General features: G+C 44.3%; 54 protein-coding genes, 1 pseudogene and 1 other annotated feature (1 of these 56 only partly in view). Of the genes and pseudogenes, 26 read left to right on the forward strand and 29 right to left on the reverse strand.

Annotated features, from left to right (window positions below):
• Positions 1–79 precede the first annotated feature (79 nt).
• From adhE to QZ371_RS01895, 5 genes are all read left to right on the forward strand, one after another.
• Positions 80–2,698, forward strand: a complete 2,619-nt coding sequence (gene adhE, locus QZ371_RS01875) for a bifunctional acetaldehyde-CoA/alcohol dehydrogenase (RefSeq protein WP_295208269.1) — start codon at positions 80–82, stop codon at positions 2,696–2,698.
• Positions 2,699–2,960: 262 nt separating this feature from the next.
• Positions 2,961–4,454, forward strand: coding sequence for an FAD-binding protein (locus QZ371_RS01880; protein ID WP_295208272.1), 1,494 nt, complete (start codon positions 2,961–2,963; stop codon positions 4,452–4,454).
• Between the two features lie 2 nt (positions 4,455–4,456).
• Positions 4,457–5,296, forward strand: a complete 840-nt coding sequence (gene nadC, locus QZ371_RS01885; protein ID WP_295208274.1) for a carboxylating nicotinate-nucleotide diphosphorylase — start codon at positions 4,457–4,459, stop codon at positions 5,294–5,296.
• Positions 5,297–5,359: 63 nt separating this feature from the next.
• Positions 5,360–5,917, forward strand: coding sequence for a DUF3592 domain-containing protein (locus tag QZ371_RS01890; RefSeq protein ID WP_295208277.1), 558 nt, complete (start codon positions 5,360–5,362; stop codon positions 5,915–5,917).
• A gap of 20 nt (positions 5,918–5,937) precedes the next feature.
• Entirely contained in the window at positions 5,938–6,726 is a 789-nt protein-coding gene (locus QZ371_RS01895) for a nucleoside phosphorylase (protein WP_295208280.1), read from the forward strand.
• Between the two features lie 41 nt (positions 6,727–6,767).
• Here the strand turns inward: QZ371_RS01895 and QZ371_RS01900 are convergent, their stop codons facing one another.
• Both QZ371_RS01900 and QZ371_RS01905 read right to left on the reverse strand, forming a co-directional pair.
• Complete coding sequence (locus QZ371_RS01900; RefSeq protein ID WP_295208283.1) at positions 6,768–7,424, reverse strand: pentapeptide repeat-containing protein; 657 nt, start codon at positions 7,422–7,424, stop codon at positions 6,768–6,770.
• Entirely contained in the window at positions 7,421–8,164 is a 744-nt protein-coding gene (locus tag QZ371_RS01905) for a glycerophosphodiester phosphodiesterase family protein (RefSeq protein WP_295208286.1), read from the reverse strand. The genes QZ371_RS01900 and QZ371_RS01905 overlap by 4 nt, the downstream gene beginning before the upstream one ends.
• 186 nt (positions 8,165–8,350) lie before the next feature.
• On the opposite strand from QZ371_RS01905, the gene QZ371_RS01910 reads away from it, so the two are divergent.
• From QZ371_RS01910 to QZ371_RS01920, 3 genes are all read left to right on the forward strand, one after another.
• On the forward strand, positions 8,351–9,574 hold the full coding sequence (locus QZ371_RS01910; RefSeq protein ID WP_295208289.1) for a peptidylprolyl isomerase: 1,224 nt from the start codon (positions 8,351–8,353) through the stop codon (positions 9,572–9,574).
• Positions 9,575–9,674: 100 nt separating this feature from the next.
• On the forward strand, positions 9,675–10,418 hold the full coding sequence (locus QZ371_RS01915) for a hypothetical protein (RefSeq protein WP_295208292.1): 744 nt from the start codon (positions 9,675–9,677) through the stop codon (positions 10,416–10,418).
• A gap of 17 nt (positions 10,419–10,435) precedes the next feature.
• Positions 10,436–11,842, forward strand: coding sequence for a serine hydrolase (locus QZ371_RS01920; protein ID WP_295208294.1), 1,407 nt, complete (start codon positions 10,436–10,438; stop codon positions 11,840–11,842).
• 41 nt (positions 11,843–11,883) lie between these two features.
• On the opposite strand, the gene QZ371_RS01925 is transcribed toward QZ371_RS01920, so the two are convergent.
• The gene (locus QZ371_RS01925; protein ID WP_295208297.1) at positions 11,884–13,212 is read right to left on the reverse strand and encodes an AI-2E family transporter; all 1,329 of its coding nucleotides are present in this window, start codon (positions 13,210–13,212) and stop codon (positions 11,884–11,886) included.
• A 198-nt stretch (positions 13,213–13,410) separates the two neighbouring features.
• Positions 13,411–13,668 (forward strand) — a binding site (T-box leader).
• Between the two features lie 98 nt (positions 13,669–13,766).
• Between QZ371_RS01925 and trpE the strand changes: the two genes are divergently transcribed.
• From trpE to trpA, 7 genes are read left to right on the forward strand one after another with little or no spacing between them, the layout of a single operon-like run.
• Positions 13,767–15,242 carry an anthranilate synthase component I gene (gene trpE, locus QZ371_RS01930; protein ID WP_295208300.1) on the forward strand — a complete coding sequence of 492 codons (1,476 nt, stop codon included), beginning with the start codon at positions 13,767–13,769 and terminating at the stop codon, positions 15,240–15,242.
• 18 nt (positions 15,243–15,260) lie between these two features.
• Positions 15,261–16,337 (forward strand): tryptophan--tRNA ligase, encoded by a 1,077-nt coding sequence (trpS, locus tag QZ371_RS01935; protein WP_295208303.1) that lies wholly within the window; start codon positions 15,261–15,263, stop codon positions 16,335–16,337.
• A gap of 12 nt (positions 16,338–16,349) precedes the next feature.
• The gene (locus QZ371_RS01940; protein WP_295208306.1) at positions 16,350–17,987 is read left to right on the forward strand and encodes a bifunctional anthranilate synthase component II/anthranilate phosphoribosyltransferase; all 1,638 of its coding nucleotides are present in this window, start codon (positions 16,350–16,352) and stop codon (positions 17,985–17,987) included.
• Positions 17,988–17,989: 2 nt separating this feature from the next.
• The gene (gene trpC, locus QZ371_RS01945; protein ID WP_295208309.1) at positions 17,990–18,769 is read left to right on the forward strand and encodes an indole-3-glycerol phosphate synthase TrpC; all 780 of its coding nucleotides are present in this window, start codon (positions 17,990–17,992) and stop codon (positions 18,767–18,769) included.
• Between the two features lies 1 nt (position 18,770).
• Entirely contained in the window at positions 18,771–19,391 is a 621-nt protein-coding gene (locus tag QZ371_RS01950; RefSeq protein ID WP_295208312.1) for a phosphoribosylanthranilate isomerase, read from the forward strand.
• 27 nt (positions 19,392–19,418) lie between these two features.
• Positions 19,419–20,609, forward strand: a complete 1,191-nt coding sequence (gene trpB / locus QZ371_RS01955; RefSeq protein WP_295208315.1) for a tryptophan synthase subunit beta — start codon at positions 19,419–19,421, stop codon at positions 20,607–20,609.
• Positions 20,599–21,390 carry a tryptophan synthase subunit alpha gene (gene trpA, locus QZ371_RS01960; RefSeq protein ID WP_295208318.1) on the forward strand — a complete coding sequence of 264 codons (792 nt, stop codon included), beginning with the start codon at positions 20,599–20,601 and terminating at the stop codon, positions 21,388–21,390. The genes trpB and trpA overlap by 11 nt, the downstream gene beginning before the upstream one ends.
• 94 nt (positions 21,391–21,484) lie before the next feature.
• On the opposite strand, the gene QZ371_RS01965 is transcribed toward trpA, so the two are convergent.
• On the reverse strand, positions 21,485–22,900 hold the full coding sequence (locus QZ371_RS01965; RefSeq protein ID WP_295208321.1) for an extracellular solute-binding protein: 1,416 nt from the start codon (positions 22,898–22,900) through the stop codon (positions 21,485–21,487).
• A 252-nt stretch (positions 22,901–23,152) separates the two neighbouring features.
• Here QZ371_RS01965 and rnhA point away from each other — a divergent pair, with 252 nt between their 5' ends.
• The 4 genes from rnhA (at position 23,153) to mnmA (ending at position 26,398) form a co-directional block, all read left to right on the forward strand.
• The gene (gene rnhA, locus QZ371_RS01970; protein ID WP_295208324.1) at positions 23,153–23,590 is read left to right on the forward strand and encodes a ribonuclease HI; all 438 of its coding nucleotides are present in this window, start codon (positions 23,153–23,155) and stop codon (positions 23,588–23,590) included.
• Between the two features lie 97 nt (positions 23,591–23,687).
• Entirely contained in the window at positions 23,688–24,893 is a 1,206-nt protein-coding gene (gene nifS / locus QZ371_RS01975) for a cysteine desulfurase NifS (protein WP_295208327.1), read from the forward strand.
• A 10-nt stretch (positions 24,894–24,903) separates the two neighbouring features.
• Positions 24,904–25,335, forward strand: coding sequence for a Fe-S cluster assembly scaffold protein NifU (gene nifU / locus QZ371_RS01980; protein WP_295208330.1), 432 nt, complete (start codon positions 24,904–24,906; stop codon positions 25,333–25,335).
• Positions 25,328–26,398, forward strand: a complete 1,071-nt coding sequence (gene mnmA, locus QZ371_RS01985) for a tRNA 2-thiouridine(34) synthase MnmA (protein ID WP_295208333.1) — start codon at positions 25,328–25,330, stop codon at positions 26,396–26,398. The genes nifU and mnmA overlap by 8 nt, the downstream gene beginning before the upstream one ends.
• Positions 26,399–26,451: 53 nt before the next feature.
• Here mnmA and QZ371_RS01990 read toward each other — a convergent pair whose 3' ends face one another.
• On the reverse strand, positions 26,452–27,282 hold the full coding sequence (locus QZ371_RS01990) for an AraC family transcriptional regulator (RefSeq protein WP_295208336.1): 831 nt from the start codon (positions 27,280–27,282) through the stop codon (positions 26,452–26,454).
• A 193-nt stretch (positions 27,283–27,475) separates the two neighbouring features.
• Here QZ371_RS01990 and QZ371_RS01995 point away from each other — a divergent pair, with 193 nt between their 5' ends.
• Genes QZ371_RS01995 through yfcE form a run of 3 tightly spaced genes read left to right on the forward strand, consistent with a single transcriptional unit; the run spans position 27,476 to position 30,244 of the window.
• Positions 27,476–28,471: a GDSL-type esterase/lipase family protein gene (locus QZ371_RS01995; RefSeq protein WP_295208339.1), complete on the forward strand. Its 996-nt coding sequence runs from the start codon at positions 27,476–27,478 to the stop codon at positions 28,469–28,471.
• A 4-nt stretch (positions 28,472–28,475) separates the two neighbouring features.
• Positions 28,476–29,732 carry a PIN domain-containing protein gene (locus tag QZ371_RS02000; protein ID WP_295208342.1) on the forward strand — a complete coding sequence of 419 codons (1,257 nt, stop codon included), beginning with the start codon at positions 28,476–28,478 and terminating at the stop codon, positions 29,730–29,732.
• Positions 29,729–30,244, forward strand: a complete 516-nt coding sequence (gene yfcE / locus QZ371_RS02005) for a phosphodiesterase (RefSeq protein ID WP_295208345.1) — start codon at positions 29,729–29,731, stop codon at positions 30,242–30,244. The genes QZ371_RS02000 and yfcE overlap by 4 nt, the downstream gene beginning before the upstream one ends.
• Positions 30,245–30,282: 38 nt before the next feature.
• Here yfcE and QZ371_RS02010 read toward each other — a convergent pair whose 3' ends face one another.
• The 11 genes from QZ371_RS02010 to QZ371_RS02060 form a co-directional block, all read right to left on the reverse strand.
• Positions 30,283–31,410 (reverse strand): DUF4317 domain-containing protein, encoded by a 1,128-nt coding sequence (locus QZ371_RS02010; RefSeq protein WP_295208348.1) that lies wholly within the window; start codon positions 31,408–31,410, stop codon positions 30,283–30,285.
• A gap of 111 nt (positions 31,411–31,521) precedes the next feature.
• On the reverse strand, positions 31,522–32,919 hold the full coding sequence (locus QZ371_RS02015; protein ID WP_295208351.1) for an oxaloacetate decarboxylase subunit alpha: 1,398 nt from the start codon (positions 32,917–32,919) through the stop codon (positions 31,522–31,524).
• A gap of 39 nt (positions 32,920–32,958) precedes the next feature.
• Positions 32,959–33,324 carry a biotin/lipoyl-containing protein gene (locus QZ371_RS02020; protein WP_295208354.1) on the reverse strand — a complete coding sequence of 122 codons (366 nt, stop codon included), beginning with the start codon at positions 33,322–33,324 and terminating at the stop codon, positions 32,959–32,961.
• 38 nt (positions 33,325–33,362) lie between these two features.
• The gene (locus tag QZ371_RS02025; RefSeq protein WP_295208356.1) at positions 33,363–34,745 is read right to left on the reverse strand and encodes a carboxyl transferase domain-containing protein; all 1,383 of its coding nucleotides are present in this window, start codon (positions 34,743–34,745) and stop codon (positions 33,363–33,365) included.
• Positions 34,746–34,979: 234 nt separating this feature from the next.
• The gene (locus QZ371_RS02030) at positions 34,980–35,711 is read right to left on the reverse strand and encodes a pseudouridine synthase (RefSeq protein ID WP_295208359.1); all 732 of its coding nucleotides are present in this window, start codon (positions 35,709–35,711) and stop codon (positions 34,980–34,982) included.
• 36 nt (positions 35,712–35,747) lie between these two features.
• Positions 35,748–36,884, reverse strand: a complete 1,137-nt coding sequence (locus QZ371_RS02035; RefSeq protein WP_295208363.1) for a D-alanyl-D-alanine carboxypeptidase family protein — start codon at positions 36,882–36,884, stop codon at positions 35,748–35,750.
• Positions 36,885–36,954: 70 nt separating this feature from the next.
• On the reverse strand, positions 36,955–37,344 hold the full coding sequence (ytfJ, locus tag QZ371_RS02040) for a GerW family sporulation protein (RefSeq protein WP_295208366.1): 390 nt from the start codon (positions 37,342–37,344) through the stop codon (positions 36,955–36,957).
• A 16-nt stretch (positions 37,345–37,360) separates the two neighbouring features.
• Entirely contained in the window at positions 37,361–38,440 is a 1,080-nt protein-coding gene (locus QZ371_RS02045) for a hypothetical protein (RefSeq protein WP_295208369.1), read from the reverse strand.
• A 25-nt stretch (positions 38,441–38,465) separates the two neighbouring features.
• Entirely contained in the window at positions 38,466–39,038 is a 573-nt protein-coding gene (scpB, locus tag QZ371_RS02050; protein WP_295208372.1) for an SMC-Scp complex subunit ScpB, read from the reverse strand.
• A gap of 21 nt (positions 39,039–39,059) precedes the next feature.
• Entirely contained in the window at positions 39,060–40,349 is a 1,290-nt protein-coding gene (locus QZ371_RS02055; RefSeq protein ID WP_295208376.1) for a segregation/condensation protein A, read from the reverse strand.
• Positions 40,350–40,373: 24 nt separating this feature from the next.
• Positions 40,374–41,036, reverse strand: a complete 663-nt coding sequence (locus QZ371_RS02060; RefSeq protein ID WP_295208379.1) for a site-2 protease family protein — start codon at positions 41,034–41,036, stop codon at positions 40,374–40,376.
• Positions 41,037–41,290: 254 nt separating this feature from the next.
• On the opposite strand from QZ371_RS02060, the gene rpmB reads away from it, so the two are divergent.
• Positions 41,291–41,476 (forward strand): 50S ribosomal protein L28, encoded by a 186-nt coding sequence (gene rpmB / locus QZ371_RS02065; RefSeq protein ID WP_295208386.1) that lies wholly within the window; start codon positions 41,291–41,293, stop codon positions 41,474–41,476.
• 129 nt (positions 41,477–41,605) lie between these two features.
• Here the strand turns inward: rpmB and QZ371_RS02070 are convergent, their stop codons facing one another.
• Positions 41,606–43,876, reverse strand: a complete 2,271-nt coding sequence (locus tag QZ371_RS02070; protein WP_295208389.1) for an LTA synthase family protein — start codon at positions 43,874–43,876, stop codon at positions 41,606–41,608.
• A 470-nt stretch (positions 43,877–44,346) separates the two neighbouring features.
• Here QZ371_RS02070 and QZ371_RS02075 point away from each other — a divergent pair, with 470 nt between their 5' ends.
• On the forward strand, positions 44,347–45,132 hold the full coding sequence (locus QZ371_RS02075) for an HAD family hydrolase (protein WP_295208392.1): 786 nt from the start codon (positions 44,347–44,349) through the stop codon (positions 45,130–45,132).
• 72 nt (positions 45,133–45,204) lie between these two features.
• Here the strand turns inward: QZ371_RS02075 and nspC are convergent, their stop codons facing one another.
• From nspC to speD, 11 genes and pseudogenes are all read right to left on the reverse strand, one after another.
• A complete protein-coding gene (gene nspC, locus QZ371_RS02080; protein ID WP_295208395.1) occupies positions 45,205–46,335 on the reverse strand; it encodes a carboxynorspermidine decarboxylase in 1,131 nt (376 codons plus the stop codon).
• Positions 46,336–46,347: 12 nt separating this feature from the next.
• Positions 46,348–46,635, reverse strand: coding sequence for a hypothetical protein (locus tag QZ371_RS02085; protein WP_295208397.1), 288 nt, complete (start codon positions 46,633–46,635; stop codon positions 46,348–46,350).
• Positions 46,636–46,956 carry a YbjQ family protein gene (locus tag QZ371_RS02090; protein ID WP_295208400.1) on the reverse strand — a complete coding sequence of 107 codons (321 nt, stop codon included), beginning with the start codon at positions 46,954–46,956 and terminating at the stop codon, positions 46,636–46,638. It abuts the gene before it with no gap.
• The gene (locus QZ371_RS02095) at positions 46,937–47,167 is read right to left on the reverse strand and encodes a hypothetical protein (protein ID WP_295208403.1); all 231 of its coding nucleotides are present in this window, start codon (positions 47,165–47,167) and stop codon (positions 46,937–46,939) included. The genes QZ371_RS02090 and QZ371_RS02095 overlap by 20 nt, the downstream gene beginning before the upstream one ends.
• 15 nt (positions 47,168–47,182) lie before the next feature.
• A complete protein-coding gene (locus QZ371_RS02100) occupies positions 47,183–47,425 on the reverse strand; it encodes a hypothetical protein (RefSeq protein ID WP_295208406.1) in 243 nt (80 codons plus the stop codon).
• 14 nt (positions 47,426–47,439) lie between these two features.
• On the reverse strand, positions 47,440–48,642 hold the full coding sequence (locus QZ371_RS02105; RefSeq protein ID WP_295208409.1) for a saccharopine dehydrogenase family protein: 1,203 nt from the start codon (positions 48,640–48,642) through the stop codon (positions 47,440–47,442).
• Between the two features lie 41 nt (positions 48,643–48,683).
• Positions 48,684–49,580: pseudogene (locus QZ371_RS02110) on the reverse strand (DUF1963 domain-containing protein).
• A 13-nt stretch (positions 49,581–49,593) separates the two neighbouring features.
• The gene (gene speB / locus QZ371_RS02115; protein ID WP_295208412.1) at positions 49,594–50,442 is read right to left on the reverse strand and encodes an agmatinase; all 849 of its coding nucleotides are present in this window, start codon (positions 50,440–50,442) and stop codon (positions 49,594–49,596) included.
• Between the two features lie 11 nt (positions 50,443–50,453).
• Complete coding sequence (speE, locus tag QZ371_RS02120) at positions 50,454–51,305, reverse strand: polyamine aminopropyltransferase (protein WP_295208415.1); 852 nt, start codon at positions 51,303–51,305, stop codon at positions 50,454–50,456.
• A 14-nt stretch (positions 51,306–51,319) separates the two neighbouring features.
• On the reverse strand, positions 51,320–52,771 hold the full coding sequence (locus QZ371_RS02125; protein WP_295208418.1) for an aminotransferase class I/II-fold pyridoxal phosphate-dependent enzyme: 1,452 nt from the start codon (positions 52,769–52,771) through the stop codon (positions 51,320–51,322).
• Positions 52,772–52,787: 16 nt separating this feature from the next.
• Positions 52,788–53,603, reverse strand: coding sequence for an adenosylmethionine decarboxylase (gene speD / locus QZ371_RS02130; protein WP_295208422.1), 816 nt, complete (start codon positions 53,601–53,603; stop codon positions 52,788–52,790).
• Positions 53,604–54,577: 974 nt separating this feature from the next.
• Between speD and QZ371_RS02135 the strand changes: the two genes are divergently transcribed.
• Together QZ371_RS02135 and QZ371_RS02140 are read left to right on the forward strand one after the other, a co-directional pair.
• Positions 54,578–56,527, forward strand: a complete 1,950-nt coding sequence (locus QZ371_RS02135; protein ID WP_295208425.1) for an ABC-F family ATP-binding cassette domain-containing protein — start codon at positions 54,578–54,580, stop codon at positions 56,525–56,527.
• 73 nt (positions 56,528–56,600) lie between these two features.
• A complete protein-coding gene (locus tag QZ371_RS02140) occupies positions 56,601–57,140 on the forward strand; it encodes an adaptor protein MecA (RefSeq protein ID WP_295208428.1) in 540 nt (179 codons plus the stop codon).
• Here the strand turns inward: QZ371_RS02140 and rpe are convergent.
• Positions 57,123–57,671: the 3' portion of a ribulose-phosphate 3-epimerase gene (gene rpe / locus QZ371_RS02145; protein WP_295208431.1), read on the reverse strand. The gene runs 105 nt beyond the window's last position; the window shows 549 of its 654 coding nt (coding positions 106–654); its start codon lies off the right edge, out of view; it ends in the stop codon at positions 57,123–57,125. The two genes, QZ371_RS02140 and rpe, sit on opposite strands and share 18 nt — an antisense overlap.

A 57,671-nucleotide genomic window follows, 5' to 3' on the forward strand; every position in this document is an offset into this window, starting at 1 on the left:
TCGTTTTATCGGGCGGCGTGCAGAAATAGGTCTGAACGTCAAGAAGTAAAACAATAATTAATTTATTGGAGGTTTATTTATGGCAAAAAGTGAAGCTAAGACAGTCGGCATTGTCGACACAGAAGAAGCTTTGACCGCAAAGATTGCTGAAGTAAGAGCTGCACAGGCTATCTTCGCTACCTACACACAGGAGCAGGTAGACAAGATATTCAAGGCTGCTGCTATCGCTGCAAACAAGGCAAGAATCCCTCTTGCAAAGATGGCTGTTGAAGAAACAGGTATGGGCATCGTTGAAGATAAGGTAATCAAGAACAACTATGCTGCTGAGCACATCTACAACAAGTACAAGAACGTACAGACTTGCGGCGTATTTGAAGAGAACAAAGCATATGGCACAATGAGGATTTACGAGCCTATCGGTCTTATCGGTGCTGTTATCCCTACAACAAACCCAACATCTACCGCTATCTTTAAGACACTTATCTGTCTCAAGACAAGAAACGGTATCATCATCTCACCACACCCAAGAGCAAAGAAGTCAACTATCGCTGCTGCTAAGATCGTTTATGATGCAGCTGTTGAGGCAGGCGCTCCTAAGGGTATCATCGGTTGGATCGACGTTCCTTCCCTCGAACTCACAAATATGATTATGAGAGAGTCCGACACTATCCTTGCTACTGGTGGTCCGGGAATGGTCAAGGCTGCTTATTCTTCAGGTACTCCGGCTCTCGGTGTTGGTGCCGGTAACGCTTCAGCTATCATTGATTCTTCTGCTGATATCGTTAATGCAGTTAACTCTATCATTCACTCCAAGACATTTGATAATGGTATGATCTGCGCTACTGAGCAGACTGTTATCGCTGATAAGACTGTTTACAACGAAGTTAAGAAGGAATTCATCAAGAGAGGCTGCTACTTCCTCAATGATGAAGAAGCTGATAAGATCAGAAAGACAATGCTCATCAACGGCTCACTCAACGCTAAGATCGTTGGTCAGCGTCCTGTAACTATCGCTAAGATGGCTGGATTTGAAGTACCTGAGGATACAAAGGTTCTCATCGGTGAAGCTACAAGCACAGCTCCAGAGGAAGCTTTCGGTCACGAGAAGCTCACAACTATTCTTGGTATGTACAAGTCTAAGGACTTCGACGATGCTCTTGACATTGCTGAGGCACTCCTTGTAAACAATGGCGGTCTTGGTCATACTTCTGTACTTTGGATCGACAACGTAAACGAGAGAGAGAAGCTCAATAAGTTCGCTGCAAGAATGAAGACTTGCCGTCTTATCGTTAATACTCCTTCTTCACTCGGTGGTATCGGTGACCTCTACAACTTTGACTTTGCTCCTTCCCTCACGCTTGGCTGCGGCTCTTGGGGCGGTAACTCAGTATCTGAGAACGTTGGCGTTAAGCACCTTCTGAACATTAAGACAGTTGCTGAGAGGAGAGAGAATATGCTTTGGTTCAGAGCACCTGAAAAGGTATACTTCAAGAAGGGTTGTCTCCCTGTTGCTCTTGATGAGTTGAAGACTGTAATGGGCAAGAAAAAGGCATTTATCGTAACTGACCAGTTCCTTTATAAGAATGGTTATACAAAGGCTATCACAGATAAGCTCGATGAAATGGGTATCCTCCACGAGACATTCTTTGATGTTGCTCCAGACCCAACACTTGCTTGCGCACTTGAAGGTGTTGCACAGCTCAGAGCTTTTGAGCCAGACACGATCATCGCTATCGGTGGTGGTTCCGCAATGGACGCTGGTAAGATCATGTGGGTTCTTTATGAGCACCCAGATGCAGACTTCTTCGATATGGCAATGAGATTCATTGATATCCGTAAGAGAGTTTACACATTCCCTAAGATGGGTGAGAAGGCATACTTCATCGCTATCCCAACATCTTCTGGTACTGGTTCTGAGGTTACACCTTTCGCAGTTATTACTGACGAAAAGACAGGTACTAAGTATCCACTTGCTGACTATCAGCTTATGCCAAATATGGCAATCGTTGATACAGATATGATGATGTCTGCTCCAAGAGGACTGACTTCTGCTTCCGGTATCGACGCTCTTACACACGCTCTTGAGGCTTACGCTTCTGTAATGGCTACTGACTACTCTGACGGTCTTGCTCTGAGAGCTATGAAGCTCATCTTCAAGTACCTCCCAGGCGCTTATGAGAACGGTCAGACTGACGTTAAGGCTCGTGAGGAAATGGCAACAGCTTCTACAATGGCTGGTATGGCATTCGCTAACGCATTCCTCGGTGTTTGTCACTCAATGGCTCACAAGCTCGGTGCTTATCATCACCTCCCACACGGTGTTGCTAACGCTCTTCTCATCACACTCGTTATGAGATACAACGCTGATCCAACACCTAGAAAGATGGGTACTTTCTCACAGTATCAGTATCCACATACTCTTGAGAGATACTGCGAGTGCGCTCACTCACTCGGTATCGTTGGCAAGAACGACGAAGATACACTCAATAAGTTCATCGACGCTATCGAAGCTCTTAAGGAAAGAGTTGGTATCAAGAAGACTATCGCTGATTACGGCGTAGACGAGAAGTACTTCCTCGAGACACTCGATCAGATGGTTGAGGACGCATTCGACGATCAGTGCACAGGTGCTAACCCAAGATATCCTCTTATGAGCGAACTCAAGGAGATGTACCTCAAGGCTTACTACGGTAAATAATTGTTGGTAAGACTTACTGATAAATTCGTTTATTAGTTTATCTATAATAAACCTCCGGACTGTCTGTTCCCTTTGTGGAGCAGGCAGTCCTTTTTTATTTGTCACAATAGCTGTAAATATTCTTATTTTTGATCGCTTATATATGTAATTTATAGTTGAAATTTCTGCTTTGTTATGTTATAATAAAATAAGTATAAGTTTTAGAGTGAGGCTTGTACAAAACGTTAGGCGCTGTTGGCGCTGTGACAAAGAGGTTATTATTATGAATAAAAATTATGACGTTATTATCGCAGGCTGTGGAGCGGCAGGACTTTACGCCGCTCTTAATCTGTCATCTGATCTGAAAGTTCTTGTGCTCTCAAAAAGAGAGCTGACCCTTTGCAACTCTTCCCTCGCACAGGGCGGAATCGCAGGCGTATATGATAATCCAAAGGATTCACCTGAGTATCACAAACACGATACTTTCGTTGCAGGCGGATATGAGAATGACCCTCAGTCAACGCAGGTTTTGGTCGATGAAGCTTGTATTGATATTGGCAGGCTTATCGAACTAGGCGCTGATTTTGACAAGTGCCCCGATGGTTCTTATCACAGGACACTTGAAGGCGGCCACGGAATGAATCGTATTTTCCACCACGCTGATACAACAGGACTTGAGATCGAGACTACCCTGCTGAGGAATGTTCAACAGCTTGCAAATGTTGATATACTTGAAAATGCTGTAATGTGCGATGTCAAAAAGACTAAGACAGGTTTTTCTGTTCTTGTGCTCGATGAAAACGGCGCTTACAGTACATACAACGGCAGGTATGCTATTTTCGCAACAGGCGGAATTGGCAGAGTTTACGAATACACAACGAACTCCGCTATCGCAACGGGCGATGGTATCACTATGGCTGATGAGCTGGGTGCTGAGATAAAGAACCTCAGCTACATTCAGTTCCACCCGACGGGCTTTAACAATAAGCACACCCGTGAAACTTTTCTTATTTCTGAGTCAGTCAGAGGCGAGGGTGCATTTCTTAAAAACTGCAATGGCGAGCGCTTTATGCAGAATTATGACGAGCGTCTTGAGCTTGCTCCGAGAGACGTAGTTTCTCACGCAATTATGGCTGAAGCTAAAAAGACAGGTTCGGATAAGTTCTATCTTGATATCACAGCGCAGGATCCCGAGTTTGTCAAGAACCGCTTCCCTATGATAAATGAAAAGCTTCTTGAAGCCGGTTACGATATGACTAAGGATATGATACCGATATTCCCTTGTCATCATTATCTTATGGGCGGTATCAATGTTGATACCTATGCAAGAACGAATATCGACAAGCTTTATGCTTGCGGCGAGTGTTCCCACACGGGCGTTCACGGCAATAACAGACTTGCAAGTAATTCCCTGCTGGAGGCTCTTGTGTTCTCAAGAAGAGCGGCTGGGGATATAAATGAAAAGATAAAGGGCGAAAATTGTGAGCTTGAGCAGTATGATTTTGTTATCGACGAGAACGCTCCGCATATCCCGACAGGTATCAGGACCGAGATCAGAGATATTATGCAGAGGGCTTATTTCGTTATCCCTGATGAAGAGGCTCTGCCACCAGACCTTGAAAGAGTTACTGAGCTGAAAAACTTGCTCTGCAATGGTCATTATAAGATCGACAGAGACTATGTTGAGGCCAAGTCATTGGTGACAGTCGCATATATCGTGCTCAATGATGCCATTGCGAAGCTTGAAGCTAAGAAAAATAAATCGGAGGAAAAGTAATAATGAGATTAATGCAGTTTCAGATAGACGATATCATCAAGGCGGCTCTGCTGGAGGATATCAACTATATCGACGTTACAACAGATTATCTTGTGGACGAAAGTTCCGTTTCAACGGCTAAATACGTTTCAAAGGACGAGGGCGTGCTTTGCGGTATCGACGTTGCAATGAGAGTTTTTCAGCTTCTTGATGAAAATGTCAAGTGCGAGATACTTATCCACGACGGCGAAAAGGTAAAGAAGGGCGATATAATCGCTAAGATAACAGGTTCAACAAGAGCTTTGCTCAAGGGCGAACGCACAGCGCTGAATATCGTTCAGCATATGTCGGGCGTAGCAACTGCGACAAACAGATGCGTTGAGCTTGTCAAGGGCACAAAGGCTTCTGTTGCGGACACAAGAAAGACCCTGCCAGGTCTGAGAGTTTTGCAGAAGTACGCTGTTACAGTCGGCGGAGGAAGAAATCACAGATATAATCTTTCCGACTGCGCAATGCTTAAGGACACACACCTTGACGCTTACGGCAGTATGACGGGTGCTGTTAATGCCCTCAGAGAGAAAATGGGGCACACAGTCAAGATCGAAGTCGAGGTAGGAAGCCTTGAAGAGCTCAAGGAAGCGCTTTCACTTGGCGTTGAGATAATAATGCTGGATAATATGACGAACGAGGATATGGCAAAAGCCGTTGAAATGACAAACGGCAAAGCTTTGCTTGAAGCTTCGGGAAATGTCACTGCAGAGACTATCCGTGCTATCGCCGAGACAGGCGTTGATATCATTTCTATCGGCGCTATCACACATTCTGTCAAGGCGTTTGACATATCAATGAAAATGGAGAAATAAATAACAAAAGCCGATACCCTTTGCTGAGTATTGGCTTTTTGTATAGAAAATGGGGTAATAAATATGTATATTTCTATCGGTTCTTTCAACGGCAGTAACACTAAGCTGACGGCTTTGATCGTTGCCATACTATTTACTTTGCTCGGCGGTATTTTTCTTATCGTCGGCATTGGCTTTACGGTTCATCAGAAAAATCTTGAGGGGCGGTGCACCCTTGAAGTCGAGGCTGTTGTCACGAATATTTTGAGCAAAGAGTCCGAATCTACTGACAATAATGGTGGAAAAAGATACACAATGGTGTATTCGCCCGTATATCAGTATTACGTTGACGGCAGAGAATATATATCCAATAACAATGCATATTCAAGTAATCTGAATTGCAGCATTGGCGATATCAAAAATATTTTCTGCAACCCTGATTCGCCAAAAGAGTTCTATTCCCCTGATGATGACGCATTTTCCATATTGTCCATAGTATTTTGCATACTTGGTGGAGTTTTTATGTTTTTTGGCATTTTGATAACTGTCGTTTACTTTAGACTAAAGAAAAAAGCGCAGCAGGATATGAGCTATGCACAAAGTGAATTGTGCGAAGAAAATAATTATCCATACAACGAGTAATTTTGAGAGGAGGAACTTTTATGGCAAGTATTATGGACGGAGAGAGACAGTTTCACATCAGAACTATTCCCGATGAGGTGGGCAGATATGTTATAATGCCCGGTGACCCCGGACGTGTGCCGAAGATCGCTGCCCTGCTGGACGACGCAAAGCAGGTTGCGCAGAACAGAGAGTACAACGTTTATACAGGCTATCTTGACGGCGAAAAGGTAACGGTATGCTCGACAGGTATCGGTGGACCGTCTGCTTCGATCGCAGTCGAAGAGCTTGTAAAGTGCGGCGCTGACACGTTTATCCGTATCGGCACAAGTGGCGGAATGGATCTTTCAGTTTGCGGCGGCGATCTTGTCATAGCTTCTGCGGCGGTGAGAGGCGAAGGCACATCTGGCGAATATTTGCCAAAGGGCTACCCTGCTGCTGCGGATTTCAAAGTCACTTGTGCTCTGGCAAAGGCTGCGGAAAATCTTTCGGAAGATAAGCTTGGCAAGCGTTATCACGTTGGCGTTGTGCACAGCAAGGACAGCTTTTACGGCGAGGTTGAGCCTGACAGTATGCCTGTCAGCGATGATATAAATTATCGCTGGGACGCTTATTTGAAATGCGGCTGTCTCACATCAGAAATGGAATGTGCCGCTGTATTTTCTGTTGGCATAACACGTCACGTTCGCTGCGGAGCGGTAATAACTGCCATATGGAACGTTGAGCGTTCAAAGGCAGGACTTGAGGATATTGTCAGCGACGACACCACGAGAGGCATTCAATGTGCGGTGGACGCTGTTAGAATACTCATTGCGGAAGACAAAAAATAGGCAGAAAAAAGCCGTCAGAATTTCGGTTCTGACGGCTTGAATTATTTTATGGTTATGCCCAGCAACAAGGATAATTCCACCGCCTGGCTTGGTGCAAAAATGGCATTGCGCAGTTCACGGAAGGTGTCAGAGACTTTCAGACCGCTTATTATGCTGTCCGAAAAATCAACGCCGCTGAGGGCTGTTCTGAAAAATGAAGTGCCGACATATTTGCAGCCGCTTGTGGTGAACGCTTTCAGCGATGATGACACGATCTCAGCACCCGAAAAATCGCTGTTTTTGAAGCAGGTGGAAGATATCTTTGAGCTGTCAAAAATGGCGTATGAGCAGTTGGAGGATTCTATCACAAGGTTTTGCAAAACACAGTCGATAAGGTCAACGCCAAGCAGCTTTGAGGAACGTATCTCGCAGCGGCTAAAATATGCCGAGTTCATTTTTGCATTTGAAAAGTCTGTGGATATAAACCGCACGTCAACAAATGAAGTCTTTTCAAAATCGCACTCGCTGAAAACGCAGTTTTCAAATGTGCAGTTTATAAATGAAAGATAGGACATATCCTCGCTTTCGAGAACGCAGTCGCAGAAATGATAACCGCTTATATCGCTGTCTGTGCGCTTGGCGGCACGTCTGATATCGTTAAGGTCGTAGACTTTTTTCAAGTCGGACTTTATGTTAGGAGCAAGTATTCTCAAGATCATTCCTCCCAGTTATCGGAAAAGTCAAAGTCGTCGGGGAAGCTTTCGGCGATAACAGTCTTTGAAAACTGCGAAGCGGTCTCGATGAGTTCTCTGCCTCTTCCCGTCCAGGTGATAAGGTCGGCGTCGGCGTCAACGGCTTTGAAAGCAGTTTCAAGGGACATTGAACGCAGGTCGGCGCTGATAAAATTCGGCGCTGAGATAAGTCGCCAAACTATTGGACTTGCGCAGATAACACGCTCGATATATTCAAGGTCGAGTTTCTTTTTATATGTGGAAATAAGCTGTCCTCTCGGAACTTTAGGAGCATTGAATCTGAACCACATAATGGAGAATGGGTTGAAGCTTTGGATAGCATATTCGCCGTTATATTTTTTCAGCATATGGTTCACTCTGCGCTCCAGTTCGCCGAATGGTGCGCCGTCTTTTATCTCGATAAGCAGAGGAACACGTCCGTCAACAAGCTTCAAGACTTCCGAAAGCAGCGGTATCTTTTCATCACTGTCCTTTAGTCTGAAAACGGAAAGCTGCTCATATGTGTAATCAAAAATGTTGCCCTCAACGCCGCACATACGCTGGAGGTCTTTATCGTGGAACACCACAATGCGACAATCCTTTGTCAGCCGAACATCAAGTTCGACAGCAATGTTTTTCTCAACAGCAATCTCAAAAGCTTTAAGCGAATTTTCGGGAACGTCCTTTGAATGAAAGCCCCTATGGGCGATATATTTACCAAAGTTCATAATGATACCTCACAAAAATCAATTTTATCTCTTTTATTATACTCTCAGCGTGGGCAATTGTCAACAGCCTGCAAAGCAGATTTTGTTAATAGAAAATTTAATAATTGTCACACACTATCATCACAATGGTAAAGTATAATAATAACTATGTTATGCAATGATATTGCAAAGGAAAGGACAATTATTATGTTAAAAAGAATTTCAGCCGTTGTGGCAGCTTTGACTATCGCTATCTGCTCATTGGCTTCCTGCAGTAAAAATAACGACAGTTCGTCAACTACTTCAAGCGCTGTTGATTCGTCAGTAAGCTCTGCTGCTGACAGCACAACAGATAACGAAGTTCCCGACGCTTCCCTCACTATCGACGGAAAGGCTATCGACACGGACAACTTCATCGTCTGCACTATCGACGGAAAAGATATTGATTTCGATACTTTTAGATACTATTATTACTATACTATAAGCAAGTATACTTCGACTTATGGCGCAACCCTTGACACTATTAAGTCAACAGATGGCGGCTTTGAACTGCTTATGGAGGACGTTATTACAGCCCTCAAGCAGGAAATGGTCGCACCTGAGCTTGCAGAGGAAAATGATATCACTCTCACAGATGATGATAAAAAGACTATCGACGAGCAGATCGCCAATGCAAAGGCTAATTATGAGACTGACGAGGCTTATCTTTCAGACCTCAAGTCTGCATATCTGACTGAGGATCTTTACAGAAAAATGCTTGAAACAGCAACTATCTACACAAAGGTCAACGATACTCTCTTCAAGAATGACGGCAAGTATGCCACAAAGAAGGAAGATTTCAGAAAGATTGTTAAGGATACAAGCGAGTATTGCCGTGAGATCCACGTTATGATACCCTATTATTCACAGGTCGATCTTGACGATAGCACAGCTGACAGCTATGACAGTATGTCGCTTTCTGATAAGGCAAGCGCTAAGCAGTCCGCTTATGCAAAGCTTGACGACGACGGCGTAAAGGCTGCTAAGGAAAAGGCTAAGAAGGTGGCTGAGGAAGTTCTACAGAAGGCTAAGGACGGAGAGGACTTTGACAAGCTTATCGAAACATACGGCTGGGATCTTGGTCTCGAAGACCCTTCAACAGGTTATTACTTCAACAAGGACACAACAGGCTATCCCGAAGAGCTTGTAACAGACGCATTCAAGCTTAAAGAAAATGAAGTTTCTTCTGAGCTTACAGAAAACAGCACTTACGGCTATTTCATTATCAAGCGTCTGCCTGTTGATATGGACTATATCGAGCAGAATATCGAGGATATGATCTATTCTTACGACTCACCGTCTATCTCGAAGCTTTACACAGAGAGAATGGGCAAAATGGAAGTCACATATTGTGACGAGTGGGACAAGATCACAGCTGACAGTATTACCTAAATAACTGCACAAAAGCCTGGGATAATATCTCAGGCTTTTTTCTTTTCTGTTTATTGACGTTCGAGTCAATATCTGATATAATATTTCTTGGGGTGAGACTGTGGACAAGCTGAGATTTCACGAAGCCTGCGAAAAAATAATAAATAAAGAGCGTGAAAGCAAGGGCATTGGAACTCTTGGTGAGAAAACGCTTCACGCCGTTTTGAAAAACTATTTTGAACCGCACGGCGAAAATCAGGAAATAAGGGTCGGCGGTTATGTTGCGGATATTGTCGGAGAGAACGGCGTTATCGAGATACAGACAAGGCAGTTCAACAAGCTGCTTAAAAAGCTGGAAGCCTTTCTTGAATTTTGCGATGTGACTGTGGTCTACCCTATGGCACAGGTGAAATGGCTGCGCTGGCTCGATCTTGACACGGGCGAGCTTTCACCACGAAGAAAGTCGCCAAGGAAAGCAAAGATCTACGACGTTTTTCCTGAGCTTTATAAGATAAAATATACTCTTGACAACCCACGCTTTCATCTTTGCCTTTGTATGCTTGAAGTGGAAGAGATAAAGTATCTCAACGGCTGGTCAAAGGACAAAAAGAAGGGTGCTTCACGGTGCGACAGGATACCGCTGGAACTTATTGACGAGATATACATAAATTCTGTGGCGGATTTCAAGCTGTTTCTGCCCGATGGTCTGCCGCAAAGTTTCACTTCAAAGGATTATGCGCTTTGCTGCAAGATATCACGATCGCTTGCGCAAATGGTGCTGAATATCCTCACTTATCTTGAGATAGTCAAGCGCATGGGCAAGACTGGCAACAGCATAATCTATGAAATAAATGAAGATATCTGACCGAAAGGACTGTAATAATGAATAAAATAAGCAAGCTATACCGAGTAATATATATGACGCTGGCGATATTTATGCTTGTGCCTGCAATCGGCGCAAATGCGCTGAATTTCACGCCGACATCTGGTACGGACGACGATGGCAACGCTATACCGCTGAAGCTGTATTCTAAGGCGGCATATATGGTGAACCTTGACACGGGCGAGACTATCGTTGACATAAACGGCGAGGACGAGCGTGTCCCTGCTTCCCTCACAAAGATTATGACGGCGGTGGTTCTGCTGGACAAATTCAAAGGTGACGAGGAAAAGCTCAGATCGACATATTATTCCTCAGGTTCGGAAGCTTTTGACGAACTTTATGACACTGGAGCTTCAACGGCGGATATCCAGCCCGATGAAAAGGTCAATTGCTATGATCTGCTGGCTGCCCTGCTGATACCTTCATCTTGCGAGGCGGCAAATATAATAGCCCTGAACGTGTCTGATTCGCTGACTGATTTTGCCGACCTTATGAACCAAAAGGCGGAAGAGCTTGGTATGAAAAATACTCACTTCTCAAACGCTCACGGACTTTGGGCGCAGCAGAATTACTCTTCTTGCAAAGATATCGCAACCCTTTGTGAATATGCCATTAGCAAGTATCAAGTTTTCAGAGATATCGTTTGCGAGCCGAATTATCATATGGATTCCACTTCTTATCACTCTGACGGAACGGATATCTATAACACGAACCTTATGCTTGATTCCACTTCCGACTATTATTACGCTTATGCAAAGGGTATTAAGACAGGTTCTCTTGACGCCGCAGGCCGCTGCCTTGCTTCATATGCAGAGTATGACGGCACAAGCTATCTAATCGTCACAATGGGTGCGCCAATGGATAAGCTTGAAGAGGACGTCAAAAAAGGACAGGAAGACCCCGATTCGATATATGCTTACGACAACGTTTATTACAATATTCTCGATCATATAAGACTTTACAAATGGGCGTTTTCAAGCCTTGTGTCGACTGATTTTATAGACAAAAACAGCGAAGTCCGTGATGTTGCGGTGAAGTATGGCGACGGCAAGGATTACGCAAACCTCAAGCCTGCCACGGGCTATACACGTCTTTGGCCGACGAACATGTCAGTTGATGATGTTGAGAAGAAGATAACGGTCTATGACAATGTTGTTGCCCCTGTTGAGGTGGGCGACGTGCTGGGCAAAATGGAGCTTATCTATAAGGGCGAAGTGCTGACGGAGATAGACCTTGTATCCACCACAAAGGTGGAGCGTTCGCAGGCAAAGGCAAAGGTCAAGATAGCAAAATCTTATTTTGAATCGTCGGTATTCAAATTCACGGTCGTTATTTTGGTTGCGTTGTTCGTGGTCTATGCGGTGATACATATTGCAAGGGTTCAGAAAAAATACTTGAAGAAATAAAAACAGCGGTTGGGAAATTTCTCAACCGCTTGATTTTTTATTTAGTTTTCATCGTTGTCATTATCACTATCGCTATCAGCTGGAGCTTGAACATTCTCAAGATTTGCTTCGTTGACTTCATCAGCAGGCGGAATAACTATCGCAGCAAGCTGTTCGGGGGTCAGCGGAGTACGCTTTTCAGGCTTCTTGTAAAGGTGTTCAACATCGTCGATATAATATTCAGTCGATACAGGGAGCTTTTTCTTTTTCAGCTTGTGCTCGACTGCTTCTCTTGTGAAGGTATAAATAAGAGCAAATGTAGGAACTGCAAGAACCATTCCGATAAATCCGAAGAGATTTCCGAAGAAGAAGAGGGATACCAGCACCCAAAATCCGGGTAGACCTGTTGTTTCGCCGAGAATTTTCGGACCGAGGATATTTCCGTCAAACTGCTGAAGGATTATAATGAATATCAGAAGAATGACAGCCTTTTTCGGGTCAATGAGGAGCATAAGCGCCGTTGAAGGGATTGCGCCGATTATAGGACCGAAGAACGGGATAATATTCGTAATGCCGATAAGCACGCTTATCATAATGTTATAAGGCATATCCATTATTGTGAGGCCGATGAAGCAAAGCACGCCGATGATCGCAGAGTCGATTATCTTACCGCTGAGGAAGCCTGCAAATACTTTGTTTGCTTCTGAGCTAACTCGCATAATGCGCTCGCAGGTGGACTTTTTCGTGTTGGCAATGATGATCTTTTTAGCCTGCGCCAACAGCTTTTCCTTGCTGCAAAGCATATAGATCGAAGCGATAAAGCCGAACACAAAGTTCTTCAAGACGTTGATAACGCCCCAAGCGCCCGACAGGATATTTTCGAGCATTGGCTGTATCTTCTCGATAAGTGTGCCAAAGTCTGTGGAGAGATTTTTGAGCTTTTCAGTTGCGACCGCTTCAATGTCGGGATAATTCCGGAAAAGCTTGTTTATCCAGCCTTGTATCTTAACGACGATGTTTGAAGCGTTGTTGAATATATCAATAATAGAATTGATAAGCTCCGGCACAACGACGTAGATAAGGCCGACCACTATTCCGAGAAAGACCAGCGAAGCCACCGTCACCGAACAGGCTCGTGTGAACTTTTTCTTGGCTGGGTTCTTGACGACCTTGTTTCTGAACAGATTTTCAAACTTTACCATTATCGGGTTCATCAAAAAAGCAATGACAAGTCCTAAAATAACAGGGGTCAGCGCCGAAACGATAACGGACAATATCCGATATATAGTGCTGAATTTGAACACCGCCACCACAAGCAGCACATTCACTGCAATGACCAGCGCCGCATAAAATGCGATGATGGTGTATTTTCGATTTGTTTGTATTTTCATATTGTATCCTTTCGTCATTCGTTATGAATATTATACAACACAATCTTTTTAATTGCAAGAGAATTTAGAAATAAATAAGATTATTTAGCCTTAGGTATATTTGCGTTAATTGAATGTTAATAATAAATTCAATATATATATAAAGATGCTTATTGACAAAATGTCGAAATGAGAATATAATAATTACAGTTAAATATTTAAAATCCTATGAGCAAAGGTAAGTAGCTGATCGGTATGAGTTTCAGAGAGCTGTCGGCAGGTGAGAGACAGTACAAGTTCTTTCGGTGAATGGATTTGTGAGGAGCGGTGTGAAAGTTTTTCAAGTATCACTCGCCGTGTTTCCTGCGTTAAAGGACAGGATATTGATTTCTGTTATTCGTTTTCAGAATGCGTATCTGTGAGCCGATGAAATTTCATCGGAAAATTGGGTGGCACCACGGTTCTATCGTCCCATAACTAGATGTTATGTGTGATGACAGGACTTTTTTTATTGCAATTTTTTATGTCAGCGGTTTCCCAATGCCCCGCCGATAATTTTAACTGGAGGAATATTTATGCTGTATCCCGAGACTGAACAAGTAAAGAAATTATTCGAGAATTATGAGACTGTGCCTGTATTCTATGAACTTCTTATGGATTCCTGCACACCTATCCAGCTTTTCAACTGCCTGCACGAAGCTTATGATGATTGCTTCATTCTTGAATCGGTTGACAACAAAGATCAATGGGGCAGATATTCATACGTCGGTATCGACCCGAAGAGCGAGTACATTCTCAACGACCACGTTATAACGATAAAGGAAAAAGGCAAGGCTGACGAGACTGTAAAGGTGGATAACCCTATCGAGTATCTCTCAAAGGTCGTTGAGGCTCACAAGTCTCCCCGCTTCAATAATTATCCTAAGCTCACAGGCGGTCTGATCGGATTTTTCACATACGATATGGTGAGATATTTTGAGAAAACTCTCTGCAATCCGCCAAAAGACGATCTTCACCTCCCTGACGCTGATCTTCATCTCTTTGAGAAGATCGTTGCATACGATCACCTTTCAAATAAGGCTGTTATCATTCTTAACATCAACAAGAGCGATGATCTTGAAGCAAAGTACGCTGAGTGCGAAAAGGTCTGCAATGATATTGTTGACACTCTCAAGAAATATAGACCTGTCATCAAAACGCCAACAAAGGCTGAGGACGATATAACGGTAACTTCAAACATCACAAAGGAACATTACCTTGCGAATGTTGAAAAGGCTAAGGAATACATCAAGGACGGCGATATCTTCCAGATAGTTCCGTCACAGAGATTTGAGATCGACAATCCGCCGGACAGCTTTGATGTTTACAGAATGCTCCGTTCAACGAACCCTTCACCTTATCTTTATTATTTCAAGCACAATGATTATGCTGTTGCAGGTGCTTCTCCTGAAATGCTCGTTTCAGTTGAGAACAAGACGGTTGTCACAAGACCTATCGCAGGCACGATCAAGCGTGGCGCAACCTATGATGAAGATATCCGCAACGAGCAGCAGCTTCTTAACGATCCAAAGGAAAGAGCTGAGCACACAATGCTCGTTGACCTTGGCAGAAATGATATCGGCAAGGTATCAGAATTCGGTTCAGTTGTAGTTACGGATCAGATGATAGTTGAGAGATATTCAAAGGTTATGCACCTTGTATCAAATGTAAAGGGTACTCTCAGAGACGATAAGAAACCACTTGACGCTCTTATGGCCGTGCTTCCAGCAGGAACACTTTCGGGTGCGCCAAAGGTTAGAGCTATGGAGATCATCGACGAGCTTGAGACAACAAAGAGAGGTCTTTATGGCGGAACAGTCGGATATCTCGCATTTGACGGTTCGATAGATACTTGTATCGCAATAAGAACTGTTCTTTTCAAAAACAATAAGGCTTATGTACAGGCAGGCGGCGGCGTCGTTGCTGACTCGATACCGGAGAATGAATATCAGGAATCCTGCAACAAGGCAATGGCTGTTATCAATGCCATAAGAGAAGCCAGCAAATTATAATTTAAGGAGTTTATAACAATGAGTAAAGATATTATTTTAACAGGCGACAGACCAACAGGCTCTCTTCATCTCGGCCACTATGTAGGTTCTTTGAGAAAGAGAGTTGAGCTTCAGAACACAGGAAAGTTCGATCAGTTCGTTATGATCGCTGACCTTCAGGCGCTTACAGATAATGCTGACAATCCCGAGAAGATAAGACAGAACATTCTTGAAGTAATGCTCGATTATCTTGCAGTCGGACTTGAGCCTGACAAGACAACTTTCCTTGTTCAGTCTCATATCCCAGCGCTCTATGAGCTGCCAATGTATTATTCAAACCTTGTTACGATGTCAAGACTTGAAAGAAACCCGACTATCAAATCTGAGATCAAACTCAGAAACTTTGAAAGAAATCTCCCTGTCGGCTTTATGACATATCCTATCAGTCAGGCAGCAGATATCACAGCTTTCAAGGCTAAGTATGTTCCTGTTGGTGAAGATCAGTTGCCAATGCTGGAGCAGGCAAGAGAGATCGTAAACAGCTTCAACAGAATTTACAAGTGCGATATCCTCGTTGAGCCACAGGCAGTTCTTCCAGACAACGAAAGCTGCAACAGACTTGTTGGAACAGACGGCAACACAAAAATGAGCAAGTCTCTCGGCAACTGCATTTACCTCAAGGACGATGAAAAGACCCTCAAGCAGAAGATAATGTCAATGTACACCGACCCTACACACATCAATGTGAACGACCCAGGTCACACAGAGGGCAACCCCGTATTCATCTATCTTGAAGCGTTCAGCAAGGAGGAAGATTTTGCTAAATACTTCCCTGATTATAAGAACCTTGCCGAAATGAAGGAACATTATGAGCGTGGCGGCCTCGGCGATATGAAGTGCAAAAAGTTCCTTAACAGCGTAATGCAGGAATTTCTCGCACCAATCAGAGCGAGACGTGAAGAGTATGCAAAGGACAAGGAAGCTATCCTCGAAATGCTCAAAAAGGGTACGCAGCACGCAATCGAGGTATCAAACGAGACTGTTTCGGAGATCAGAAATGCGATCGGCATAAATTATTTCAACGACAAGACTTTTATTGATAAATTTGTACTGTAAAGGAAGATTACTATGATTTTACTTATCGACAACTATGACAGCTTTACTTACAACCTTTATCAGGCTGTGGGCGTATTGAACAAAGATATAACAGTAGCAAGAAATGACGAGATCACTCTTGATGAGATCGAAAAGATGAAGCCCGACGCTATCATCATCTCCCCTGGTCCTGGCTATCCAAAGGATGCAGGTATCTCCGTTAACGTTATCAAGACATTCAGCGGCAGAGTTCCTATCCTTGGCGTTTGTCTTGGTCACCAAGCAATTGCCGAAGCTTTTGGCGGCAAGATAGTTCACGCAAAGCAGCAGCTCCACGGCAAGCAGACTGATATCAACCTTAACACAGCTAATCCGCTTTTCAGCGGTCTTAAGAGCACTATCAAGGCTGCAAGATATCATTCTCTCGTTGTTGACAGCATTTCGCTCCCGACTTGCCTTTCAGTTATCGCAACTGACGACACAGCGCAGATTATGGCTATCAGACACAAAGAGCACCCAACTTACGGCGTTCAGTTCCACCCAGAGTCTATCCTTACAGGCGAAGTTGGCAACATCATCATCGAGAACTTCCTCAACGATATCGCAGGCATAAAGACCACAAAGACTAAGTCCGCTTCCCTGCCCGACAATGAAAGAGTTGAGCTTAAGAAATATCTCAAACAGGTCTGCGAAGGCAATTCACTTACTGAGGACGAAGCTTATAAGGCAATGGATATCATTATGAGCGACAGAGCTTCAAACGCTCAGATAGCTTGCCTGCTGACAGCTCTCAGAATGAAAGGCGAGACTATCGACGAGATCACAGGCTTCGCAAAGGTTATGAGAGAGAAAATGGCTAAGGTCAATGTTTCTGATACTCTCGATATCGTTGGCACAGGCGGAGACCTTTCAAACAGCTTCAATATCTCCACAACATCTTCATTCGTTATCGCAGCCGCAGGACAGAAAGTCGCTAAGCACGGCAACAGAAGCGTTTCCTCAAAGAGCGGCGCTGCTGACGTTCTTGAAGCCCTCGGCGTAAAGATACAGTCAACTCATCAGCAGGCTGAACAGTCTATCGAAGAGATCGGACTTACTTTCCTCTTTGCTCAGTCATATCACTCAGCAATGAGATTTGTCGGCCCTACAAGATCGCAGATCGGCGTAAGAACAGTTTTCAATATCCTTGGCCCTCTTGCTAACCCTGCAAAGGCTGATTATATGATCCTCGGCACATATGATCCTGACCTTCTCGAGCCAATGGCAAAGGTGCTTATGAACCTTGGTATCAAGCGTGCAATGCTGGTTTACGGCAACGACAGGCTTGACGAGATATCAATTTCAGCTCCAACAACTATTTGCGAGATCAACGGCGGAAAGCTTATCAAATATGAGATCAAGCCTGAGGACTTTGGCCTCAAGCGTGGCAAGCTTGCTGATATCGTTGGCGCAGATGCAAATGGCAATGCTGAGATCACAAAGGGTATCCTTGACGGCTCTATCAAGGGTGCAAAGAGAGATATCGTGCTTATGAACGCAGGCTGTGCGCTTTATATCTGCGGCAAGTGCGAGAGCATTGAGGACGGCATTAAGACTGCCGCCGAAATGATCGACAGCGGCAAGGCTCTTAAGAAGCTTGAAGAGCTCATTGAATTTACAAACAGAGGATAATTATGATACTTGATAAGATTTGCGATAAAAGAAAAGAACAGCTCGAAAGAGATATCTCAAATGTATCTAGGGTAGATATAAAGGCTATGGCTTTGGATAAGGAATATAAAACAGTTTCCTTTTCAAAGGCGATAAAGCAGGACACCCTTTCGGTAATAAGCGAAGTCAAAAAGGCTTCGCCCTCAAAGGGTCTTATCTGCCCGAACTTTGACCCTGTCAAGACTGCAACTGAGTACGAGAAAAACGGTGCAAATGCTATCTCTTGTCTGACTGAGGAGCATTATTTTCAAGGCTCGGCGGAATATCTCAAGGAGATCAGAGCCGCAGTAAAGCTACCGATACTCCGCAAAGATTTTATCATCGACGAGTATCAGCTTTATGAAGCAAGGGCGATCGGTGCGGACGCTGTTCTGCTTATTTCAGCTATCCTCAGCGAGGAGCAGATGAAAGAATATTCCGATATCGCCCACGAGCTGGGACTCGAGTGCCTTGTTGAAGTACACAATGAGGACGAATACAAGAAAACTCTTGGCTTCAAGTCCGATATGCTAGGTATCAACAACCGAAATCTTTACACATTCGATGTTGACCTTGAAACAACAGGCAGGCTCAGCCGTATTGTTGGTGAGCAGGCTGTGCTGGTATCTGAAAGCGGTATCAAGAATAATGCTGATATGAAGCAGGTAAGAAGCTTTGGCGCAGACGCCGTGCTTATCGGCGATACACTTATGCGCAGTGGTAATATCGGCGACACCCTTCGTGCGCTGAGAGAGGGCGTTTGATATGACAAAGATCAAGATATGCGGTATGCGCCGTGTTGATGATATTCTTTACGTCAATAAATATCGCCCTGATTATGCTGGCTTTATTCTGTCACAAGTCTTTAAGCGGACTGTTGATCTTGACACTTTCTGCGAGCTTGAAAGCCGTCTTGATAGAGATATCAAGCGTGTTGGCGTTTTTGTAAACGAGCCTTTGGAGAATATTATTGCGCACTATGCTGACAAGCTTGACGTTATACAGCTCCACGGAGATGAAAGTGCGGAGTATATCACAAAGCTGAAAGAAAACTGTGGTCGAGAGATATGGAAAGCGGTTCGTGCTCAGACATCGAACGATATCGAAAGAGCCTGCGCACTTCCCGTCCATAAGCTGCTTATCGACAGCTTCAGCGCAAAAAGCTATGGCGGCACTGGCAAACGTGTTGATCTTGACATAGTGAAAAACGCAAATATCACAAAGCCGTTTTTTCTTGCAGGCGGACTTAATGCGGAAAATGTGAATGAAGCCATTGCGGAAGTTCAGCCATTCGGCGTTGACTTTTCAAGCTCGGTGGAGACCGACGGCTTTAAGAGTGAAGAAAAAATCACTGAAATAGTCGCAAAGATAAGAAACGGTATCTGAAATAAACTAACTGAAAGAAGGATTAAAATGAATAAGATCGGACGCTTCGGTGAATTCGGCGGACAGTATATTCCTGAAACTGTTATGACCGCCGTTCACGAACTGGAAGAAGCATACAATAAATATAAAGACGACCCCGAATTCAACAAAGAGCTTCAGGAGCTTTATCACAATTATGCAGGCAGACCTTCAATGCTCTACTATGCCGAAAAGATGACAAAGGATATTGGCGGAGCGAAGATTTACATTAAGCGTGAGGATCTTAACCACACAGGTTCACACAAGATAAACAACGTTCTCGGTCAGATACTTCTTGCAAAGAAAATGGGCAAGAAGCGTATCATCGCCGAAACTGGCGCAGGACAGCACGGCGTTGCAACTGCCACAGTCTGCGCTCTTATGGGTCTTGAATGCGAAGTTTATATGGGCGAGACCGATATGAAGAGACAGTCGCTGAACGTTTACAGAATGAACCTGCTTGGCGCAAAGGTAACAGGCGTTGCAAGCGGTACGGCTACCCTCAAGGACGCTATTAATGAAGCTTTCAGAGATTGGGTATCAAATATCGACACAACATTCTATTGTATCGGTTCAGTAATGGGTCCTCACCCATATCCAACAATGGTTAGAGATTTTCAGAAAGTTATCAGCGCTGAGATCAAGTCTCAGCTTATGGAAAAGGAAGGCAGACTTCCCGACTGTGTTGTTGCCTGCGTAGGCGGCGGCTCGAATGCAATGGGTGCTTTCTATAACTTTATCGAGGATAAGTCAGTTAAGCTTGTTGGCGCAGAGGCAGCAGGCAGAGGCATTGATACACCTGACCACGCTGCAACAATTGCAAAGGGTTCGCTGGGAATTTTCCACGGAATGAAGTCGCTTTTCCTGCAAAATGAATATGGTCAGATCGACCCTGTATATTCGATATCCGCAGGTCTTGATTATCCAGGTATCGGCCCTGAGCACGCTTATCTTAATTCTATCGGCAGAGCTCAGTATGTTGATATCACAGACGAGGAAGCTGTTTGCGCATTTGAATACCTTTCAAGAATGGAGGGCATTATCCCTGCCATCGAATCATCTCACGCAGTTGCAGCAGCCCTCAAGATCGCACCAACAATGGATAAGGATTCTATCCTTGTTATCAACCTTTCGGGTCGTGGCGACAAGGACGTTTACTCAATAGCAAGATACAGGGAGGTCGAACTCAATGAAGAATAGGATCGACGCTTGCTTTGAACAGCTCAAAGCAGAAAACAGAAAGGCTCTTGTAACATTCATCACCGCTGGTGATCCAGATATGGACACAACAGAAAAGTGCGTGCTTGAAATGTATGATAACGGCTCTGACATAATTGAGATCGGCGTGCCATTCTCCGACCCGATCGCAGAGGGTGCGACAATTCAGAAGGCTTCCCTCAGATCGCTGAGCGCAGGCACGAACCTTGACAAGATATTTGACCTTGTAAGAAAGCTCCGCACAAAGACTGATAAGCCAATGCTGCTTATGATGTATATAAATACAATTTTCAAGTTCGGCACAGAAAAGTTCTTTGAGCTTTGCAAAGCTACCCAGATCGACGGCGTTATCGTGCCGGATATGCCGTTTGAAGAGCGTGAAGAGCTTGAAGAAGCTGCTAAAAAGAACGGAATTTACACAATATTCCTTGTAGCGCCGACTTCTCACGAAAGAGTTAAGATGATCGCAGCAAAGTCAAAGGGCTTCCTTTATGTTGTATCGTCCCTCGGCGTAACAGGTATGCGTTCTGAGATCACAACAGACTTCAATGAGCTTCTTGCTCCGCTGAAAAACGGCGATTACTGCCCTTGCTGCATTGGTTTCGGTATCTCCAATCCTGAGCAGGCAAAGAAAATGTCTTCTTACGCTGACGGCGTTATTATGGGCAGCGCTATCGTTAAGATAGTCGAAAAATACGGCAAAGAAGCTCCAAAATATGTGGGCGAATTTGTCAAGTCAGTCCGTGAGGGTATGGACAGCTAAACATAACAAAACAAGGCTCTGAGAAAAACTTCAGAGCCTTTTATAATGCGCAAAAAAGCCACGGAGAAAATTCCGTGGCTTTTGATATATAAACTTATGCGTTTTTCTTGTTGAATGCAACAACAGCGTCATTGATAGTCTTGAGCTCTGCGTCAACAGTTGCAGAATAAGACTCTCTGAGCTCTGTCCAAGAGAACTGCTTGCCATTATCGTCAGCCTTATTTGTGTATTCATAAAGCTTTCTTGTTACACAGTTGCCGTCCTCGTTTGCGTTGTCGTCAGACATTGTGGAAGAGATACCGTAACCATAATCGAATACCTGCTTGTACTCGGAAGATGAGCAGTCAACGATGACCTGATACATATCCTCTGTCCAGTTCGGGTTAGCGTTAAGGAATTTCTCCTTGCCGTTCTGCTTGTATGTCTCGTCCGTGTTAGACATACGGCAGCATTCATACCAGCACTTAACGGCTTCATTTGCTGTTGAACCTCTTACCCACATATAAGCCATCATATCAGATGTCATATACTTCTCGTCTGTGTTAGGGTCGGAAGGAACAGGAACAACTCTCCAAGTATCAGCATCGGAAGGACCATTGTTGCCTGTCATTGCCCAAGTACCCATACAATAGAACAGCAGATTGCCGTCTTTGAGTGCCTGCTTAGCATTGCCGAGCCAGTTACCGTTTACATAACCGTTCTTACCGATCTGATAAAGGAGATCCTCTGCTCTTTCGATATCCGGATCGTTTATATTGCTGGTGAACTGTTCACCATCGTAATTGACCATTGTCTTACCTGTCTGCTGGATGACCTGCGTCTGGAACCAGCCATTGATACCAAATCTTTCAGTATCAGCAGGTGCGTTGCTTACAAATTCAGCCATCATATCGTACCAATTATCCCAGTTCCATTCGCCGTTCTGATACAGCTCATATGGATCGTCAAGACCCTCGGCGTCGATGATATCCTGATCGTACATCATAAGTGTGCCGACTGAGAAGCTGATAGGTGCAACATAGTGCTTTCCGCCCATAACGAACTTTTCAGCGCTGTCCTTAACATCGACCCACAGCGGATCGTCAAAGTTTACGATATCGTCAACAGGCTGATACATATCTTTGAGCACCTGTGCAGGGAATGCCATCCACTCATACTTGAATATATCAGGCACGTTCTGCTGTGACATAATAGCACTTGCGAGCTTGTCAAACTTTTCGCTGTCAGTTACCTGTGTGTACTCGACCTTGCCGCCCTTGTTGTTGAACAAAGTCATTTCGACAGACTTGTCCTCGCCCTTTTTCTCGTTAGGGTTCAGATCGTATGTACCCATCCAGCGGATAGTTTTCTGAGCGTCGTCAGGGATATCTGCAATCTCCTGTGTGTCCTCGACCTTAACTTTCTTTACAGTCGAAACCTTTGAACTGCTGTCACCTGTCGAGCCGCAGCCTGCAACAGCAAAAACTGATGTGAGCGCAACAGATAAAGCCAATAATCTTTTGATTTTCATAATAACCTCCAAATAGAATATCTAACGTATTCTGATATTTACCTTTACATTATAATGCTTAGTGTAAACGTTGTCAATTCTCAAATTAAACAAAGCTTACGCACATCTTTGTTTAATTTGAACATTTTAAAAGTAATAAATGTGAAAATATTAAACTAATGCTGTTATGCCACTTGAAAAATATATCATAATGTTGTATAATAAAAGTGATGATAAGCAAAAATATATTTACTTTGGTTTGGAGCTATGTTAATGAAAAAGATAGAGATTTTTACCGACGGCGCTTGTTCGGGCAATCCCGGCCCTGGCGGATACGGCGTCATTCTGAGATATAAAGGCACGACGAAAGAGCTTTCGGGCGGTGAACCTAATACCACCAACAATCGTATGGAACTCACCGCTGTTATAACAGGTCTGAAAGCGCTTAAAGAGCCTTGCGAGGTCGAGCTTTACAGCGACTCGAAGTATATAATCGACGCTGTTACAAAGGGCTGGGCAAAAAAGTGGCAGGCTAATAACTGGGTCAAGTCGGATAAGAAAAAAGCCATTAACAGCGACCTTTGGGCTGAGTTATTGGCGCTTTTGGACGTTCACAAAGTCACGTTCAATTGGGTCAAGGGTCACGCAGGTCACCCCGAAAATGAACGCTGCGACGAGCTTGCTGTTATGGGTTCAAAACAGTTTAAATAATTATTAAATTTCTGTTAAGTTAGCGAAAGCTATTGCATTTTGTAGTAATTTAGTATATAATAAAATAGTAAATTTATATAAGAAAGGTATGATTTAATTGGAAAAGAGATTTGTTTATGCAGACAACTCTGCAACGACCAGAGTATCGCAAAAAGCTCTTGACGCCGCTCTGCCTTATTTTACTGAGCTCTACGGAAATCCGTCAAGTATATACACGCTGGGAATGGACTGCGCAAAGGCAGTTCTTAAAGCGAGAGAACAGGTCGCAGAGGCATTGGGCGCTAAGGTGAATGAGATATACTTCACCGCAGGCGGCTCTGAGTCTGACAACTGGGCTATAAGAGGCTGCGCACAGCTGGGCGAAAAGAAGGGCAAGAAGCACATCATCACAACTTGCTTTGAGCACCACGCTGTTCTTCATACTTGTCAGTATCTTGAAAAGCTCGGCTTTGAGGTAACATACCTCCCTGTTGGCGAAAAGGGTCTTGTAACAGCACAGCAGGTGGAAGAGGCTATCCGTGAGGACACTTGCCTTGTAACTATTATGGCTGCAAACAATGAGATCGGTACTATTCAGCCTATCGGAGAGATCGGCGAGATTTGTCACAAGCACGGCGTATGGTTCCATACTGACGCTGTACAGGCTGTGGGCAATATCGAGATCAATGTCAAGGATATGAATATTGATATGCTGTCACTTTCAGGACACAAGCTCCACGCACCAAAGGGCGTTGGCGTGCTTTATGTCAAGACAGGTATCAATCTGCCAAACCTTATTTACGGTGGCGCACAGGAGAGAAATAAGAGAGCCGGTACTGAGAACGTGCCTTCTATCGTTGCTCTCGGCGTTGCTATCACAGACGCTGTCAAGGATATCCCTGCTAAGAACGATCGTGTCCGCAAGATGAGGGACAGGCTTATCAAGGGACTTCTTGAGATCCCAGAGTCAAGACTTAACGGCGATATTGAGCACAGACTTGCTGGTAACATCAACATTTCTGTAAGAGGCGTTGAGGGTGAAAGCTTACTGCTGACACTTGACCTTAACGGCATTTGCGCTTCATCGGGTTCAGCTTGCACGAGCGGCTCACTTGACCCGTCTCACGTTCTTCTTGCATTGGGACTTCCTCACGAAGTTGCTCACGGTTCTCTGAGATTTTCTATCAATGACGAAAACACAGAAGAGGATATCGACTATATCCTCGAAGTGCTCCCCGGCATTGTAAAGCACCTCAGAAGTATGTCACCTTTGTGGGAGAGAATTTGCAAGACTGAAAATATCCACGATTATACATTAGATTAGGAGGATCATTATGATATATAGCGAAAAGGTTATGGATCATTTCGCAAATCCAAGAAATGTCGGCGAGATCGAAGACGCTGACGGCGTTGGCGAGGTTGGCAACGCAAAGTGCGGAGATATTATGAAGATGTATATTAAGGTAAACGACGGCATTATCACAGATGTCAAGTTCAAGACCTTTGGCTGCGGCGCTGCTGTTGCAACATCTTCAATTGCTACTGAAATGATCAAGGGCAAGAAGCTTGAGGATGCTCTCAAGCTCACAAACAAGGCTGTTGTTGAGGCTCTTGACGGTCTGCCGCCGGCAAAGCTCCATTGTTCAGTTCTTGCTGAGGAAGCTATGAAGGCTGCTATCTCTGACTATTACAAGAGACAGGGTATCGACCCGGAGCCATTTGTAGGCAAGCAGTCTGCTCCGAATTGCGAAAATTGTAATGTCTGATAGAGTTTTAGTTGCTATGAGCGGCGGCGTAGACAGCTCTGTTTCCGTCAAGCTTCTACTTGATGAGGGTTATGACGTTGCAGGCGCTACAATGCGGCTTTACAGCAATGAAGACATCGGGCTTGAAAAAACAAGGACTTGCTGCTCTCTCAATGATGTTGAGGACGCACGTTTTGTGGCTTTCAAGCTGGGTATCGACTTTCACGTTTTCAATTTTTCCGACGATTTCAAGCATTATGTCATCGATAATTTCGTTGACACTTATCTTGAAGGCGGCACGCCTAACCCTTGTATCGAGTGCAACAAGCATTTGAAGTTCACCAAATTCTATGAGCGTGCAAAGCTCCTTGGCTTTGATAATATCGCAACGGGACATTATGCTACCCGTGAATTTGATGAAAAAAGCGGCAGGTGGCTGCTAAAGCGTTCACCCGACAGATCAAAGGATCAGAGTTATGTGTTATATGGTATGACGCAGGATCAGCTTGCGCACACCCTCTTCCCTGTCGGCGAAATGCACAAAGACAAGATAAGAGACATTGCCGAGGAGAACAAGCTTATAAACGCCGCTAAACCCGATTCGCAGGATATATGCTTTATCCCCGACGGCGACTATGCTTCATTTATAACAAAGCGCAGCGGAGAGCAGAAAATAGGCGATATCGTCCTGTCCGACGGCACAAAGCTGGGCACTCATCGTGGACTGATACATTACACTATCGGTCAGCGCAAGGGCGTAGGCGTTTCGTATAGCGAACCGCTTTTTGTGGTGGACAAGGATATGGAAAATAATCGCCTTATTATGGGCAAGGCTGACGAGATATTCCGTGACGAGCTCGTGGCAGGCGATGTTAATTTCATAATTTTTGATAAGCTCACAGAGCCGGTTAAGTGTACGGCTCAGACACGTTATCATCAAAAGGACGCTGGCTGCACCATATCACCTCTTGAGGACGGTAAAGTGCTTGTCAAGTTTGATGAGCCGCATAAGGCTATCTCAAAGGGACAGGCAGTCGTTTTCTATGATGGAGAATATGTTATCGGCGGCGGAACGATCTTATAAACAAAAAAACAAACCCACAAGCGAAAAACTTGTGGGTTTTATTATGTCTTAAATTAGCTACCTGCCTTTTTGTGAAGCGATCTAAACTCCGCAGGAGAAAGCATTTCGTGCTTTTTGAACACCGCACAGAAGTAACTGCAATCGTTGTAGCCGACTTCTGCGGCAATCTCATTAATGTTGAGTTTGTCCTCAAGGAGCAAAAGCTTTGCCTGTTGGATACGCTTTCTCGCAAGATATTCAAATGGTCTGAGGTTCAAGCACTCTTTGAATAATCTACAAAGATACTGCGGCGAAAGGTCAATAAGATCGGCAAGTTCAACCAGCGTGAGTTCTTTCTGAAAGTTCTTGTCAATATAATCTATTACAGGCTGGAGCTGATTGAGCTTCTGACCGTCCTGACTGCCGTTTTGCAGATTAACTACTCTGTGCAGCTCGATAAAGAACTGATACAGATTGGCGGAGCATTGGTGGCCGCAGTAATAGTAATTCGTTTTCATAAGATAAAGTATCTTCTTGAAAATTGCGTCAACTGCGTTAAGGTCATTGATATGGAAAACCTTGGCTTTTTCGAGTTTGATATGCTTGAGCAGCGGCAGGACTTCTCTGCCCTCAAAGGTTATCCAATGAGTCTCCCAAATATCTCCTACAGGATAATATTCGTGTGGAACAGACGGCGGCAGATAAAATGCGTCGCCGGGCTTGATATCGTACTCTTGTCCATCAAAAATAATGTGGCCTTGTCCCCTTGTGCAGTAGATTATCTGATGATTGGGATAGCCGTCTTCTCTTATAAAATGAAATTCCTTGTCCCTTGCGCCGACGCCAAGCACATAAAGCGGAAGATTGACTTCGTCGCTGAGGACAGGGTAATAGTAATCGGTCATAATGACTCTCGCTTTCCTATAAATTCTATAAATATGACTACAATTTGATTTCATATTCTTTTATTATATATTATCACAACATCGCAAAAAAGTCAAGAATTTTCAAAAAATATGTTGTACAAACTCCGTAAATATGGTACAATAGTAATAGTGAATGATCGTTGTTATCCCTTTGAAGGAAAGGAGATAGTTTATGATAAAAAAGATCATAGCATTTATTACAGCGGCCGCAATTGCGTGTATGCTTCCGCTGACAGCACTTGCTAAAACGGTTGAGAATGAAGTAAGCGTGCCGCCGAAAATAGTTGTTTTGGGCGACTCAATCGCCGCTGGCTACGGCCTTGAGGGCTTTTCTGAGGACAGATATTCCTGCGACTCTTATGCCAATATCCTTTACAGCGAGTATAAGAAAGTGCTTCCCGATGACTGTCCAACTGACCTTGCAAATCTCTCAGTTGTGGGCGATACCTCACTGCAGCTTTTAGATCATCTGCAAAACAAGGAATATGACGATAAGCTGAAAGACAGCGACTGCGTTATAATTTCTATCGGTGGAAACGATATCCTAGGGCTGTTTCTTGACTTCCTTATGAATGATCTGGGCATAACACCCGACACCACAACGGAGGAGCTTCTTGACAAGACCAAGGATATTATGGGCATAGCGATGGATATGAAAAATATGTCCGACGATATGGACAAGGCGCTTTCTAGATTTGGCGACAGGCTCAATTCTGTTATCGACTACATAAACACCCAGACCGACGCCACAATTGTTATGCAGACACTTTACGATCCGCTGGATAATTTCACACAAGGCATAGTTTTTCAGAGTATGTCAAAAGAAAAGATAACAAAACTCAACAAGATCATCACGGATAATGCCACCGATGAAAATGGAAAAGAGCGTTATCTTGTGGCGGACGTTTACACCGAATTCAGCGACCACGGAACTGAGTTCACGAACATCTCCAAATATGACATACACCCAAATAAAGACGGTCATACTCTTATCGCTTCCTGCATAGACAAGGTAATAAGGACAAAAACTTACACCTACACCAAGCAAGTACCCGACAGCGATAAGTTCAGTAAAAAAGACGTCACGATCATCGCAATATCTGCCGCTGCTTGTGCGGCAATAATCGTCGCAGTTATTGTGACAATAAAACACAAAAAGAAAGGATAAAATTATGAACATCTTTCTTATTGATTTTGAAAATGTAAAATCAAAGGGTCTCACGGGTATCGACAAACTTCCCGAGACCGATAAGGTCATCATCTTTTATAGCGAAAATTCCGATACCATAAGCTTTGAAATGCACCAAAAAGTGCTGACTTCAAAGGCTGCTATCGAGTATTTCAAAGTCCACGTCGGCGGCAAGAATGCCCTTGATTTCCAACTTTCCACACTGCTGGGCTATCTTATCGCCAAGGACGAGTACGAAAATGTCGTCGTTATAAGCAACGATCGTGGCTTTGATTTTCTCCACGATTTTTGGCACGGCCCTTATATCGAAGCCCACAAGGCCAACGTCCTGAGAACAAGAACTATTCAGGCGGCAATAAATTACAATGATAATCAGCAGCGCCTTGCAATGGGTCTTGTTGTGGCTGAGCCTGTTGAGGACGATTTAGAAGAAGAGCTTGAGACTGAGACAGAAAATGAAGCCGCAGCTAAGTCCGAAGTCGTACAAACGCTGGAGGAGACCACAGAAGAGGAAGCCGTTGCTGTTGATGAGCCGGCAAACGAACCTGTTGAAGCAACTGAGGTTACAGAAGCAGTTGCTTCTCCGACAGAAACAGAAGAGGAAGAACCTATCGAAGCTTGTGCACCCGATCTTCCTACCGAAACACTGGTAGAACCTATTGAAACAGCAGAGCCAGAGAAAGAGCAAGCTCCAAAGCGTAAGCCGAGAAAGAAACGTGTTGTTGGCTATAAGGCGAATCTTCAGTCGATACTCAGCGAGATCTGCAATGATGAACAGATCGAAACTATAGGCAAGCTTATCCCCGAATCAAACACCAAGGAAGAGCTTCACAATTCTTTGGCAAAGGTCTATAAGCAACAGGCAACAGACTTTTACAAACTGCTCCGCCCGAAATATCTCCGTCTGAAAGGCCTTTATGACGATGAAAACGGCGTTAAAACTGAGGAAAACAAGCCCGAAGTAGTTGCGGCAGATATTGCAGCTTCAGACAATGTCGAGCCCGAAAAGATAATCTATCACGATGTTCTGACAGTCAAGCTTTCAGAGCTTATGGATAAAAAATGTTCTGACGACGAGCTTGAGCGCATTAAGCAATGCGTTGTCGAGGCGGACACAAAGCAGCAGCTTTACATCAAAATGGTGAAGGCGTTCCGCAAGGAAAAGGGCTGCGCATTTTACAATGTCATTAGGTCAGAATATCAGACTTTACACAAAATGGTACAGGAGAATGAAATATGAAATTGATGATAGCTTCCGACATTCACGGCTCGGCTTATTGGTGCGAAAAAATGCTCGCTGCATTTGAGAAAAGCGGTGCTGAAAAGCTTGTGCTTTTGGGCGATATACTTTATCACGGCCCAAGAAACGACCTTCCAAAGGATTATGCGCCGAAAAAGGTCATAGCAATGCTCAATCCACTCAAAGACAAGCTTCTTTGCGTTCGTGGCAATTGCGATACAGATGTCGATCAAATGGTGCTGGACTTCCCTGTTATGGCTGAGTATGCTTATATCTGCTGTGACGGTCTGCGCATTTTCGCTACTCACGGTCACAAATTCAATTGTGACCACCTGCCGCCGGTCTCAAAGGGCGATATTCTCCTTCACGGACACACACACGTTCCTGTTATAAAGGATTGCGGCGATTACACATACATTAACCCCGGTTCGGTCTCAATTCCTAAAGAGAATTCGGCTCACAGTTATCTGATACTTGAAAATGGCGAGTTCACATTCGGCGCACTTGACTAACACAAAAAGGCAGCTATCAAAGCTGCCTTTTCTTATGCCTATTTGATTGTTGTTTCAAGTCCGTTCACGGCGATCTCAGGGTCGTCAAGGTCAATAATAAGGCACTTTCTGCCGTCGATTATCTGCGTTTTGACCTTGTCGACAGCGTCCTTGCCGATGTTCACAGTAATGCTCGGCGCAGTCACAACAGTTTTTTTCTCCACAAGGTTGATAGCGGTCAGCGGCTTGTCGCCAACAGCAGATTCATACACCTTCGGCAGATTATCAAGTTTATCCTGACTGACACCAGCCTCCCACAAAATCGACGAAAGCTTGTGGTCGTCAATTGTCGGTATCTCCGTTTCGTGGGCGTTCTGATCCACAACTTCCTGTATTTTCTCGTTCACAGTCGTGATGAGATCATAGTCAAGCTCATCGCCCACAACATTGTTGAGTATCGCCTTGAAAGTTTCTTTCTCGTTCTGACAAGTCATTGAAAACTCACAGCCCAGTAGCTCGTTCACAACGCTGGTGTTCGGCTTCTTAGGATTTTTCGTGTAATAAAGCACGCCATTAACGTCGGGCGAGCGGTCATTGAACAGCGGATACAAAAATCCGTCCGTCGGCAGCTCAACTATCCTGTCGCTGGATTCTTTCTTTGCGATCGAATTATTCTCTTCGTTGTAAATAAGCCCGTCAATACGCAGATTTACGGGGCAGATCGCAGTAATGAGGAAGTTGTAATCAATGTCAGAATCCTCTTCAAAATCGTCATTCTTGTTCTTTTTGATGACGGAATATGTGCAATGCGCCGTGAAGATCGTGTATGTAGAAACGTATTCCATTTTCTCCACGATCTCGTTTAGAAACTTATCTACAGCTTCTTCGTCAAGCAGCTTGCTTTTGAGAGTTGCGTACAAAAACGGCTGAGCTCCGCCCTCGAGATATGCGTCCTTCGGGAACGAATACTCCAGCAGATTTTTGCCGATAGAGCCGCTGAGAACCTTCTTGAGGTTTATCATAATGAGCTCTGATTCGTCCTGCGGAATGGTGTTGTAAAGCTGGTTAGTCTTGCATTTGATGTTCTTTTCAGCGTCCACAAACGCCGTAACAACGTGATTTACGGTGAAAAAGCCACAGTCGTCGTTAAAATTTTTCTTTATTTCAGCAATTTCTTTCTTGTTCATTTAGGTGCCCTCCAAAATCAGTTAAGATAATTATATCATAATTTTCACCGATTTTCAAGACAAAAATAAAAAATCCCGCAGCGCAAGCCACGGGATAATTTTATCAGCAAATTAAACTGGGTGAACCTTGTTTTCAGCGTCGGAATGCTTTCCGTCAACGCCGTACTTTCTGTCACGTCTGTCCTTGAAGAACTTAGGCGCAACCTTCGGGAACATTGCATATGTGAGGATATCCTCTTCCTGCTCTGTCCACTCAGCAGCTTCCTTCTTCATTGTCTCGAACTCTGGCTGGAGAAGGTCGGCTGGACGGCAAGTGATAGGCTGCTCGTCACCGAGAATCTTCTTCTGGAACTCTGGGTCGATAGCAACTGGTGTCTTGCCATATTCGCCCTTAACAAGACCCTTGAACTCCTTAGTTACAGTCTTGTATCTCTCGCCCATAATTACGTTGAACACAGCCTGTGTACCAACGATCTGGGATGTTGGTGTAACCAGCGGTGGGAAACCAGCGTCCTTACGAACCTTTGGAACTTCCTTGAGAACGTCCTCAAGCTGATCTGCCTTGCCGGCCTGCTTGAGCTGTGAAAGGAGGTTCGAGAGCATTCCGCCCGGAACCTGATAAAGAAGCGCATTTGTGTTTGTTGCCAGCATTGAAGGGTCAAGCAGACCATTGTCAATGTACTTCTTTCTGAGTGTCATAAAGTAATCTCTTACTTCATTGAGCTTAACGAGGTCAAGACCTGTGTCATACTCTGTGCCCTTGAATGTAGCCACTATAGACTCAGTAGGAGCGTGTGATGTACCAAGTGCGAGAGGTGACATTGCTGTATCAACAGCATCAACGCCAGCTTCAACAGCCTTGAGGATACACATAGAAGCAAGACCTGATGTGTAGTGTGTGTGGAGCTGTACAGGGATCTTAACAGCGGACTTGATATCCTTAACGAGAGTTTCAGCCTCATAAGGAGTAAGAAGCGCAGCCATATCCTTGATACAGATAGAGTCAGCACCGGCACTCTCAATCTGCTTAGCATAGTTCATATAATACTCGTGTGTGAATACTTCACCAAGAGTGTAAGAGATTGCGACCTGAGCGTGACCATTTTCCTTCTTAGCAGCCTTGATAGCTGTCTCAAGGTTTCTGATATCGTTCAGAGCGTCGAAAATTCTGATGATGTCGATACCGTTTGCGATAGACTTCTGTACGAAATACTCAACAAGGTCGTCAGCATAGTGACGATAACCAAGCATATTCTGACCTCTGAAAAGCATCTGAAGCTTTGTGTTAGGCATTTCTTTTCTGAGGATACGAAGTCTCTCCCAAGGGTCTTCGTTCAAAAATCTGATACAGGAATCAAATGTAGCGCCGCCCCAGCACTCAGCGGAATAGAAACCGATCTTATCCATTGTAGAAAGAATAGGGCGCATATCGTCCATTGACATTCTCGTAGCCAAGAGTGACTGGTGAGCGTCACGAAGGACTGTTTCAGTTATTTTAAGCTTTGCCATTTTAAATCGTTCCTTTCGTTAATTTTTCAGGAGTATTGATTAGCCGATAACAGCAAGAACTGTACCGGTCTCAACAGCAGAGCCCTTTGTTGTGTTGATGCTGAGCACCTTACCATCGCAAGGAGCGTTTACGTCATTCTCCATCTTCATAGCTTCGAGTACGCAGATAGCCTGACCTGACTTAACTGTGTCGCCAACAGCTACCTTGATGTCAAGGATTGTACCTGGCATTGGAGCAGATACTTTTGTGCCCTCAGCAACAGGAGCAGCGGCTGGAGCTGGTGCAGGAGCTGCGGCAGCAGGAGAAGGTGCAGCTGCAACAGGTGCAGAAGCAGCGCTTCCGCCAACTTCCTCAACTGCAACGTCATAAGCTTTTCCGTTTACTGTAATATTATATCTTTTCATATTATAAAACCACCAATCTTAAATTTGATATGTTTAAATTACAACTGAATGTTGCTGTGCTTCTTAGGAAGTCTTGAAATTCTCTTGCCTGCCATAACTTCGATAGAGTTCATAAGTGTCTCTCTGATCTCGTTCTTAGCGATAACGCCGTCAACACAGCCGTTAGCAGCAGCAACAGCAGCAGAAGCGTTTTCCTTTGCGAACTTGTCAGCAAGCGCATTTCTTGCAGCGGTAAGGTCTTCAGCGCCCTTGAGCTCATCGTGCTGGAGGAACTCAACAGCAGTTACAGGAGTAAGTGCAGATACAGAAGCTGTATCGAGAGCGAATGACAGGTCAGCGTTTGCGCCCTTGCCGGCAAGTGCGATGAATGCAGGGCCGTATGCCTTGCCTGTTACAACAGCAAGCTTGATAGTTGTTGCCTCAGCATATGCGTGGCAAAGCTTAGCCATATCCTTAACTGCGCCGTAAGCCTCAGTCTCGTCGTCAGCCTTGAATCCCTCTGTGTCAACGATAGTTACAACAGGGATAGCGTAAGAGTCACAAGTTCTTACAAATCTTGCGATCTTTGAGCAGTCAGCAGATGTGAGCTTATCGTCAGTCTTGTTTGTTGCAACAACACCAACAGTAGCGCCGCCCAGTGTTGCGAGAGCTGTGTAAGAAGCCTTGCCGAACTCAGCATTGAGCTCGATAACGCTGTCGCCGTCGCAAACAGCCTTTGCTATGCCCTCAGCGTCGTCGCCAACAGCCTCAGTTGGGTCAGCAAATTCGTACATTGGAACAGGTGAAAGGTTGTTCTGTGGGAGCTTTGTAAGTATATTCTTAGCAGCCTCAACAGCAGCCTTGTCATCATCACAGACAACAGCAGCAGTACCGTTTTCAGCAGCATTCTCAGCAGAGTTCTTTACATTTGCGTTTGGTGCAACATAAAGCTCAGCGTCCTTAGCGATAACTGTGAAATCAGCAGACTCAGCAAGCATTGCAGCACAGCCGGCGCAAGTACCTGCAACAACAGCGATCTGAGGAACAACACCTGAAAGGTTGTTTGTCCACATAAGAAGCTCACCATAAGCATTTAGAGCCTTTGAACCGTCGCTAACGTCAGCGCCGAATGAATCATAGATACCAACAACAGGAACGCCTGTCTTAGCGGCGAGATCATATACCTTTATGATCTTCTTAGCCTGCTCTTCTGAAAGAGCGCCGTCCTTGACGGTGATATCCTGTGAAAAAGCATAAACTGGGTTTCCTTCAACATAACCGAAAACGGTGATAACACCGGCAAGGTTGTCGCCCGATTTAGCCAAAGCGCCAAGCTCTGTAAATTTTCCTTCGTCAAACAAATATGTCAGCCTGTTTCTTGCAGCAGTAGGAGCCGCAGCCTTAGCCTTGAGCTCAGCAAGAGTTGAAATTGAATCAGACATACAGTTTCCTCCATTCAATTAATTTTTGTGATAAAATAGCGCAAAATTACTTGTTTTTATCATATTTATACACTTACTATTATACTATTTTTTTTTGCAATTTACAAGTACAAATTGTCCCATTTTAAGAGATTTTACGTTTAGTATTATAATCAATATCTATGTGCAGGATTTATTAAGCATTTTGCACAATAAGAACAGGCGGAACACAGTTATTCCGCCTGAAATCACCTATTATTTCTTGGTTATAGCGTTTCTGAGGGCTCTCAATTCGTCCGGTTTGAGCTCTCTGTACTCTCCTGGTTTGAGCATACCGAGCTTGATGGGACCGATAGCAGTTCTTTTAAGTCTTGCCACCTCAAGTCCCACAGCTTCGCACATTTTTCTTATCTGTCTGTTTCTGCCCTCGTGGATAGTCATTTGCAAAACCACTCTGCCCGGCTGCTTGTCCAAAACAACGACTGAACACTCTTTGGTCATTTTGCCGTCTATTTCCACGCCCGAAGCAAGCTTTATAAGCTGCTCATCGTTTACATCGGGTCTCACAGTAACACGATATGTCTTTGCAACGTGTCTTGATGGGTGCATAATATCGTTTGCGAAAGCGCCGTCATTTGTAAAAAGCAGCAGACCCTCAGAGTTCTTGTCAAGTCTGCCGACAGGATAAACTCTCTCGGGAATGCCCTCAAGAAGCTCAGTAACACACTTTCTGTCCAGCTCATCGCTCATCGTGGTCACATATCCTCTCGGTTTGTGGAGCATAATGTAATAAAGCTGTCTCTTCTTTGCAACGAATATCTTCTCGCCGTCAAGGGTGATAAGATCCTTGCCTGGCAAAGCCTTGTCGCCAAGCTTGCAAGGTCTGCCGTTGACCTTGACACGACCTGCCGAAATGTATTCCTCAGCCTTTCTTCTTGAGCAAACGCCGCTGTCTGCCATTATCTTCTGAATACGAATTTTTTCCATATGTTCTCCTTAATATGTACGGCTCATTTCGAGCCTTTACGAAAATATACTCTTTATCCTGTCAATATAATACTCTATAATGCTCGGCTTGTCAACCTCTGCCCTGCTGTAATTTTCTTTTACGATGATCGGCTTCTCTGCGATAACTCTGCCATTGTAGCTATATACCACCTTGCCCACCTGCTCACCGTTCTTTACTGGCGCATAAGCAAAAGCAGGCAAATAAACCATAGTCTCAACCTTTTGCGCATAGCCGTTGAGCAGCACAGCCTCAGCCGTTTCCGTCTCACAGAGCACTTTGTCACTATCGCCGCCCACGATATTCAGATAATATTTTTTCTTGTCAAGCGGCAGCGCTTGCATTGAAATAAACTCAAAGCAGTAGTCATAAAGCTTTGAATGGTCATTCCAGTCGTCGGGCGCATTAAGCGTTACGCAGATAAGCTCCGCACCATTTCTATCACAAGCCGAAACAAGACAGCGCCTTGCTTTATCGGTAAAACCCGTCTTAACGCCAACAATGCCCTCACAACTTTTCAGAAGCTTATTCGAGTTCATAAGCCAGCGCTCATAAGGCGGATCGCCAAAGCAGACCTTTGCACTTTTCTGCGAGCATATGGCACGGAAGTCAGCATTTTTCATTGCTTCCGCCGTCAGCCTTGCCATATCATAAGCCGTTGAATAATGCTCATCGGTATCATCATCAAGTCCCGACGGGGTCACAAAATGCGTGTCCACAAGCCCAAGCACTTGCGCTTTGTCGTTCATCAGTTCAACGAACTTTTGCGTGCTTCCTGCGACTTTGACCGCCGCAGCATTGGCAGCGTCGTTACCACTTGGCAGCAACATTCCATAGCACAGATCACGGAGCGTGACCTTGTCGCCCTCTTGCAAGCCCATTGATGAGCCCTCAACCTTGATAGCTTCGCTGTCAACAACAAAACGCTCATCAAGGCCGCCGCTTTCCAGCACCAGCAGCACCGACATTATCTTTGTTGTGCTCGCCATAGGCAGCTGCTCGTAGGCGTTTTTCTCAAAGAGGATATCCCCTGTTTCGCCATTGTAAACAATTGCGCTTTTCGCCGATATCTCGCTGATATCGGCGGCTTTGACCCTTACAACGCCCGTCACAGCCGTCATAACAGCCGCCGTCAGCACCGCAAGCCACTTCACACAAACCACACCCTTAAAAACAAATTTCAAGAGTTAGTTTGCGCATATAGTTCATAATAATTCAGTAAATTTATTCCTCGTCTGCGTCGTCAGACTTCTTGTTGAGAAAATCTGTTATCTTGTCTATAACTTCCGGTACCATATTCACGATAGCGTTTTCCTTTGTACTGTTCATAGTGAGCTGCAAAAGCTTAACTTCGCCCTTGTAAACTGCGATAAATGCGATTGGCTGGATAGTTATACCAGCGCCCGAACCGCCGCCGAAAGTCTCTTTTGTGGACTTTGTAGGCAGGTCAGAACCGCCCGATGCAAAGCCGAACGATACCTTTGAAACAGGGATTATTGTCGTGCCGTCAGCCGTAACGATAGGCTTGCCGACAACGGTTTCACAGTCCACCATTTCGTGAATTTTTTCCATTGCAGTCTTAACAAGACCTTCGATCTTTGTGCTCTCGCTCATTTTTATCAACCTTTCATTAACTCAGATTATTTATCCCGATATTTTCAGCCGCAGCCTTTGCTTTTAGCTCACGCTCCTTGCGGTGCTTCTTTCTTGCCTTCTTTTCGGCGCTTCTCTTTGGAAGATATATCCTCAGAAAATTCACGCAAACGCAGAAGCAAATTGCGATAACAGTGCTTGGGCGCACCCTCACCACTGTATGAATGTCATAATCGAACGCCTTTTCATTGAAAATGCAGTTGACGTCCGCCTTTTTTATTTTAACCGTAAATATCCCCGATATCAGCGCAATGACATTAAATAATCCGCCCTGCACCTTGCCGTAAAGCATAGCCGCCTCATAAGCGTCCTCTTTGCCAACGCTCAGCTCGATTTTCGTGTCCGTGAAGCGTATCGTTTTGAGCAGTTTCTTGAAATATTTCCAGCCCATTGGGATATACGGCTTTATAACATTGTATTTTTCTTTTAGATCGTCAAGCTTGCTTTTCTTTTTGCGAGATTTCTTCGCTTTAGGTTTATCCTTTGGCTTTTTCTCACGCTTGAACGCTGAAAAAAAATTTTTCTTCTTAACAGGCTTGCTTTGCTGAACTTCTTCAACTTCGGTGATATTATCCGAACTTTCCATTTTGGTAACGCTCAACTTATCATTGGCGCTGTCAGTATCGTCTGTTTCAATAGTTTTGATATTATCCGCAGTCTGCTGAACGTCGTCAGTCAGAATATTCTCAGCTTTGACCTCTTCCGAAGCTTCTTCATCGTCCATGATATCGGTATTATCAGCCGTCTGAACATTCCCCATCACATCATTATCGCTGTCGGAAAAATCATCGTCAAGACTGACCATAAACTCGTCAAAATCATCAGAAAATGGCTCACCGATATCCTCTTTTGTAGGCTCGGAACTTCCCTTTTTGCGGCTCTTTTTGACCTTTTCTTTCTTAGGCGGACGTGGGTAAATATCGAAAAAAAGATATTTTACTTTCGGATCAAACCCGCTCTTGTCAAGGTCGATCTTCGCCGTGATAGAAAAGTGGAGCATAATAACAATAAAAGCTATTATTCCAAGTATTATCCATAATACTATTATTGCTATCATCTCCTTTGCCGATATATGCTAATTTTTATTCTTCGTCATTTTCGCTGTCATTATTTTCAATGACCTGCTCAATAGTCACCTGTTCCTGCTGATCGGGCAGCGGTGGCAGACCGTCAAGGCTTGAAAGCTGAAAACAGCGCAGAAAAGTGTCCGTGGTCTTGTATGCGATAGGTCTGCCGGGCAGATCAAGTCGTCCAGCCTCAGTAAGCAATCCTTTCTCGACGAGAGAGTTCACAACGCCCGAAGAGTCAACACCCCTGACGTGCTCAACAAAGCCCTTTGTGACAGGCTGATTATACGCAACGATAGTAAGGGCTTCCATCGCCGCAGGAGACAGCACGGAGTTTTTCTTTATCTCCAGCGCTGACTTGATAAAATGCGCAAAGTCTTCTTTTGTCGTGAGCTGATAAGAGTCGTTTAGCTTCACAAGCTTTATGCCGCTGTCTGTCCTGTCATATTTTTCTTCAAGCTTGCCGATTATCTCTTCAAGCTGCTTCTTGACAATGCCGACAGCTTCGCATATCTTTTCAGTTTCAACAGGCTCGCCGCTTGAAAACAAAACAGCCTCCACGGCGGCAATCATTACTGTATCTTCCATATTTCAAATCCTTTTCTTATTTTAACCATAACGCCAGTAATTTTTCATATCATCATCGCCAACAGGAGAATATCCCCAATAATAACGGCGGCGAGACCAATAATTCGGCTTGAAAGTCGTGTACGGCGTGATATCCGCAAGCTGTTTCATAAGCTCGATCTCGTAAAGCGCCTCCGCTGAGATCACTTCGTTGTGCTCGTCATCTTCAATTTCAATCGGCTGAACAACTTCCGTTTTTATATCTTCATCTATAATTGCATCAGCGCTTTCCGATACCTCATCAATAGCTGTCTCTTCGTCAACGGCCTCCGCCGAAGCTTCTTCGACCTTGTCGTCCATAGGCGCATAAGCCGTTATGTAGTTTGAAGATATTCGCTCCGATCGTGAAGCCACAGGCTTTCTTATCTCTTCATATGTGGGCTTCTGATAAAGCTTGTAGATATCCTCTTCATCGGTCACTTCCGACTTGTCACTTTCGTCAGCCTGCGTATCTATCTCGATATCATCAAGGCTTTTGACTTCTTCATTCTCGGCATTATCAGCGTTATTATCTTCAACGCTTTCCTCCTGTTGTACAGGCTTGTCGAAGTCAGATTCTATTTTGCGATTTTTTGAAGCCTTGTTAAAGAATATCTTCGAGTTGTCGTCATTAAGAAAGATCCTGCCCGACTTTGTAAGCTCAAGTATCGCAAGAAAAGTAGCGACCTTTTCACTCTTGTCAGTCATTCCGTCATAAAGATTGCCCATATCACATTCGCCACTATGATAAAGCCGCTTGAGCACATAAATTATCTTCGATGTCACCGACACGATCTTGTGGGACACGATAGGCTCAAACATTTTCGCTTTCAGCGGAACGCTCTGCCTTGCCTTTTTGGATATGCCCATATAAGAGTCATAAAGGCTCTGCGGCTCGTGTATCCTGCTGTAAGTCTTGTCAACAGGCAGCTTGAGTGGGCTTCGCACAAAGAGCAGGTCGCCTGCATAGCTTTCACGCAAAGTCTGCGCCGCAAGCTTGCAGAGAGAATACTCGATTATCCTGCCCTCCAGCTCTTTTTTGAGCTCCTTAGCCTCATCATCGTGGGGCAAAAGCGAACAGGTCTTGATATAAATGAGCCGTGCCGCCATTTCGAGAAAGTCGGCGGCGTCCTCATAATCTTCGTGATCGAGATTGTTTATATAGTCCATATACTGCTCAAGAAGCAAGGATATCTCAATATCGTAAATATTCAATTTGTGCTTGCTGATAAGATGAAGAAGCAGATCAAGCGGTCCTTCAAACATATCCAGCTTGAATTGAGCAGCACTCATTACAAAATTCCTTTCAGTTCGTTGTTAGAAAATAGCGTTGAGGATAGGATCCACCCAGAATGTGAGCTTGTCCATTACCCAGAACATTCCGCTTTGCAGCCAGCCGATAGGCCTATCAAGCACGCCTGTTACGACCAGTATCATAAAGCCGATAGCGATATAATTCTGGTACTGCGCCATAAAGCGGTCAACCTTGTTGCTGGTGAAATATGAGATTATCTTCTCGCCGTCCAGCGGTGGGATAGGGATAAGATTGAACACAGCAAGTCCAACGTTTATCGCCGTGAAATAGTAGAATATAAGTGACACATACCACATCGCTTCCGACATATGCACAATGGAAACAACATAGAACACCTTATAAAGGATAATGCCGATGAACGCCATAATAAGGTTAGATATCGGACCTGCCGCAGCGGTCAGCGCCATTCCCTTTCGGTATTGTTTGAAGCGGATAGGATTGACCTGAACAGGTTTGCCCCAGCCAAAGCCGACAAAGAATATCAGCAGCGCGCCGACAGGGTCAAGGTGTGCCAAAGGGTTCAGCGTAAGTCTGCCCTGATATCTTGGCGTCTCATCGCCCAGTTTTGTTGCCGCCCAAGCGTGAGCATATTCGTGTATAGGTATGCACATAAAAATTACGATGAGTTTTGCTCCGTAATCGAGAACTTTCTGCGGATCAAGCATAATGGCCTCCAAATAGATAAATACATAACAAAATCAAATTTTCACAAATTATAAGATTAATTATACACTATTTTCAATGAAATTTCAAGGCATTTAATGTTTATTTTTCTACGAAAAAGATAAATATATAGAATTTTTCGTAAAATTCAAAAAAAATTGCAAAAAACACTTGCAATTTGATTTCAAATCTGCTATAATATTAAATATTGTGAATAATAGTATTACATTTTGAAGGGTAAAGGAGGTGCAGCCTAATGGCAAAGTGTGAAATTTGCGGAAAAGGTGTTACTTTCGGAATTAAGGTATCCCACTCCCACAGAAGAACAAACAGAACTTGGAAGCCAAACGTAAAGAGAGTTAAAGCTGTTGTAAACGGCACTCCTTGTCACGTTTATGCTTGCTCAAGATGCCTGCGTTCAGGTAAGGTGGAAAGAGCGTAAGCTTAAGCTTAAATATTCCAAAAAATCGACTAGCTTGGCTAGTCTTTTTTTTATTCATTTTTATATGTTATAACACAAAAACGGAGCACAGATATTCTCTGCGCTCCGATATTTTTTGCTTATTTAAATTTACGCCGCAAGTCTGCCGTAAGGTCTCTTGCTCTTTGGCGGAGCAAATACCGACCTTTTTGCACTCTCTGACGAGCTGCCGTTGCCGTCCTCAGAACTGAAACCGTTGTTGGTCTTGTAGATCATATCATAATAAATTATCGCATTGGATATATTTATTCGCTCCTCTGCATAGCTTGAGTAGTTGGTGATATAATCCTCATCGACAACGCCGTCGTTCACTCGTGCCTCGCAGGCGCTTTGACAATATTGCTCATCGACTGTCGTCTTGAATAGGCCTTGATCGTCGTCCATATAAACGGGGTTAGGCGTGTCTTTATATACTTGGTTGCAGGACACCGCCGTCGCAACATTGCTGTAATCAGTCAAATCAAAATATGTATTCTTCTGGCTGTCGTAATAAACTGTATCTGTTACAAAATTGCCGTTCGGGAAGATAACAACATTCTCTTCATCGTCCGCAACAGAGAAAATATCGTGTCCCAAAGCATAAACATTCGAGAAGCCGAACATATTGCCAAGAGTTGGCTGAACGTCATACATTCCCATTATCTGCTTGACCTCTGTCGGCTCATAACCACCGTCCTTTGACCAAATGATGAACGGAACTTTTCTGTTAAGGTTGTAATAGAAATCGTCAACAGGGATATAGCCATCATCGTCCTCAGTCAGAACTGAGTCTGTGAATGGGTTATAGTTGAAGTATCTGTCGTACTCTTCTGCCTTGATCTTAGCGTCGTGGTCGCCATAAATTACAACGACTGTGTTGTCAAGAAGTCCAGCCTCGTCAAGCTCTGACATAAACTGTCCGATAGCTTCATCGGCATAGTGAACCGACTTGAAGTAGGAACCAAGCTTTGTGCCCTCAAGGAACGGCGCTGATATCTCTTCATACATTCCGTCCTCTTCGTTGTACTTCTTGTACTTGAAGTCAACTTCGTAATCGCTGACACGCTCGATATCAGTAAACGGCGTGTGGTTTGTAAGCATAAGGAATGCGCCGTACCACTTGTCGTGCTCTTTATTTATCGTCTCGATCTTTGGAACAGCCTGTCGGAAGAAAGATTTGTCGGCAAGTCCAAGACCGATAGTTTCATCAATGTTGAAGTCTGTATTATAATTGTAGAAATCATCATAACCCAAAGAATGATGAAGGTTTATTCTGTTCCAATATGAGCCGTTGTTGCCGTGCATACTGAATGTGTAATAGCCCTTTTCTTTGAGCATTTTCTGCGTTGTGGTGTAATCTCTGTCCCAATAGTTTATTGCAACAGTACCGCTTGAAGCCGGCATAAGTGATGAAGCAAAGGTAAATTCGCTGTCCGAACTTGTGCCAACGCTTTCCTGCGCATAGAAGTTTGAGAAGTAAAGACCCTCTCTTGCAAGCTTGTTCATATTCGGCGTAAGCTCTTCACCATTTATATAAGTATCCATACAGAACTGCTGGAAGCTCTCGGCGTGGATAACAATGACATTCTTGTCCTTGAAGATGTTTGTGTACTTGTTGCTCTTCTCAGTGGTGTCCTCAGTCTTTGACTTGTCGTCATAAAACTTGTTGAATACCTCTTGGCTCTCCTCATATCCGAACATCATATTTATCTTAGCGTGTGTGCAGGATATAACATCGCTGAACTGATATGTATAAAGTCCGAATGTTCCGAGGACGTATTCCCTGTTCCATTGCTTTGCAAGTCTTGAATAATCAGTACCCGTCAGCGTTGAGCAGAAAATGCCTGCCAGACCGATCGAAACGCAGAATGTTCCAAGGGCGTATCTGCGGCGCTTTCTCTTTTCCTTGACCTGCGTTACATAGTCTCTCGTTCTTCTCTTGAGAAGTATGTACACAACGATCACCGCTGGTATATCCCAAAGGAAGATCAAGTCCTTTGGCTCCATAATATTCTCTGTTACAGCGTCCATAACGCCGCCAAGCTGTGAGGCTGTAGATATCAGCGAAACTGAAATGAACGACTTATAGTTAGTATAGTATATCGAGTTCGCCGTGCAGAGTATCGAGAATATTATCGTCATTATGAGCAGATAAACAAACTGTTTTCTCGGTTTCTTGAAAACATATGATATGAGTGCCAGCAAAAGCACAACAGCAAAGTCCGCCATCAAAGGCTTTATCTGACTATAATTAAATTTGACTGTAAAAGCTCTCAAAAGAAAAGCATTAAGAACTGATGCAAATACAAATGTCAGAAACAGAATATTGTCTTTAAGATATCCGCTGAAACCGCTGCGGACCTTATTCAGCACCTTATTCATTTATATCTCCTTTTCTATGCCTTATTTTTGTCACAAAGAACATTGTATTATCTTTTCTGATAAAAGTCAAGTAAAATAAGTCTTTTTCAGAAATTTACACAAAACAAATCAAGCCATAACAGCATTTTAACGCACTTATGACCCAATCTGACTGACATACTATATTGTACTCTCATTGCGCCTTAATGTCAACAATTCGGCAGAAAATTTCAGTTAAATTTCACTTTTGTAAATAAGACGTAATCAATTTACTATAAAATGCCACTTCGTTTGTACAACTCTTTGAACGCAGGCTTTGAGTATTGATAAAAAATATGAAAATCCACGAACTTTGCTGTTAAAAGTGAAAATCAATTGAAATCGGGATAAAAATATAATATAATAAAAGTGTCAGAAGATGTGTTATACTGCACAAAGTACAGCATTTTTATTTATGCAGTATTTACAGACCAAAACCACGGAGGAACATAATGATAAAACTCATCGCAACAGATATGGACGGAACTCTCCTTGACGATAATAAACAGCTTCCCTGCAATTTTGACGACGTTGTCAGCAGACTTTTTGAGAAAAAGATAAAATTTGTCATTTCAAGCGGCAGAAGCTTCTGTACATTAAAAGAACAGTTTTCAAAATATCTCGCCGATATGACTTTCATCTGCGATAACGGCGCATATGTGGTAGATAAAGGCAACGTCCTTTCAGTATCAGTATTGCCGAAAGAAACGGTCAAAGAAGCCGTTAGATTTTGCGAAAGCCTTGGACTGACAGTTCTCCTCTGCGGCAGAAACGGCACTTGGCACAATTCAAGAAACGATGTTCAGCATAAAGAGATCGCTTCATACTATGTAAATCAGGTGCGAATGGACGACCTTACCCTTGTTGACGATGATATCTTCAAGATCGCCGTATTTGAAGAGGGCGGCATTGAAAATGACGGCTATGTTAAGCTTGAAGAGCGTTTCGGCGATGACTTCAACGTTCAGCTTTCGGGCGTTTACTGGACTGATATAATGAATAAGGGCGTAACAAAGGGCACGGCTCTTAAAACTATCGAGAACCGCATTGGTATCAGATATGAGGAAACAATGGCTTTCGGCGATTACCTCAACGATGTGGATATGCTCAACAATTCATATTACAGCTTTGCAATGTCAAACGCTCACGAATCTATCAAAAAGGTTGCCAACTTCACAACGGGTTCAAATAATGAAAACAGCGTTATGAAAGAGATTGAAAAGCACTGTCTGTCATAATTCTAACAAAATAAAATATCAAAGCGGTCTGATCGTTATGTCAGACCGCTTTTTTTGCGCTTTTTTACGCTTTTATAATCTCATCTTGAAATCATCATAGCCGAACTCTTTTATAAGTTCCAGCTTGCCGTCAAGCTTGTGAAGATAAATTGACGGCAAAGGCATACCATTGAAGGTGTTGTTTTTGCACATTGAATATATTGCCATATCGCAGAAAACGAGCCTGTCGCCCTCTTTCAAATGCTGGTCGAAGGAATAATCGCCGATTATATCCCCTGCAAGACAGGTCGCACCGCCAATGCGATAGGTATGCGCCTTTTCACCTGCTTCGCCCGAATCGATTATATTCGGGCGGTAAGGCATTTCGAGTACGTCGGGCATATGGCACGCCGCCGAAGCGTCAAGAATGGCGATATCCATTCCGTTTTTCATCGTGTCAAGCACCTCTGCAACAAGATAACCTGCGTTCAGCGCAACAGCTTCACCCGGTTCAAGATACACCTGCACGTCGTATTCGTTCTGTAAATAATTTACACATTCAACCAGCGCATCAAGGTCGTAATCGTCCTTTGTGATGTGGTGTCCGCCGCCGAGATTTATCCATTTCATCTTGTGAAGATACTTGCCGAACTTCTCTTCGATGTGTGGGATAGTCCTTTTCAGCACGTCTGCGCCCTGCTCACACATTGTGTGGAAATGCAGACCCTCAATTCCGTCGATAAGGCTGTCGTCAAAGCTGTCAAGGGTCGTGCCCAGCCGTGAATTTTTGAAGCAAGGATTGTAAATATCCGTCTCGATCTCGGAATATTCGGGATTGCACCTTATGCCGCAGGATATCTTTCGGCCGCTCTGCTCCACAGTGCCCTTGAATTTCTGCCATTGTTTAGGTGAATTAAAAACGATGTGGTCGCATATCTGCACAAGCTCTTTCATATCCGCTTCGGTATATGCAGGCGAATAGACGTGCACCTCGCCGTCAAACTCTTCCCTGCCAAGTTTAGCTTCATAAAGTCCGCTGGCTGTTGTGCCTTTCAAGTGCTGGGATATCATTGGATAGGCGCTGTACATTGAAAAAGCTTTCTGCGCAAGCAATATCTTGCAGCCTGTTTTCATCATCACCCAGTCAAGTATCGTCAGATTGTGGTAAAGTTCAGCCTCTTCCACAACGTAGCAAGGGGTCTTGACCTTTGAAATATCAAACATTACGCTCACCTACTATTTCCTGTAAGTTTCATCATTGACAAAATCAACGGTAACTTTCTTGTTGACCATTCTCACGTCCATAAGAGTGCTAACGATATTCTTTGCAAACTTTCTGCTCTCTTCGGGAACGTCGTCATAATCGTGAATGATTATCTCAACAGGTTCGTCAGTCGCCGACAAGGCGTCATAAAGCTTGTTCTCATCGTTTATACCGTCAGTTCCGCAGCCAAGGGCTCTACTGACATATGGGTAAAAAGTCTCTGCATTAACAATTTTTACATCGTCGATCATTAAAATCATTTATTCTTCTCCTACTATCTTTACTGCTGTTCCGTAAGCGATGACCTCTGCTGCACCTGCCGCAATGGCTGATGAAGCGTATCTGATATTCACAACGGCGTCAGCGTTCATCTGTTCAGCTTCCAGAACCATTCGCTTTGTGGCAAGCGCTCTTGCGTCGTTCATCATTTCAGTATATGCCGTAAGTTCGCCGCCGACAAGGTTCTTAAAGCCCTGCATAATATCCTTGCCAACGTTCTTTGTCTGAATGGTCGAACCCTTTACAAGCCCCAGCATTTCAAGCTTCTTGCCCGAAATATAATCAGTATTTACTAAGATCATCGTCCTCGCCCTTCTTTATTTCCTTTATTCTTTGTATAAGCACCGTGATCGCAACACCCGTGAGCAGCGCAGGCACTATAAGAGCGATAATTTTCGCAAGCATAGGCACGCCGTTCATATATGCAAATATCACGCCAATAGCGATATAATAAACGCAGATTATCGTCACGATAACGATAGGTGCTATCATCTTTTTAGTTTTGGTTTTCATTTTTCGTCACCTTGATTATTCAAAAACCAATTTCTTTTTGCCGTTTTTGTTTCTTGGATATTCTCTGATTCTTATAATGTTGGCAATATTTACAATGCTTTCGTATCTGTCGTCGCCCTGAGTTATCCTCACCCAGCCTTCGCCGATCTCTTCAAGGGTACATTCTATCGTCGAGGACAGCGAACCGCCCTGCTGCGGAAGTGTGTAAACAAGCACTTCCTTTCCGAGAAATCTTGCAAAAGCTTCTTCAATTTTCATCTTAGTTACCTCTCTTAGTCAACGAGTACAGGGTCGAAATTCTCTGTCCAAGGCAGACCCCATTTGTTGAGTGCGTCCATAAACGGATCCGGATCGAACTCTTCGATATTGTAAACGCCCGGCTTCTTCCACTTGCCTGTGAGTATCATCATTGCGCCGATCATTGCAGGCACACCTGTTGTGTAAGAAATAGCCTGTGAGCCAACTTCCTTATAACATTCCTGATGATCGCAAACGTTGTAAACATAGTAAGTCTTGTCCTTGCCGTCCTTTTTGCCTTGGAATATACAGCCAATATTTGTCTTGCCCTTTGTTCTCGGACCGAGTGAAGCAGGGTCTGGGAGAACAGCCTTGAGGAACTGGAGCGGAACGATCTTCTTGCCCTCAAAGTCAATAGGCTCGATAGAAGTCATACCAACATTTTCAAGGCACTTGAGGTGTGTAAGATAGCTCTGACCGAATGTCATAAAGAAACGTATTCTCTTGATACCCTTGATGTTAAGCGCAAGAGATTCAAGCTCTTCGTGGTGAAGCAGGTACATATCCTTTTCGCCCACTTGGTCGAAATTGTAAACTCTCTTGATCTCCATTGGCTCGGTCTCGACCCACTTGCCGTCTTGGATATACGAACCCTTTGCGGAAACTTCACGAATGTTGATCTCTGGGTTGAAGTTTGTAGCGAATGGATAGCCGTGATCGCCGCCATTGCAGTCGAGAATGTCGATATAGTTTATCTCATCAAAATAATGCTTCTGAGCATATGCGCAAAAAACGCCTGTTACGCCCGGGTCAAATCCCGAACCAAGCAGAGCCGTTATGCCTGCCTTTTCAAATCTCTCACGATAAGCCCATTGCCACTTGTATTCAAACTTTGCCGTGTCCTCAGGCTCGTAATTTGCTGTGTCAACATAATCTACTTTACACTCAAGACAAGCGTCCATAATGTGTAAGTCCTGATAAGGCAGCGCAACATTGATACAGATATCGGGCTTATATTCCTTCATCAGCGCAACGAGTTCAGTCACGTTGTCAGCGTCCACCTGTGCAGTCGTGATGTTGGTCTTAGTCTTGTCCTGAAGCTCCTCCTTGAACTTATCGCACTTTGACTTTGTTCTGCTGGCGATACAGATATCTGTAAAAACTTCGCTATTCTGACAGCATTTGTGTATAACAACACCTGCAACTCCGCCAGCTCCTATAATCAATGCTCTTGACATTTTCGATCATTCCTTTCTGAAATTAAGTTTGAAATTTTTTATCAATAACAATCCCAATTATAAATTACGTCATTAAAATCAAGCTCTTTGAGCTTTTGTTTGTTTATGAAAAATCCACATACGCCCGAATCGCCCCACATAAGCTTGTCGTTACCCGAACCATAATCGCTGTCAAGCTGTAAAAGCAGGAAGTCGTGGTCGTCGCCTTCATCACGGGGGTCATACTGAGTAAATGCAGGATAACCGCCTATTTTGTGGCCAAATGCGTCCTCGCCAAACTGTTCATAATCCTTTACTTCCTCGCTGAGGTCTATATCAAGATCTGTGGTAGAATTTATGGCCTTTTGCGGCTTGGCTGAGTTATAACCCTCGCAGAAAAGCTTCTCAAACTGCACATCATAGCCACTCATAACGTCGGCGCTCTGTTTAAGCTTCAAGGCAAATTCGCCCAGAACAGGCATACTTCCATCATCGTCAAATTCATTTTTCTCGAACTTAGCCTTGACTTCTTCCTCTGTGACGGTCTTGTCGATATCCTTATGATAAACTATTCTGAACGTATCTTGTCAGGTATTGTCATCAAACGACATTCCGTAAACATCATCGTTGAGTATCCAAAACTGCAAAAGTCCGCTTTCAGGAAACTCATCAAGTTTGACCTGCGAGCAGTCTATCTGCGCCAACAGCCTTAACTGTCTTCCCTTTTTGTCCTCGGGAATTGTGCCATCGTGTGGGATATAACCCATTCCACCGACTTTGCTTTCAAATATCGTCGGCTTATCCTCGGTAAGTTCAAGCCTTGTGCAGTATGTCATAGTCTTATTCTCGACAACCTTCATAGCTTGACGGGCGCATTTTAGCTGTGCATTGCGCTCAGAATTATCGTCAGCTTTATCATTCTTTTTCAATTTATCAAACAGCCCCATAATCAGCCCCATAATTCTCCCCTTTTTATTTATAAAAGTATAGAAGTATCTCTCTTAAAAGCTTGCAGGCAAGCGCCGTTGAACGTCCCGTCTGATCGTAAACAGGCGAAAGTTCGTTGACGTCAAAGCCAACTATATTCAGCTTTGATACATCTTCGATAGCGTACATAAGCTCCTTGAACGTTACTCCGCCAGCCTCTGGAGTTCCTGTTCCCGGGAACTCTGATGGGTCAAGCACGTCAAGGTCGAGCGTAAAGTAAACAGGCTTGTCAGCTAATTTCTTGACTGTGTTGTCAAGTCTGAAAAAGCCGAACTTCTCCATAAAGGTGTGCTCTTTCGCAAACTGAAATTCCTCACGCTCGCCGCTTCTTATGCCGAACTGATATATCTTTCCGTCGCCCACGATATCCCAACATCTGTGAAGCACGCAGGCGTGAGACTCTTTAACGCCGAGATAATCGTCACGAAGATCGGCGTGTGCGTCAAAGTGAACGATATGCAGGTCAGGATATTTTTCCGCAACAGCTCTCACCGCACCAAGAGTAACGAGGTGTTCGCCGCCTATCATACAAGGCACTTTGCCATCGTCAAGTATTTCTGCTGTACGGCTTTGGATATCTCTCAAAGCGCCGTCAGGGTTGCCAAAAGGCAGCTCAAGATCGCCGCTGTCGAAAACTTTAACGTCAAGCAGGTCTTTATCCTGATATGGCGAATAGGTCTCAATGCCAAAGCTCTCGTTTCTCATCGCTGAGCTTGCAAATCTTGTGCCCGGTCTGAATGATGTGGTGCTGTCATATGGTGCGCCGAAAAGTACTATTTTGGCTTCATCATATTCGCAGTCGCAGCCTATAAAAGTATGAACATTCTTTTCCATTCCTATGCTCCTTAATCGCAGTCCTCAAGGACGTCAAGCACATAATTCGGCAGCGCAAAACAGCCCTTGTGAAGCTCCGTATTATAATATCTTGTCTTAATGCCGAATTTTTTCCATTCGTCAGCCTTGAGGTCATAAACAGGGTGAAGATTTTTCGAGGCAAATCCAAAGAGCCAATGTCCCGACGGATAGGTCGGAATGTGGGTCTGATAGACCATTGAAACAGGAAATGCGCTTCCAATGCGTCTATGTGTGCGCTTGACCATATCCACATAGGAATCGTAATAGGTGCTTTCGTGCTGGTTTATGAGTATTCCGCAATCGGTCAGCGCTTTTGAACAGTTGCCATAAAATTCCTTTGTGAAAAGACCCTCACCCGGTCCGAACGGGTCGGTGGAATCGACTATAATAAGATCGTACTCGTTCTCTTTTCGTCTGACGAATTTCAAGCCGTCCTCGATATAAAGGTCAAGCCTTGGGTCGTCAAATGAGCAAGCTGTCTGGGGCAAAAACTCTTTGCAGACCTCCACCACTTGCTTATCTATCTCCACCATATCTATCTTTTCAATGGTGTCATATCGGCACAGCTCACGGATAGTTCCGCCGTCTCCTGCGCCGATAACAAGGACTTTCTTGATGTTCGGATTGACCGCCATTGGCACAGCCGTGACCATTTCGTGGTAGATAAATTCGTCCTTTTCCGTCAGCATTATAAAGCCGTCAAGCACCAGCACTCTGCCAAATTCATAGGTATCAAAAACATCTATCTGCTGGTAATAGCTCTTGGCGGAATAAAGCTGCTTTTTAACTCTGATAGTAAAATTAACATCATCGGTATGTTTTTCAGTAAACCAAAGATCCATAAAATTGCTCCTCTCTATGAGTTTACCACAACATTGATATTGTTTATCTCAAGGTCTTCCGTACCCGTGAGGAAACAGCCCTTTTCTTTGCAGTATGCGATATAGCTCAAAATATCGGCTGTTATCTTCTCGCCCGGTGCAAGTATCGGTATTCCCGGCGGATAGCACATCACGAACTCTCCGCATATCATACCCTCGCTCTGCTCGATCGGCACGGACTTTTTATCGCTGTAAAAGGCTTTCTGCGGCGGTATCTCGACGATCGGGTTGATATATTCGTGGTCGAACATTCCCGAAGGGTCTTTTGAATAAAGCCGCTTTATCTCTGAAAGTGCTGAGATAAACCGCTCTATCTCAAGCTCTCTGTCGCCAGCTGAGACGATAGCAAGTATATTGCCGATATCGCCGAACTCTATCTGAATGTCATAATCGTCACGAAGGATATCGTATACCTCAACTCCTGCAAGACCCATTGCTCTGGTATGTACTGAAAGCTTTGTGCTGTCGAAAGCATAGATATCATCGCCGTTTTCAAGCTCTCGTCCAAAGGCGTAATAGCCGCCTATCTTGTTTATCTCTTCCCTTGCGTAATCTGCATAGTCAACAGCTTTTTTGAAAAGCTCTTTGCCGTTTAGAGCGAGATTTTTTCTTGCAAGGTCAAGGGACACCATAAGCAGATATGAGCCGCTTGTGGTCTGGGTGAGGTTGATTATCTGCCGCACATAGCCCTCTGAAACGCTGTCACCGCACAGCAAAAGTGACGACTGCGTCAAGCTGCCGCCTGTTTTATGTATTGAAACCGCTGCCATATCAGCGCCAGCCGCCATTGCAGAGCAAGGCAAGTTATCGCCGAAATAGAGGTGTGTTCCGTGTGCTTCATCAGCCAGCGCCAACATTCCGTGGTCGTGGGCAAGCTTTACTATCTTTTTGATATCTGAGCAAATGCCATAATATGTAGGATTATTGACAAGGACTGCCTTAGCGTCGGGGTTGTCCATGATAGCCTTTTCAACGTCTGCAACGGACATTCCGAGAGGTATTCCAAGCTCTTTATTCGTGCCCGGATTAACGTAAACAGGGATAGCGCCGCATACAACAAGGGCATTGATAGCGCTTCTGTGGACGTTTCTAGGCATAATTATCTTGTCTCCAGCCTTGCAGGAGGCGAATATCATAGTTTGAACTGCGGCAGTTGTGCCGTTTACAATGAAAAAAGCGTGTTTAGCCCCGAAAGCCTGTGCTGCAAGCATTTCAGCGTCCTTAATGACAGATACGGGGTGACAGAGGTTATCAAGGGGCTTCATAGAATTGACGTCGCATTTAAGGCACTCTGCGCCGAGAAAATCTCTCAGCTCTTTATTCATTCTGCCGCCCTTGTGACCAGGCACGTCAAGGCGGACAACTCTGTTTCCCATATGCTTTTTCAGAGCTTCATAAATTGGGGCATTATTCTGAGTTAAATTCAATTATATCACGACCTTATCAGTAAATATTCATACCGCTGTAAATCTCTATCATTTCTCGTCGCAGGCGGTCGGAGATATCAAGGCGCTGCTTTGGAGTAAGCTCATAGACGTCCTGCTTGAAGAGGTAATTTTGCAGGTCTATCTCCTTGATAAGCAGCTTAGTATGGAATATATTGGACTGATAAACATTGACGTCGATAGCGTCATATTTTTTCATAGTATTCTGATCTATATAATCCTGAATGGACGTGATCTTATGGTCGATAAAGAACTTTTTGCCAAGAACATCACGGGTAAAGCCTCTAACACGGTAGTCGATAGTGATAATATCTGAATCGAAGCTGCCGATAAGGTAATTAAGAGCATTAAGCGGCGAAATAGTTCCGCAAGTGGAGACGTCGATATCCACACGGAAGGTCGATATCGCATTATCGGGGTGATATTCTGGGAAAGTGTGAACGGTAACGTGGCTTTTATCGAGGTGAGCGTGTACCGTTTCGTGCTGGAGCTCACTAATTCTACCCTGATTACAGGAAGGGTCGATAGAGTCCTCGTCGAGGGCTTTTTCGGCGATGAGCACGTTCACAGACGCACCCTGCGGCTCATAGTCCTGTTTTGAGATATTGAGTATCCTTGCGCCTATCATTTCAGTAACGTCGCAAAGAATTTTTGTCAATCTTTCGGAATTATACTGCTCGTCGATATAAGCGATATACTCCTTCTGCTCTCTCTCTGTTTTAGCGTAACAGACATCATAAATGTTAAAACTCAGGGTCTTGGTCAAATTATTAAAACCATACAACGAAAGCTTCTGCTCCAACCCTAACATCACCAGTCCTTTCGGAAAAAATTTAGCAATACAAGACTAAAATTTAGACTTACCCCTATTATAACATATTTCTTTTAAAAAGTATATACCTTTACAAACTTTTTATTTTTTAATTCGCATAGGGCTGGACTGCGGGTATGTCAATGTTTCTGAACCTGTCAATCGTAGGGGCGAACAGCGTTCGCCATTTGGATTAACGTCTTTATTTAGGTGAATGTCAATATGTAGGGAACGGCGAAATTTATCTGCTCACCGTTACTCGCATATAAATTGACGTCCCGTGACCGAAGCGGCGCATTATCCCACATATCAATGAAAAAGACGAGCGGCATTGTATGATTTACATTTAGGTGAACAGCAACGTATTTGTGCAGACCAATTGGCAAGGAAAACACATAGTTGACATTCTTGAACGTTCAGAATAATCAAGACAATCGTGCTTCGATGGGACGTCGAGGACGCCGTCCCCTACATTTAGAATGTTTCATATTTTTATTGTGAACAACGTGTACAATGGATTTTGGTGTGTTGTACTCTCCGAAAACGGCTTGATTAGGACGTTTGCAGTATCAATTTTTCTTATAACAACAAACAACTTCTCTATATACTATATATTATTTATTACTCTATTAAGAGATGGTTGTTATAATGTACACAATAGTAATAAAACAGCGTATCTAGGCGGTTTGAGGCGTGTACAACAGCGGCGGTTTATGTTGTACATTGTTGTTCCCCATGAACACTCAGGGTTTATTATACCCCTCTATATATAGCGCAAAACGGCCTAAAAGTTGCAGTAAAAATGCAACAATTGCAGAATTATTATCAAATTAAATCAAAAATCATTTGTTTGCACAAATCGGACACGGCATAATTGTGCAGTATCTACAACAAATTATCTACCGAGCTGTTTGACATAACTACGGAGATGGTGTATAATTATAGTGATTGTGTTAATATGATTTAGGAGAATTTCAATGTTACTTAATGTAGAACACCTTTATAAATACTTTAACGGACAGGCTTTGCTCAAGGATATCAACTTCACTATCGAAGACCGTGAGGCTGTGGGACTTATCGGCGTTAATGGCTGCGGAAAGTCCACCCTGCTTAGGATAATCACAGGCGAGGAGGGTTTTGACAAGACTTCTGACGGGCTGGGTTCGGTGAATATCGCCGGCAAGGCTTCTATCGGCTTTTTGAAGCAGAACAGCGGTCTTAATTCTGAGCTGACCATTGGCGAGGAGATGAAAAACGCTTTCGCTCCCCTCACGAAAACTCTCGAGCGTATGAAAAAGCTTGAAAAAGAAATGGCTGCTTCTGATAATGAGGATATCGAGGAGATAAGCCACGAATACGCCGAGCTTTCGTCCTATTTTGAAGCCCGTGACGGTTACAGGATAGACGTGAAGATAAAGCAGGTGCTCAATGGTATGGGCTTTGGCAACACCCCAGCAGACCGTGTTATATCCACCCTTTCAGGCGGCGAAAAGACACGCCTTGCCCTTGCGAAGCTGCTGCTTGAAGAGCCAAATCTGCTGATACTTGACGAGCCGACAAACCACCTTGATTTCGAGACACTTATGTGGCTGGAAGATTATCTCAAGGGTTACAAGGGCGCAATACTTATCGTTTCCCACGACAGATACTTTCTTAACAAGGTCTGCACGAGGATCTGCGAGATAGAGCAAGGCAGGCTGACTTCGTATCGTGGCGATTATTCGGCTTATCTTGTGCAGAAAAAGATGAATTCTGAGCGCCAATTAAAGGAATACGAGGCTCAGCAGAAAGAGATCGCCAAGCTGGAAGATTACGTCGCAAAGAACCTTGTGAGGGCTTCGACCTCCAAAATGGCGAAATCAAGGCAGCATATGCTCGACCGCATTGAGCGTATCGACAAGCCCCTTATATTTACAAAACCGCCTAAGATAAAGCTTGAATATGATATCGAGCCGACGAAAGAGATCGTCAAAGTGGTGGACTGTCCGCTGGTAGTTGGCGAGGGTGCTGACAAGAAAGAGCTTATCAAGTCGCTGAATATGTCTGTTAGACGTGGCGAGCACGCTGCTATCATTGGCGCAAACGGCATTGGCAAGACTTCAATTCTCAAGCTTATCCAAGGTATGATACCCCACGAAGGCGGCAATATAAGCTGGGGCGGAAATGTGAAAATATCCTATTTTGAGCAGGAACACGCAATTCTCAACCCACACAACACGGTCATTGATGAGATTATGAACCGCTATCCAAGGCTTTCAGAACAGCAGGCTCGAAGCGCTTTGGGTGCAGTTTTGCTCACGGGAGAGAATGTTTTCAAGCCAATATCTGTAATAAGCGGTGGCGAGCGTGCCAAGCTTTGCTTTGCAATAATGGCGCTAAATCGTGGCAACGTGCTGATACTTGACGAGCCGACGAACCACCTTGACCTTAACACAAAGGAAGTCCTTGAGGACGCTTTGGCGGAATTTGGCGGCACGATAATTCTTGTATCTCACGACAGATATTTGCTCAATAAGGTTGCGAACAGGATAATCGAGGTCAAGCACGATGAGGTCAATTGCTATGAGGGCAACTTTGACGCATATAGCGAAGCGGTCAATACAGCGGCGCAAGCAAAGGCTGAGCAGGAAGCGGCGGTCAAGCAGGCGCAGGAGCATCAAGCCTATCGTGAGAACAAGCAGAAGCAATATCGCAGCAAGGAACAGCGTGCGGCGGACGCCAAAAAGCGCAACCGCATTAAGGAGCTTGAGAAAGAGATCGAGGACACGGAAGTGCTTATTTTCGACCTTGAAAATGCCATTTCAGACCCAGAGATAGCTTCTGATTACAGCAAGATGAGCGAAAAATGTAATGAGCTTGAGCAGGCAAAGACGGCGCTTGACGAGAAAATGGACGAATGGGCTACCCTATCCGACGAGCTGGGCTAAAATCAAAGAACAGATCACACCCCTTGTGAGTATAATGATACAGTAAGTATCTGTGCTCAAAGGGGTGTTTTTATTGGAGATATTCAAGCTGGGGAGCGACCGTGTCAAGGTCAGTATTGACAGGAACGATATGGATAAAATGGGCATTTCTTTCGCAAATTTCAGCGGTAGAGACAGTCTTGGTGAGTGTTTTTTGCAGGAATTGCTTGAAATGATACACAAGGCTCGGCTTATCGAGATATCGGACGGCTGTGTTGAAGTTGACGTTGCGGAGACCAACAAGGGCACGCTGAACATTTATCTGCGTTTTGTGAAAAGCAAAAGTCGTGCAAATCTGACTGAGCTTTGCTATATTTGCGACTGCCCTGCTAGGCTTATAAGCTTGGCAAATGCGCTTGCAACTGAGTACGGCAACAGGATAACGAATGACAGGCTTTACAGCTTGACAGATGGATATGCCCTTATTTTCGGTATAGATTACGCAAATTCCACCATTGCGAAAAAGCCGTATCTCAAGGAATGTTCCGCCGACAGGGTGCTTATAAACAAAACGGCGGAGTATGGCGAGCTTATCACCACATCTCCGCTTGAAAAATTATTTGCACTCTCTTAAAAGCTTTACAGCCTCTGCCATATCCTCAGCCTTAAAAGCGTATGTACCCGTCACGAGGGTGTCAGCGCCCGACTGTTTCAAAATGCCTGCGGTCTCGAGATTTACGCCGCCGTCAACTTGCAGCCTAATATCTCTGCCCGAACGGTCGATAAGATAACGCACTTGGCTGACTTTCTCCAAAGTGTCAGGGATAAATTTCTGTCCGCCGAAGCCGGGATTGACCGTCATAACCAGCACCATATCCACCGTGTCGATGAATTTCTCGATTGCGCTGACTGGCGTGGCAGGTTTAATGGAAATTCCTGCCTTGATACCTCTTGAATGTATCTTGTCGATAACAGTTTGCGGGTCGTCCGCTGCCTCATAATGGAAAGTTATCATATCAGAGCCGAGATCGGCGTAATTGTCAATATATCTGATAGGATCGCAGATCATTAGATGAGTGTCGATAGGAATATTTATCTTACCGCCAATGCTTTTGAGAACAGGTTCGCCGAAGCTGATATTTCGCACGAACATACCGTCCATAAC

It is taken from the genome of Ruminococcus sp. (genome assembly GCF_019423705.1).
GTDB lineage: Bacteria > Bacillota > Clostridia > Oscillospirales > Ruminococcaceae > Hominimerdicola.

Bases quoted from the DNA above. Each gene is read 5' to 3' on its own strand.
- QZ371_RS01925 (WP_295208297.1), bottom strand. From the start codon at position 13,212: ATGAAAATACAAACAAATCGAAAATACACCATCATCGCATTTTATGCG.
- nspC (WP_295208395.1), bottom strand. From the start codon at position 46,335: ATGTTTGATATTTCAAAGGTCAAGACCCCTTGCTACGTTGTGGAAGAG.
- QZ371_RS01900 (WP_295208283.1), bottom strand. From the start codon at position 7,424: ATGATCTTGAGAATACTTGCTCCTAACATAAAGTCCGACTTGAAAAAA.
- QZ371_RS02030 (WP_295208359.1), bottom strand. From the start codon at position 35,711: ATGGAAAAAATTCGTATTCAGAAGATAATGGCAGACAGCGGCGTTTGC.
- QZ371_RS01905 (WP_295208286.1), bottom strand. From the start codon at position 8,164: ATGAACTTTGGTAAATATATCGCCCATAGGGGCTTTCATTCAAAGGAC.
- QZ371_RS02095 (WP_295208403.1), bottom strand. From the start codon at position 47,167: ATGAAAACCAAAACTAAAAAGATGATAGCACCTATCGTTATCGTGACG.
- trpE (WP_295208300.1), top strand. From the start codon at position 13,767: ATGCTGTATCCCGAGACTGAACAAGTAAAGAAATTATTCGAGAATTAT.
- QZ371_RS01910 (WP_295208289.1), top strand. From the start codon at position 8,351: ATGTTAAAAAGAATTTCAGCCGTTGTGGCAGCTTTGACTATCGCTATC.
- rpmB (WP_295208386.1), top strand. From the start codon at position 41,291: ATGGCAAAGTGTGAAATTTGCGGAAAAGGTGTTACTTTCGGAATTAAG.
- QZ371_RS01990 (WP_295208336.1), bottom strand. From the start codon at position 27,282: ATGACCGATTACTATTACCCTGTCCTCAGCGACGAAGTCAATCTTCCG.
- QZ371_RS01995 (WP_295208339.1), top strand. From the start codon at position 27,476: ATGATAAAAAAGATCATAGCATTTATTACAGCGGCCGCAATTGCGTGT.
- adhE (WP_295208269.1), top strand. From the start codon at position 80: ATGGCAAAAAGTGAAGCTAAGACAGTCGGCATTGTCGACACAGAAGAA.
- QZ371_RS01880 (WP_295208272.1), top strand. From the start codon at position 2,961: ATGAATAAAAATTATGACGTTATTATCGCAGGCTGTGGAGCGGCAGGA.
- ytfJ (WP_295208366.1), bottom strand. From the start codon at position 37,344: ATGAGCGAGAGCACAAAGATCGAAGGTCTTGTTAAGACTGCAATGGAA.
- QZ371_RS02025 (WP_295208356.1), bottom strand. From the start codon at position 34,745: ATGTCTGATTCAATTTCAACTCTTGCTGAGCTCAAGGCTAAGGCTGCG.
- QZ371_RS02135 (WP_295208425.1), top strand. From the start codon at position 54,578: ATGTTACTTAATGTAGAACACCTTTATAAATACTTTAACGGACAGGCT.
- QZ371_RS02090 (WP_295208400.1), bottom strand. From the start codon at position 46,956: ATGATCTTAGTAAATACTGATTATATTTCGGGCAAGAAGCTTGAAATG.
- QZ371_RS01895 (WP_295208280.1), top strand. From the start codon at position 5,938: ATGGCAAGTATTATGGACGGAGAGAGACAGTTTCACATCAGAACTATT.
- QZ371_RS02020 (WP_295208354.1), bottom strand. From the start codon at position 33,324: ATGAAAAGATATAATATTACAGTAAACGGAAAAGCTTATGACGTTGCA.
- QZ371_RS02000 (WP_295208342.1), top strand. From the start codon at position 28,476: ATGAACATCTTTCTTATTGATTTTGAAAATGTAAAATCAAAGGGTCTC.
- rnhA (WP_295208324.1), top strand. From the start codon at position 23,153: ATGAAAAAGATAGAGATTTTTACCGACGGCGCTTGTTCGGGCAATCCC.
- trpA (WP_295208318.1), top strand. From the start codon at position 20,599: ATGAAGAATAGGATCGACGCTTGCTTTGAACAGCTCAAAGCAGAAAAC.
- QZ371_RS02085 (WP_295208397.1), bottom strand. From the start codon at position 46,635: ATGATTTTAATGATCGACGATGTAAAAATTGTTAATGCAGAGACTTTT.
- QZ371_RS02060 (WP_295208379.1), bottom strand. From the start codon at position 41,036: ATGCTTGATCCGCAGAAAGTTCTCGATTACGGAGCAAAACTCATCGTA.
- QZ371_RS01965 (WP_295208321.1), bottom strand. From the start codon at position 22,900: ATGAAAATCAAAAGATTATTGGCTTTATCTGTTGCGCTCACATCAGTT.
- QZ371_RS02045 (WP_295208369.1), bottom strand. From the start codon at position 38,440: ATGATAGCAATAATAGTATTATGGATAATACTTGGAATAATAGCTTTT.
- trpB (WP_295208315.1), top strand. From the start codon at position 19,419: ATGAATAAGATCGGACGCTTCGGTGAATTCGGCGGACAGTATATTCCT.
- QZ371_RS02055 (WP_295208376.1), bottom strand. From the start codon at position 40,349: ATGAGTGCTGCTCAATTCAAGCTGGATATGTTTGAAGGACCGCTTGAT.
- QZ371_RS01950 (WP_295208312.1), top strand. From the start codon at position 18,771: ATGACAAAGATCAAGATATGCGGTATGCGCCGTGTTGATGATATTCTT.
- QZ371_RS02070 (WP_295208389.1), bottom strand. From the start codon at position 43,876: ATGAATAAGGTGCTGAATAAGGTCCGCAGCGGTTTCAGCGGATATCTT.
- QZ371_RS01890 (WP_295208277.1), top strand. From the start codon at position 5,360: ATGTATATTTCTATCGGTTCTTTCAACGGCAGTAACACTAAGCTGACG.
- QZ371_RS02075 (WP_295208392.1), top strand. From the start codon at position 44,347: ATGATAAAACTCATCGCAACAGATATGGACGGAACTCTCCTTGACGAT.
- nadC (WP_295208274.1), top strand. From the start codon at position 4,457: ATGAGATTAATGCAGTTTCAGATAGACGATATCATCAAGGCGGCTCTG.
- QZ371_RS01920 (WP_295208294.1), top strand. From the start codon at position 10,436: ATGAATAAAATAAGCAAGCTATACCGAGTAATATATATGACGCTGGCG.
- trpS (WP_295208303.1), top strand. From the start codon at position 15,261: ATGAGTAAAGATATTATTTTAACAGGCGACAGACCAACAGGCTCTCTT.
- QZ371_RS02100 (WP_295208406.1), bottom strand. From the start codon at position 47,425: ATGAAAATTGAAGAAGCTTTTGCAAGATTTCTCGGAAAGGAAGTGCTT.
- QZ371_RS01940 (WP_295208306.1), top strand. From the start codon at position 16,350: ATGATTTTACTTATCGACAACTATGACAGCTTTACTTACAACCTTTAT.
- nifU (WP_295208330.1), top strand. From the start codon at position 24,904: ATGATATATAGCGAAAAGGTTATGGATCATTTCGCAAATCCAAGAAAT.
- QZ371_RS02010 (WP_295208348.1), bottom strand. From the start codon at position 31,410: ATGAACAAGAAAGAAATTGCTGAAATAAAGAAAAATTTTAACGACGAC.
- mnmA (WP_295208333.1), top strand. From the start codon at position 25,328: ATGTCTGATAGAGTTTTAGTTGCTATGAGCGGCGGCGTAGACAGCTCT.
- yfcE (WP_295208345.1), top strand. From the start codon at position 29,729: ATGAAATTGATGATAGCTTCCGACATTCACGGCTCGGCTTATTGGTGC.
- speB (WP_295208412.1), bottom strand. From the start codon at position 50,442: ATGGAAAAGAATGTTCATACTTTTATAGGCTGCGACTGCGAATATGAT.
- scpB (WP_295208372.1), bottom strand. From the start codon at position 39,038: ATGGAAGATACAGTAATGATTGCCGCCGTGGAGGCTGTTTTGTTTTCA.
- trpC (WP_295208309.1), top strand. From the start codon at position 17,990: ATGATACTTGATAAGATTTGCGATAAAAGAAAAGAACAGCTCGAAAGA.
- QZ371_RS02105 (WP_295208409.1), bottom strand. From the start codon at position 48,642: ATGTCAAGAGCATTGATTATAGGAGCTGGCGGAGTTGCAGGTGTTGTT.
- speE (WP_295208415.1), bottom strand. From the start codon at position 51,305: ATGGATCTTTGGTTTACTGAAAAACATACCGATGATGTTAATTTTACT.
- QZ371_RS02015 (WP_295208351.1), bottom strand. From the start codon at position 32,919: ATGGCAAAGCTTAAAATAACTGAAACAGTCCTTCGTGACGCTCACCAG.